The organism is Gordoniibacillus kamchatkensis, assembly GCF_000829455.1.
GTDB classification, from domain to species: domain Bacteria; phylum Bacillota; class Bacilli; order Paenibacillales; family NBRC-103111; genus Gordoniibacillus; species Gordoniibacillus kamchatkensis.
Genome location: NZ_JXAK01000006.1, coordinates 1 through 57,166, shown reverse-complemented (window position 1 = coordinate 57,166; position 57,166 = coordinate 1). Strand labels below are relative to the sequence as shown.

General features: G+C 57.6%; 57 protein-coding genes, 1 other RNA gene and 3 pseudogenes (1 of these 61 cut by a window edge). 12 read left to right on the top strand and 49 right to left on the bottom strand.

What is annotated here, in order from left to right; genetic code table 11:
- From SD70_RS05055 to SD70_RS05005, 11 genes and pseudogenes are all read right to left on the bottom strand, one after another.
- Window positions 1-4 carry the 5' end (the start) of a DUF4349 domain-containing protein gene (locus SD70_RS05055; RefSeq protein WP_197080944.1) on the bottom strand. 920 nt of this gene lie to the left of the window's left edge, so the window shows 4 of its 924 coding nt (coding positions 1-4); its start codon is at window positions 2-4; its stop codon lies off the left edge, out of view.
- A 386-nt stretch (window positions 5-390) separates the two neighbouring features.
- Window positions 391-1,655, bottom strand: a pseudogene (locus tag SD70_RS05050) (adenosylhomocysteinase).
- A 22-nt stretch (window positions 1,656-1,677) separates the two neighbouring features.
- Window positions 1,678-3,309 (bottom strand): bacillithiol biosynthesis cysteine-adding enzyme BshC, encoded by a 1,632-nt coding sequence (gene bshC / locus SD70_RS05045; protein WP_041046255.1) that lies wholly within the window; start codon window positions 3,307-3,309, stop codon window positions 1,678-1,680.
- A gap of 104 nt (window positions 3,310-3,413) precedes the next feature.
- The gene (locus tag SD70_RS05040; protein WP_041046253.1) at window positions 3,414-4,370 is read right to left on the bottom strand and encodes an ABC transporter ATP-binding protein; all 957 of its coding nucleotides are present in this window, start codon (window positions 4,368-4,370) and stop codon (window positions 3,414-3,416) included.
- Window positions 4,363-5,391 carry an ABC transporter ATP-binding protein gene (locus SD70_RS05035; protein WP_041046251.1) on the bottom strand — a complete coding sequence of 343 codons (1,029 nt, stop codon included), beginning with the start codon at window positions 5,389-5,391 and terminating at the stop codon, window positions 4,363-4,365. Before SD70_RS05035 ends, SD70_RS05040 begins: the two co-directional genes overlap by 8 nt.
- Before the next feature lie 16 nt (window positions 5,392-5,407).
- Complete coding sequence (locus SD70_RS05030) at window positions 5,408-6,322, bottom strand: ABC transporter permease (RefSeq protein WP_041046249.1); 915 nt, start codon at window positions 6,320-6,322, stop codon at window positions 5,408-5,410.
- 2 nt (window positions 6,323-6,324) lie between these two features.
- The gene (locus SD70_RS05025) at window positions 6,325-7,257 is read right to left on the bottom strand and encodes an ABC transporter permease (RefSeq protein WP_041046247.1); all 933 of its coding nucleotides are present in this window, start codon (window positions 7,255-7,257) and stop codon (window positions 6,325-6,327) included.
- 104 nt (window positions 7,258-7,361) lie between these two features.
- On the bottom strand, window positions 7,362-9,044 hold the full coding sequence (locus SD70_RS05020; protein ID WP_041046245.1) for a peptide ABC transporter substrate-binding protein: 1,683 nt from the start codon (window positions 9,042-9,044) through the stop codon (window positions 7,362-7,364).
- A 400-nt stretch (window positions 9,045-9,444) separates the two neighbouring features.
- Complete coding sequence (locus SD70_RS05015; protein ID WP_041046243.1) at window positions 9,445-9,843, bottom strand: DUF3397 domain-containing protein; 399 nt, start codon at window positions 9,841-9,843, stop codon at window positions 9,445-9,447.
- A 6-nt stretch (window positions 9,844-9,849) separates the two neighbouring features.
- Window positions 9,850-10,803, bottom strand: a complete 954-nt coding sequence (locus SD70_RS05010) for a ketopantoate reductase family protein (protein ID WP_041046241.1) — start codon at window positions 10,801-10,803, stop codon at window positions 9,850-9,852.
- 521 nt (window positions 10,804-11,324) lie between these two features.
- On the bottom strand, window positions 11,325-11,975 hold the full coding sequence (locus tag SD70_RS05005; RefSeq protein WP_041046239.1) for an RsfA family transcriptional regulator: 651 nt from the start codon (window positions 11,973-11,975) through the stop codon (window positions 11,325-11,327).
- 292 nt (window positions 11,976-12,267) lie between these two features.
- On the opposite strand from SD70_RS05005, the gene SD70_RS05000 reads away from it, so the two are divergent.
- Window positions 12,268-12,501, top strand: a complete 234-nt coding sequence (locus SD70_RS05000) for a DUF2626 domain-containing protein (RefSeq protein ID WP_041046237.1) — start codon at window positions 12,268-12,270, stop codon at window positions 12,499-12,501.
- Between the two features lie 66 nt (window positions 12,502-12,567).
- Here SD70_RS05000 and SD70_RS04995 read toward each other — a convergent pair whose 3' ends face one another.
- Complete coding sequence (locus tag SD70_RS04995) at window positions 12,568-13,698, bottom strand: class I SAM-dependent methyltransferase (RefSeq protein ID WP_041046235.1); 1,131 nt, start codon at window positions 13,696-13,698, stop codon at window positions 12,568-12,570.
- Window positions 13,699-13,815: 117 nt separating this feature from the next.
- Between SD70_RS04995 and SD70_RS04990 the strand changes: the two genes are divergently transcribed.
- The 4 genes from SD70_RS04990 to SD70_RS04980 all read left to right on the top strand — a co-directional run bounded on the left by SD70_RS04990 (window position 13,816) and on the right by SD70_RS04980 (window position 16,570).
- Window positions 13,816-14,790 carry a hypothetical protein gene (locus tag SD70_RS04990; protein ID WP_041046233.1) on the top strand — a complete coding sequence of 325 codons (975 nt, stop codon included), beginning with the start codon at window positions 13,816-13,818 and terminating at the stop codon, window positions 14,788-14,790.
- Between the two features lie 132 nt (window positions 14,791-14,922).
- Window positions 14,923-15,699, top strand: coding sequence for a hypothetical protein (locus SD70_RS04985; protein ID WP_052487067.1), 777 nt, complete (start codon window positions 14,923-14,925; stop codon window positions 15,697-15,699).
- Window positions 15,696-16,025, top strand: a complete 330-nt coding sequence (locus SD70_RS32860) for a hypothetical protein (protein WP_052487066.1) — start codon at window positions 15,696-15,698, stop codon at window positions 16,023-16,025. Before SD70_RS04985 ends, SD70_RS32860 begins: the two co-directional genes overlap by 4 nt.
- Before the next feature lie 35 nt (window positions 16,026-16,060).
- A complete protein-coding gene (locus SD70_RS04980) occupies window positions 16,061-16,570 on the top strand; it encodes a hypothetical protein (RefSeq protein ID WP_041046231.1) in 510 nt (169 codons plus the stop codon).
- Window positions 16,571-16,855: 285 nt separating this feature from the next.
- Here SD70_RS04980 and SD70_RS04975 read toward each other — a convergent pair whose 3' ends face one another.
- On the bottom strand, window positions 16,856-18,190 hold the full coding sequence (locus SD70_RS04975; protein ID WP_041046229.1) for a PhoH family protein: 1,335 nt from the start codon (window positions 18,188-18,190) through the stop codon (window positions 16,856-16,858).
- A 105-nt stretch (window positions 18,191-18,295) separates the two neighbouring features.
- On the opposite strand from SD70_RS04975, the gene SD70_RS04970 reads away from it, so the two are divergent.
- Window positions 18,296-18,865 (top strand): YhcN/YlaJ family sporulation lipoprotein, encoded by a 570-nt coding sequence (locus SD70_RS04970; protein WP_041046227.1) that lies wholly within the window; start codon window positions 18,296-18,298, stop codon window positions 18,863-18,865.
- Window positions 18,866-18,912: 47 nt separating this feature from the next.
- Here SD70_RS04970 and SD70_RS04965 read toward each other — a convergent pair whose 3' ends face one another.
- The 13 genes from SD70_RS04965 to SD70_RS04905 all read right to left on the bottom strand — a co-directional run bounded on the left by SD70_RS04965 (window position 18,913) and on the right by SD70_RS04905 (window position 29,810).
- Window positions 18,913-19,365: a pyridoxamine 5'-phosphate oxidase family protein gene (locus tag SD70_RS04965; RefSeq protein WP_041046225.1), complete on the bottom strand. Its 453-nt coding sequence runs from the start codon at window positions 19,363-19,365 to the stop codon at window positions 18,913-18,915.
- 168 nt (window positions 19,366-19,533) lie between these two features.
- Window positions 19,534-19,806, bottom strand: coding sequence for a hypothetical protein (locus tag SD70_RS04960; protein ID WP_041046223.1), 273 nt, complete (start codon window positions 19,804-19,806; stop codon window positions 19,534-19,536).
- Window positions 19,807-19,838: 32 nt separating this feature from the next.
- A complete protein-coding gene (locus tag SD70_RS04955) occupies window positions 19,839-20,273 on the bottom strand; it encodes a hypothetical protein (RefSeq protein WP_041046221.1) in 435 nt (144 codons plus the stop codon).
- An 18-nt stretch (window positions 20,274-20,291) separates the two neighbouring features.
- Window positions 20,292-20,573, bottom strand: a complete 282-nt coding sequence (locus SD70_RS04950) for a YlaH-like family protein (protein ID WP_041046219.1) — start codon at window positions 20,571-20,573, stop codon at window positions 20,292-20,294.
- A 26-nt stretch (window positions 20,574-20,599) separates the two neighbouring features.
- Entirely contained in the window at window positions 20,600-22,447 is a 1,848-nt protein-coding gene (typA, locus tag SD70_RS04945; protein WP_041046217.1) for a translational GTPase TypA, read from the bottom strand.
- Window positions 22,448-22,585: 138 nt separating this feature from the next.
- A complete protein-coding gene (locus tag SD70_RS04940; protein ID WP_041046215.1) occupies window positions 22,586-23,065 on the bottom strand; it encodes a hypothetical protein in 480 nt (159 codons plus the stop codon).
- Window positions 23,066-23,172: 107 nt separating this feature from the next.
- Window positions 23,173-23,844, bottom strand: a complete 672-nt coding sequence (locus tag SD70_RS04935; RefSeq protein WP_082053143.1) for a TerC family protein — start codon at window positions 23,842-23,844, stop codon at window positions 23,173-23,175.
- 75 nt (window positions 23,845-23,919) lie between these two features.
- Window positions 23,920-25,125, bottom strand: coding sequence for a tRNA uracil 4-sulfurtransferase ThiI (gene thiI, locus SD70_RS04930; protein WP_041046213.1), 1,206 nt, complete (start codon window positions 25,123-25,125; stop codon window positions 23,920-23,922).
- The gene (locus SD70_RS04925; protein WP_041046211.1) at window positions 25,122-26,300 is read right to left on the bottom strand and encodes a cysteine desulfurase family protein; all 1,179 of its coding nucleotides are present in this window, start codon (window positions 26,298-26,300) and stop codon (window positions 25,122-25,124) included. Before SD70_RS04925 ends, thiI begins: the two co-directional genes overlap by 4 nt.
- 1,202 nt (window positions 26,301-27,502) lie before the next feature.
- On the bottom strand, window positions 27,503-28,318 hold the full coding sequence (locus tag SD70_RS04920; RefSeq protein ID WP_041046365.1) for a lytic transglycosylase domain-containing protein: 816 nt from the start codon (window positions 28,316-28,318) through the stop codon (window positions 27,503-27,505).
- Window positions 28,319-28,490: 172 nt separating this feature from the next.
- Window positions 28,491-28,934, bottom strand: a complete 444-nt coding sequence (locus tag SD70_RS32855) for a hypothetical protein (protein ID WP_052487064.1) — start codon at window positions 28,932-28,934, stop codon at window positions 28,491-28,493.
- 22 nt (window positions 28,935-28,956) lie between these two features.
- A complete protein-coding gene (locus tag SD70_RS04910) occupies window positions 28,957-29,166 on the bottom strand; it encodes a DUF1540 domain-containing protein (RefSeq protein WP_041046209.1) in 210 nt (69 codons plus the stop codon).
- 143 nt (window positions 29,167-29,309) lie between these two features.
- Complete coding sequence (locus tag SD70_RS04905; protein WP_041046207.1) at window positions 29,310-29,810, bottom strand: YpuI family protein; 501 nt, start codon at window positions 29,808-29,810, stop codon at window positions 29,310-29,312.
- Window positions 29,811-29,957: 147 nt separating this feature from the next.
- Here SD70_RS04905 and SD70_RS04900 point away from each other — a divergent pair, with 147 nt between their 5' ends.
- Window positions 29,958-31,859, top strand: coding sequence for a S8 family peptidase (locus SD70_RS04900; protein ID WP_041046205.1), 1,902 nt, complete (start codon window positions 29,958-29,960; stop codon window positions 31,857-31,859).
- Window positions 31,860-32,090: 231 nt separating this feature from the next.
- On the opposite strand, the gene rnpB is transcribed toward SD70_RS04900, so the two are convergent.
- An RNA gene (gene rnpB / locus SD70_RS32880) (RNase P RNA component class A) lies at window positions 32,091-32,496 on the bottom strand.
- A 170-nt stretch (window positions 32,497-32,666) separates the two neighbouring features.
- Here rnpB and SD70_RS04895 point away from each other — a divergent pair.
- Window positions 32,667-33,323: a GGDEF domain-containing protein gene (locus SD70_RS04895; RefSeq protein ID WP_269432421.1), complete on the top strand. Its 657-nt coding sequence runs from the start codon at window positions 32,667-32,669 to the stop codon at window positions 33,321-33,323.
- 4 nt (window positions 33,324-33,327) lie between these two features.
- Window positions 33,328-34,008, top strand: coding sequence for a GGDEF domain-containing protein (locus SD70_RS04890; protein ID WP_052487063.1), 681 nt, complete (start codon window positions 33,328-33,330; stop codon window positions 34,006-34,008).
- Window positions 34,009-34,027: 19 nt separating this feature from the next.
- Here the strand turns inward: SD70_RS04890 and SD70_RS04885 are convergent, their stop codons facing one another.
- From SD70_RS04885 to yqfC, 17 genes and pseudogenes are all read right to left on the bottom strand, one after another.
- Complete coding sequence (locus SD70_RS04885) at window positions 34,028-35,146, bottom strand: Nif3-like dinuclear metal center hexameric protein (RefSeq protein WP_041046201.1); 1,119 nt, start codon at window positions 35,144-35,146, stop codon at window positions 34,028-34,030.
- A complete protein-coding gene (locus SD70_RS04880) occupies window positions 35,122-35,883 on the bottom strand; it encodes a tRNA (adenine(22)-N(1))-methyltransferase (RefSeq protein WP_041046359.1) in 762 nt (253 codons plus the stop codon). Before SD70_RS04880 ends, SD70_RS04885 begins: the two co-directional genes overlap by 25 nt.
- A gap of 73 nt (window positions 35,884-35,956) precedes the next feature.
- Entirely contained in the window at window positions 35,957-36,724 is a 768-nt protein-coding gene (locus SD70_RS04875) for a hypothetical protein (protein WP_052487062.1), read from the bottom strand.
- A 120-nt stretch (window positions 36,725-36,844) separates the two neighbouring features.
- Window positions 36,845-37,969: an RNA polymerase sigma factor RpoD gene (gene rpoD, locus SD70_RS04870; RefSeq protein ID WP_041046199.1), complete on the bottom strand. Its 1,125-nt coding sequence runs from the start codon at window positions 37,967-37,969 to the stop codon at window positions 36,845-36,847.
- Between the two features lie 37 nt (window positions 37,970-38,006).
- A complete protein-coding gene (gene dnaG / locus SD70_RS04865) occupies window positions 38,007-39,836 on the bottom strand; it encodes a DNA primase (protein ID WP_041046197.1) in 1,830 nt (609 codons plus the stop codon).
- 40 nt (window positions 39,837-39,876) lie between these two features.
- Window positions 39,877-40,341, bottom strand: a complete 465-nt coding sequence (locus tag SD70_RS04860) for a DUF188 domain-containing protein (RefSeq protein ID WP_041046195.1) — start codon at window positions 40,339-40,341, stop codon at window positions 39,877-39,879.
- 84 nt (window positions 40,342-40,425) lie between these two features.
- The gene (locus SD70_RS04855; protein ID WP_041046357.1) at window positions 40,426-41,250 is read right to left on the bottom strand and encodes a pyruvate, water dikinase regulatory protein; all 825 of its coding nucleotides are present in this window, start codon (window positions 41,248-41,250) and stop codon (window positions 40,426-40,428) included.
- Between the two features lie 122 nt (window positions 41,251-41,372).
- Window positions 41,373-42,122: a DNA repair protein RecO gene (gene recO, locus SD70_RS04850; RefSeq protein ID WP_041046193.1), complete on the bottom strand. Its 750-nt coding sequence runs from the start codon at window positions 42,120-42,122 to the stop codon at window positions 41,373-41,375.
- A gap of 72 nt (window positions 42,123-42,194) precedes the next feature.
- The gene (locus SD70_RS34570; RefSeq protein WP_082053141.1) at window positions 42,195-42,344 is read right to left on the bottom strand and encodes a YqzL family protein; all 150 of its coding nucleotides are present in this window, start codon (window positions 42,342-42,344) and stop codon (window positions 42,195-42,197) included.
- 347 nt (window positions 42,345-42,691) lie between these two features.
- Complete coding sequence (gene era / locus SD70_RS04845; RefSeq protein ID WP_041046191.1) at window positions 42,692-43,597, bottom strand: GTPase Era; 906 nt, start codon at window positions 43,595-43,597, stop codon at window positions 42,692-42,694.
- On the bottom strand, window positions 43,594-44,043 hold the full coding sequence (locus tag SD70_RS04840) for a cytidine deaminase (protein ID WP_394297940.1): 450 nt from the start codon (window positions 44,041-44,043) through the stop codon (window positions 43,594-43,596). The genes era and SD70_RS04840 overlap by 4 nt, the downstream gene beginning before the upstream one ends.
- A gap of 5 nt (window positions 44,044-44,048) precedes the next feature.
- Entirely contained in the window at window positions 44,049-44,777 is a 729-nt protein-coding gene (locus tag SD70_RS04835; RefSeq protein WP_197080943.1) for a diacylglycerol kinase family protein, read from the bottom strand.
- On the bottom strand, window positions 44,774-45,322 hold the full coding sequence (ybeY, locus tag SD70_RS04830; protein ID WP_041046189.1) for an rRNA maturation RNase YbeY: 549 nt from the start codon (window positions 45,320-45,322) through the stop codon (window positions 44,774-44,776). Before ybeY ends, SD70_RS04835 begins: the two co-directional genes overlap by 4 nt.
- A 12-nt stretch (window positions 45,323-45,334) precedes the next feature.
- Window positions 45,335-47,587: an HD family phosphohydrolase gene (locus tag SD70_RS04825; protein ID WP_041046187.1), complete on the bottom strand. Its 2,253-nt coding sequence runs from the start codon at window positions 47,585-47,587 to the stop codon at window positions 45,335-45,337.
- A gap of 34 nt (window positions 47,588-47,621) precedes the next feature.
- Window positions 47,622-48,596 carry a PhoH family protein gene (locus SD70_RS04820; RefSeq protein WP_041046185.1) on the bottom strand — a complete coding sequence of 325 codons (975 nt, stop codon included), beginning with the start codon at window positions 48,594-48,596 and terminating at the stop codon, window positions 47,622-47,624.
- A gap of 15 nt (window positions 48,597-48,611) precedes the next feature.
- Window positions 48,612-49,780, bottom strand: a pseudogene (yqfD, locus tag SD70_RS04815) (sporulation protein YqfD).
- 103 nt (window positions 49,781-49,883) lie between these two features.
- On the bottom strand, window positions 49,884-50,162 hold the full coding sequence (yqfC, locus tag SD70_RS04810; protein ID WP_041046183.1) for a sporulation protein YqfC: 279 nt from the start codon (window positions 50,160-50,162) through the stop codon (window positions 49,884-49,886).
- 1,222 nt (window positions 50,163-51,384) lie between these two features.
- Here yqfC and SD70_RS32850 point away from each other — a divergent pair.
- Window positions 51,385-52,056: a hypothetical protein gene (locus SD70_RS32850; RefSeq protein WP_052487061.1), complete on the top strand. Its 672-nt coding sequence runs from the start codon at window positions 51,385-51,387 to the stop codon at window positions 52,054-52,056.
- Window positions 52,057-52,276: 220 nt separating this feature from the next.
- On the opposite strand, the gene SD70_RS04800 is transcribed toward SD70_RS32850, so the two are convergent.
- The 4 genes from SD70_RS04800 to SD70_RS04785 all read right to left on the bottom strand — a co-directional run bounded on the left by SD70_RS04800 (window position 52,277) and on the right by SD70_RS04785 (window position 53,835).
- Window positions 52,277-52,720: a GatB/YqeY domain-containing protein gene (locus tag SD70_RS04800; protein ID WP_041046182.1), complete on the bottom strand. Its 444-nt coding sequence runs from the start codon at window positions 52,718-52,720 to the stop codon at window positions 52,277-52,279.
- A gap of 14 nt (window positions 52,721-52,734) precedes the next feature.
- Window positions 52,735-52,908, bottom strand: coding sequence for a 30S ribosomal protein S21 (gene rpsU, locus SD70_RS04795; RefSeq protein ID WP_010491812.1), 174 nt, complete (start codon window positions 52,906-52,908; stop codon window positions 52,735-52,737).
- 126 nt (window positions 52,909-53,034) lie between these two features.
- Complete coding sequence (locus SD70_RS04790; RefSeq protein WP_041046174.1) at window positions 53,035-53,382, bottom strand: histidine triad nucleotide-binding protein; 348 nt, start codon at window positions 53,380-53,382, stop codon at window positions 53,035-53,037.
- A 78-nt stretch (window positions 53,383-53,460) separates the two neighbouring features.
- Window positions 53,461-53,835 (bottom strand): hypothetical protein, encoded by a 375-nt coding sequence (locus tag SD70_RS04785; protein WP_052487060.1) that lies wholly within the window; start codon window positions 53,833-53,835, stop codon window positions 53,461-53,463.
- A 219-nt stretch (window positions 53,836-54,054) separates the two neighbouring features.
- Between SD70_RS04785 and SD70_RS04780 the strand changes: the two genes are divergently transcribed.
- Both SD70_RS04780 and SD70_RS39140 read left to right on the top strand, forming a co-directional pair.
- Complete coding sequence (locus tag SD70_RS04780) at window positions 54,055-55,983, top strand: FAD-dependent oxidoreductase (protein WP_041046172.1); 1,929 nt, start codon at window positions 54,055-54,057, stop codon at window positions 55,981-55,983.
- 296 nt (window positions 55,984-56,279) lie between these two features.
- Window positions 56,280-56,405, top strand: coding sequence for a hypothetical protein (locus tag SD70_RS39140; RefSeq protein WP_269432420.1), 126 nt, complete (start codon window positions 56,280-56,282; stop codon window positions 56,403-56,405).
- Window positions 56,406-56,461: 56 nt separating this feature from the next.
- Here SD70_RS39140 and SD70_RS04770 read toward each other — a convergent pair.
- Window positions 56,462-57,081: pseudogene (locus SD70_RS04770) on the bottom strand (SbcC/MukB-like Walker B domain-containing protein); the annotation flags it as partial.
- Between the last annotated feature and the right edge of the window lie 85 nt (window positions 57,082-57,166).

The window sequence follows — 57,166 nt, the reverse complement described above, 5'->3', positions numbered from 1 at the left end:
CCATCGACTCGGATTTCGCATCGGCGGCCGCAGCCGGCATAGCCGGCGCGGATGACGCCGCGCCGCTCGCTGTGCTCGCCGCTTTGTCATGAGACGCGCTGCCTGCAGCCGGTCAGCGCCATGACGGCGAGGCAGTACAGCTGCCGCAAGCAGCCCGCCGACCGCCCGCCGCAGTCTGCTTCTCCTCCGCGAGCTTGATTCAACCGCGTCTGTCCGTATGTTCCCGATCCCCCTCATCTTCTTGCCCCCTTATCCATAATTTTGCGGTACACCCTCTAAACGGCAGCAGGTGGCGCAAGGTTGCTCGGAAGAAAGGGCGATTAAGCAAAAAAGCTGCAACCGCCGTCCGGAGACGGTGGTCCAGCTTTTTAACCAAAATAAAGAATGTTCTCAATGCTCCGCCCAGCTGTCGAGGTACGCTTTCTGCTCGGCGGTGAGCGAGTCGATGCCGATGCCGAGCGCCTCCAGCTTGTAGCGCGCCACCTGCTCGTCAAGCTCATACGGCACATTGATCACTTTCGAACCGATTTCCTTGTAGCGGTCGTTCACGTATTTCAGCGACATCGCTTGCAGCGCGAACGTCATATCCATAATTTCAGCCGGATGGCCGTCGCCCGCCGCCAAATTGACGAGGCGCCCTTCCGCCAGCAAATAAAATTTGCGGCCGTCGGCCAAGCTGAATTCCTCGATGTTGCGGCGCACCGTGCGCTTCGCTACAGACAGCGCCTCGAGCTCCGGCTTGTTCACCTCGACGTCGAAGTGGCCGGCATTGGACAAAATTGCGCCGTCCTTCATCACTTTGTAATGCTCGCCGCGAATGACGTCGCGGTTGCCGGTGACGGTGATGAAGTAGTCGCCGATTTTGGCCGCTTCCAGCATCGGCATAACGGCAAAGCCGTCCATATACGCTTCGACCGCTTTGATCGCATCGACTTCCACGACGACGACGTTCGCGCCGAGCCCTTTGGCCCGCATCGCCACGCCTTTGCCGCACCAGCCGTAGCCGCAGACGACGACCGTCTTGCCGGCGACGACGAGGTTCGTCGTACGGTTAATGCCGTCGAACACGGACTGCCCTGTGCCGTAGCGATTGTCGAACAAATACTTGCAGTAAGCGTCGTTAACAGCGACCATCGGGAACCGCAGCTTTCCATCCTTTTCCATCGCCTTCAGGCGCAAAATGCCTGTCGTCGTCTCTTCCGCGCCGCCGCGTACCGTTTTCAAGAGGTCCTGGCGTTCGGAATGGAGCGTCGAGACGAGATCGCCGCCGTCGTCGATAATGAGGTCCGGCTGCGTTTCCAGCGACTTGATCAGCAGCGCTTTGTATTCCTCCGGAGACGGGTTGTATTTGGCGAACACGGTGATGCCGTCTTCTACGAGCGCGGCGCAAATATCGTCCTGCGTCGACAGCGGGTTGCTGCCTGTCATCGTCACTTGCGCTCCGCCCGCTTGAATGACTTTGCCGAGGTAAGCCGTCTTCGCCTCCAGATGCAGCGAGATCGTTACCTTCAGCCCTTGGAACGGCTTTTCTTTCTCGAACCCCGCGCGGATGCGGTTCAGCACCGGCATGTGGGCGCTTGCCCAATCAATTTTCAGACGCCTTCCGGAGCCAGCTTCGGGTCGGCGATAATGCTTTGGTTAACGGCATTTGTCATCGGTTACATACAACCTCTCTTCTCATAGATAGACGAGCAGGTGGCTGCCGTCGAGAGCGAGTCGCGTTTGCGCCAGCTCATGCAGCCAACCGTCGCCGTAGCGGTTCAAATAAGCAAGTATATTATATACTCTTTCCTGCGGTTTGCCGAGAGGCAGAACGGATAACCGGATGCGTTCGAGCTGGCGCAGGGAGGCACCCGATTGCGACTGCTGGGCGTCTGTCGCTTTGGCGAGCAAATAATCGATCTGCTCGACGATTTTGCTCATGTTCGTGTCGCCCAATTTTCTAAGCCCCGGATTCACGCCGGCGAGCAGTTCGATCAGCGGCTCGTAATCTTCGCGGAACCGCCGCTTCACGTCGCCGAACCGTTCTTCGAGCTGCAGCGTGTCCTGCGCTTTCAGCCATGCGGCCTTGCGCTCCTCGAACCGCTCCACGACGTCCATGACGGTTAGCTCGTATTTGCGCATATGCTTTTGCACCGTGCCTTCGAGCAGCGTCGCTTCCACGCGCGGCACAATCGGCGGCTGGCGCATGCCCATCGCCGCAAACGCCTGCTTCAGAAGCGCCCAATAGGCGATTTCGCCGGGACCGAGAACGGTGGCCAGCACCGGAAACAAATATTCCTGCATGAGCGGGCGGGTCATGACGTTGTTGCTGAACGATTCCGGCTGCGTTTGCAAACGGGCCAGCAGCTCCTCCTTGGTGAGCCGCACCGACCCTCTCCGATTGGCGAAATACGGCCCTTCCCGATGCAGCAGCGTGCGCTCGCCCTGCTCGAACAAAAACAAGTTGGCGGCGTTCGCCGCAACTTCCGCCTGCACCGGATAGCCGAGCGCTTGAACGCGGCTCTGGCCGGAGAGCAGCGCTTCCCCCAGCTGCTCGTTGTCCGCGATCAGCCGTTCGAACCAGCCGGCTTCCAGACAGCGCAAGTGCGGGTCGTCCGAATCGAGCAGAACAAGGCCATAGCGGCCGAACAGCCATGCGATCATCCGCGCAAAAAAATCGGACAGCGTTGCGCTCGCTGCGGCGAAATCGCGCAGCAAGCCGAGCCACTGGCTTTTATACTCGGTATCCATCAGCAGCACGTCCAGCTGCGCCAAAATGGACTCCCACTCTTCCGGCGACACCGGCGTCCGGCTAACCGAAGTGCGGTGGGCCGCTTCTTTCGCCAGACGAAGCTTTTCCACCTCGTTCTGATTCGTCAGCACATGAATGTGATCGACTTCGTCCCAGTCGTGGTCTTCCCCGGCGATCCAAAATACGGGCGCCACAGGCCGGCCGAGCCGTTCGGACGCTTGCCGCGCCGTCTCCAGAATCGTGATCGCCTTGAAGATGACGAGCAGAGGGCCCGTAAACAGGCCCGCCTGCTGGCCGCCGACTACGGCCAGCGCTTCGCCTCTGCGCAGCGCTTCGATATGCTCCAGCGCGGCTGCGCCGCTGCCCATCGTTTCGTTGTACCGTCTCAGCACATCCGCCAGCCGCTCCCGGTCCGCGCGCGGCGAACCGCCTGCATCGAGCCAGTCTGCCCGCTCCCGCCACATGTCCGGCGCCGATGGATCGTATTCGAACAGTTCGCGCACGCGCTCGAACTGACGTATGTAATGCTCGGCGATCGGTTGACCGCTTTTCCATATAATCGACTCCAGCTGCACTGGTCGTTCCTCCCCACCAATCAATATTCTCATTGTACAACCGCGCAGCTTCGCCGTCAAAACGACATGCCCCCCGGCTCGGCCGGAGGGCATGCGGCAATCGCTTAATACAGATGGCAGGCAACGTGATGGCCCGGCTCCACTTCTTTGAGCACCGGCTTCGCCGCAGCGCATTCCGGCATCGCTTTCGGACAGCGCGTCCGGAACGGGCAGCCGCTCGGCGGATTAAGCGGGCTCGGCACTTCACCTTCGAGGATGATGCGCTCGCGCCTCCGCTCGATTTCCGGGTCCGGAATCGGAATGGCGGAAAGCAGCGACTCCGTATACGGATGGAGCGGCTTCGCATAAAGATCTTGCGAAGACGTCACTTCGACCAGGTTGCCGAGGTACATAACCCCGATCCGGTCCGAAATATGCTTCACCATCGCCAAATCGTGGGCGATAAACAAATACGTGAGGCCGTGATCTTTTTGCAGCTTCTTGAACAGATTGACGACTTGCGCTTGTACCGAAACGTCAAGCGCGGAGATCGGCTCGTCGGCGATAATGAACTGCGGCTCAATCGCCAGCGCGCGGGCGATCCCGATCCGCTGCCGCTGGCCGCCCGAAAATTCGTGCGGGAAACGGTTCGCGTGCTCTTCGTTCAAACCGACGTCGCTGAGCAGCTGCATGACGCGCGCTCTCCGCTTTGCGCCGGTATACAGGCCGTGAATGTCGATGCCTTCGGCGATAATGTTGCCGACGGTCATCCGCGGGTTGAGCGACGCGTACGGATCTTGGTACACCATCTGCATGTTGCGGTTGAACTGCTTCAGCTTTTTGCCGCTCAGCTTGTGGATGTCCTCGCCGTTAAACAGCACTTGTCCGGAAGTCGCGTTATACAGGCGAATGATCGTGCGTCCGGCCGTCGATTTGCCGCAGCCGGATTCACCGACGAGACCGAACGTCTCACCGCGGGCGATATCGATGGAGAAGCTGTCGACGGCCTTCAAAATGCGGCCGCCGCCGACGTTGAAATGCTTTTTCATGTCGCGGACTTGCAAAATCGGTTGTTCAGCCATGCTTGCGACCTCCTGCCTCGACGGGACGTTCGACCTTCGGCGCGTCTGGATGCAGCAGCCAGCACGCGGCGGAATGGTCGGCCGTCAGTTTGGTGTGGTCCGGATCTTCCTCCAGACATACTTGCATAGCGTACGGGCAACGTGCGGCGAAGGCGCATCCTTTCGGCGGCGCGAACAGATCGGGCGGCGTGCCCGGAATCGGAACGAGATCGCCCCCGCCCATTTCGTCCAGACGAGGAATCGACCGGAGCAAGCCCCATGTGTAAGGATGCTGCGGATTGTAAAACACCTCGTCCACAGTGCCCTGCTCCACCACTTTGCCGGCGTACATGACGATGACCCGCTGCGCCATCTCGGCGACGACGCCGAGATCGTGGGTAATGATGATGATCGAAGCTTGCGTTTGCTCCGACAGCTTTTTCATGAGATCGATAATTTGCGCCTGAATCGTCACGTCGAGCGCCGTCGTCGGCTCGTCGGCGATCAGCAGCTTCGGATTGCACGCCAGGGAGATCGCAATCATGACGCGTTGGCGCATCCCGCCCGACAGCTCGTGCGGGTATTGAAGAATGCGGCTTTCCGGATTCGAAATGCCGACCAGATTCAGCAGCTCGAGCGCGCGCTTGTTAGCGGCGTCGCCGGTAATGCGCTGATGCTTGCGCAATCCTTCCGTAATCTGCTTGCCTACCGTCATCGTCGGATTGAGCGAGGTCATCGGATCCTGGAAAATCATTCCCATCTCCGAGCCGCGAATATGCTCCATCTGGCGATCCGACAATTTCGTAATTTCGATGTCTCCGTCGAACAAAATCGAACCGCTCTTAATCCGGCTCGGCGGAGTCGGCGTCAGACGCATAATCGTCTGCGCCGTTACCGATTTGCCGCAGCCGGACTCACCGACGATGGCCAATACTTCGCCCTTTTTCAGATCGAACGAAACGCCGCGCACGGCTTGAACTTCGCCGGCATACGTATCGAAAGAGACCTTCAGGTCTTTGACTGACAAAATCGTGTCACTCACGTGCTTCTCTCCTCCCCTACTTTCTCATCTTCGGATCGAGCGCATCGCGCAAACCGTCACCGAGCACGTTGAAGCTTAGCAAAATCAAGCTGAACACAGCCGTCGGGAACAGCAAACGGTGCGGATAAAGACGCATATAAGTCGCGCCGTCGGAAAGCAAATATCCGAGCGAAGCAAGCGGAACGCGCACGCCGAGGCCGATGAAGCTGAGGAACGCTTCAACGAAAATGGCCTGAGGCACGACGAACGTAATTTGCACGATGATAATGCCGAGCGCGTTCGGGATCAGGTGGCGGAAAATGATGCGCCACGGCGACGAGCCGAGCGTCCGCGACGCGAGCACGTATTCCTGCTCCTTGAGCGACAGCACCTGGCCGCGCACGAGTCGCGCCATCGGCACCCAGCCGGTAATGGCGTACGCCAAAATGATCGAGGAAACGCCCGGACCGATAACCATAATGAGCAAAATGGCGATCAGCAAATAAGGAATCGAATAGACGATTTCAATGACGCGCTGCATAATATCGTCGACGCGGCCGCCGAAGTAGCCGGAAATGCCGCCGTAAATAACGCCTACGATCAAATCGATGATCGCCGCGATGATGCCGATCATCAGCGAGATGCGCGCCCCGACCCAGACGCGGGTCCACAAATCGCGGCCGAAATCGTCATTGCCGAACCAGTACTCCGCCGACGGGCCGTGATTGCGAAGCGTCAACATTTGTTGGTCGTATTTGTAATGCGAGAACATCGGAGCGAAGATCGCCAGCAATGCGATCAACACAAGTATGGTCAAGCCGGCCATGGCCAGTCTGTTTTTCCGAAGTCGGCGCCACGCATCCTTCCAATAGTTGACGGAAGGCCGGACAATACGTTCCGTACCGAGTGTTTCTTTTGCGACGGGAGCGAATTTGGAGCTGTTCAGTTCCACTCTTACCTACTCCCCTTTCCCAAACGAATCCGCGGGTCAACGAGACCGTAAATGATGTCGGTAAAAAAGATGACAATCATGAGTACAACCGCATAAAAAATCGTCAAGCCGCTAATCATCGTATAATCGTTCGAATATACCGAAGAGACGAATTGATCGCCTAAACCGGGAACGGAAAAAATTTTCTCGACAACGAGCGTTCCGGTAATGGTGTTGACAAAGATCGGTCCCAAAATCGTAATGACCGGCAAAATGGCGTTGCGAATCGTATGCTTCCATACGATCGACAGCTTGTTCAAGCCTTTGGCTCGCGCCGTTTTAATATAATCCTGGTTCAGCACGTCGAGCATCGAAGTCCGCATCAGGCGGGCCAAAATCGCCAGCGTGCCGAAGGAGAGCGCAAAGCCCGGCAAAATCATATACTGCGGCCCTTTCCATAAACCGGCCGGCAGCCAGCCCAGCTTGACGCCGACGTAGTACGACAAAATCGGCCCTAGCACGAAGGACGGGATAGAGACGCCAAGAACCGCGATAAACATCGCCGTGTAATCTTGCCATTTGCCGTGCTTCAGCGAAGCGAAAATACCGAGCGGCAGGCCGATGAGTACGGCCAGGCACGTCGAGAAAATGCCGAGCTCGAGCGACGCCGGGAACCCTTGCTTGATGACGCTTGTTACTTTACGGTTCGGGAACTGGAACGATACGCCGAGATCCCCTTGAACGACGTTGCCGATATAATGCGTATACTGTTGCCACAGCGGTTTATCCAAACCGTATTCCCGCATAAGCACCGCCTTGACGTCTTTCGGGATTTTATTCGACATTTCACCGAACGGATCGCCGGGCAAGTTTTTCATCAGCACAAACGTGAACGAAATGATGAGCCATAACGTAATGAGCATATATACGAAACGGCGCAGCGTATATTTCAGCAATGCTGTCCCCTCCTTGGTAGACTTGGAATTCAAGAAGAAAAGGCCGTCCCGCGAGGGTGTAAACGGCCTCTCCTCTTGTAGCTACACTATTAACCGCTGCTGCCTTATTTCACGCTAGCCCAGCGAACTTCCCACTCAACGCCGTATGCCGGCAAGAACATTCCGTCGATGGACGGACGCTTCAGATAGACGCGGGTCCGGAAATAGAGCGGAGCGACAGGCATATCGTTCATCAAAATTTTCTCTGCGTCGACAAGCATCTTGGAGCGAGCAGCCGGATCGGCAGATTCGCGAGCACCCTTGATCAGCTTGTCGTAGTCAGGGTTGGAGTAATCGCCTTCGTCAAACTCGCCGCCCGTTTCCCACATGTCGAGGAACGTCATCGGATCGTTATAGTCGGCGCCCCACAGGGACAGTACCGCGTCAAAATCGTGCTTCGAGGACTTGTCGAGACGAAGCGCGTGCGGCACCGGATCGGCTACGGCATCTACGCCGAGGTTCGTTTTCCATTGGGAAACGATGAACTCGAGCTGCTTCTTCGCCGTTTCCGTATCGTCAGCCATCAGCTTGAACTGCGGCAGGGAAGTCATGCCGGCTTCTTTCAAACCGTCGGCCAGAAGCTGCTTCGCCTTCGCTGCATCGAACTTCGGCTCGGTCTCGCCAGCCGATTTGCGGAATTCCTGGCCGTTGCCGTCAGCCGTTCCGTTCGGTACAAGGCCGGTAGCCGCGACGGAGCCGTTGGCGAGCGTTACGTCTACGAAAGCTTGACGGTCGATGCCGAGCGCCAGCGCTTGACGGATTTTGGCGTTGCCGAACGCTTTGTTTTTCTTCGTTTGGAACATGATGTAGCTGTTCGTCAGCTCCGGCTTCAGGGCGACGTCCGGCTTGCCTTGGTACAGCTTGATTTGGTCGCCTTTGATCTCGGTTACGTCGGCGGCGTTCGTTTCGTACAAGTTTTGGCCGGTGTTCGTATCTTTCACGATTTGTACCGTAAACTTGTCGAGCTTCACGCTTTTCGCGTCCCAATACTTGTCGTTCTTTACGAATTCAAGCGATTGGCCGTGATCCCATTTCACCAGCTTGAACGGGCCTGCGCCGATAACTTTGTCCGCGTCTGCGCCGTACTTGTCGCCGGCTTGCTTCACGAAATCTTCGCGCTGCGGGAAAAATACTTGGAAGCCCATCAGTTCTTTGAAGAACGTGATCGGACGAACAAGCTTCACTTCGAGCGTCTTGTCGTCGATCGCTTTGGCGCCGAAGTTATCCATCGCTTTTTTCAGCTCGTCCGGAGTCTTCGACTTCAGGATTTCGTCGCCGCCCTTAATCCAGGCAACCATGAAGCTGTATTGCGCTTTCGTCGCCGGGTCGAGCGTCCGCTTCCATGCATATACGAAGTCTTGAGCTTTGACCGGCTGGCCGTCGGCCCATTGCGCGTCGCGCAGCTTGAACGTCCAGGTGAGGCCGTCGGCTGATACGGTCGGGTCGCCTGCGGCAAGATCCGGCTGGGCTTTGCCGTCTTTGTCGATGCGGTATAAGCCGGAGTTATACTCGTTGAGCATCGTGTAACCGATGGCGGCCGTCAGTTTCGAGCCGTCCAATACCGGCGGTTCAGCCGCTACGTTAATTTTCAGTTCTTGCGGTTTGGCCGGTGCTGCCGGCTTTGATGTGTCCCCCGAGTTAGACGGAGCGGATGGCTGCGCAGCATCTTGCTTCGTTGCGCATCCCGCGGCTACGCTGCCCACCAATGTAAGCGCTACCGCAGTAGAAAGCCACTTGTTCGCTTTCATACAAGTCCTCCTTTGAATAAATAAATGGATGCTGCTATGGCAAGGCGTCAAGTCGGATCTCACCAATACCTGACACCGTAAACCCTTGGTCAAAACGGAGTATGTGGAATACATTTTGGCATAAAACAGCGGACTCGTCAACAATTCTTATCTCATTTGTTGGCAAAACTGACATAATTCGTCACATATAGTTACATGATCTTGCCATAATAATGACGCGTAAGTATTTGTGTCGATAATTAAACCGCTACCAATTCCCTATTATACAACCACAGGTCAATAAAATCTACTTGAAATTTTTTGACTTCGTCTGTAATTTTGTTACTTAAGTCGCATGCAGTCCGGCGCAATAGGTTCCGTCTCCGTTGCGGGCTTACGGGCCGCTCTTTCCCCTTACTATTTAAGCGAATTTGATCAAATATGCTCCGATATTCAAGACTAAAAACACGACGTACAAGGCAGACAAGCATACAAAACCGATGCGCCACACGATGCGCACGATTTTTCTCATGTCTATCGCGCCCTTCTCCCTGTTCTGGTACCCGCCCAACAGGCCTACGGCGATCAAAATCGCCAGAACGATGAGCCAGAAGCCGAAGTTGCTTTGAAACAAACGATTCCACATCGAAGCGACGGCGCCTACGAGAAGCAGCGTCGTGACGTCCATCGCCAGCCGGGTCGACCGCTTCTTGTCGCGAAAAATCAAGTAGCCGAGCCCCCAAAACAGCGCAAATGCGAGGAACGGCACGGTGGCCAGCAGCGCGTACACCGTGGCGATGCCGTGAAGCAGTGAGGTCAACGCCCCTCACCATCCTCTCTCCAATTGTTGCACGATGCGATATACCGTTTCCGTTACCGGAACATGAACGCCGTGCTTCGCCGCGATCCGGACGATAGCGCCGCTGATCCATTCGTTCTCCGTCATCCGCCCCGCTTCGATATCTTGCAGCATCGACGAACGGTTGGCGGCTGTGCGCCGGCATACGCCGGCAATGCGCTCGGCTATTTGGGCGGAAATCTCCGCCCCTTCCGCCGCAGCGACGGCGACCGCTTCATCCGTCAAGCTGCGGATCAGCGCCTGCGCCGCTGCCGATTGCAGCAACAGTCCGTTCGGCACGCGCCAAATGGCCGTTAACGGATTGATGACGGCATTGATTAACAATTTGTTCCATACGGATGTATGAATGTGTTTCGACACGGAAGCGTCGAATCCTGCATTCGCCAGCGGCTGCACCAGTTTTTTTTGCAATAGCTCAAAGCGTTGCTGCGGTTCGTCAGAGCGGGAGGCGTCGCCGATTTCCGTAAGTCCTGCTCCGGTGTGGTCGACTTCGCTCGGCGACAACCTGCGGGCGCCCTCCGTCGTAACCGCGATCAACAGCTTGGCGTCCGGCGCGGCGGCGGCAATCGTGTCGATATGACCGATGCCGTTTTGCCAGCAGACGATGCCGTGCACCGGCGCCGCCGCCTGCAGACCGGACAGCAAAGCGCTGTCAATCGCCTGCTGCTTCACCGTGAGCAGCACCCAGTCCGGCCGTTCCCCGGCATTCGTCAACGTAAGCGTCTCGGCAAAAGACCGCGCTGCCACTTGCGCGCGAAACGACCCGCCCGGCTCGCGGACCGTGACGCCTTCCCGGCGAATTGTTTCCGCCTGCTCCTCGCTTCTCGTTACGAGCTCCACTTGCGCTTCGCCCGCCGCCGCCAACTTGCCGGCCAGCAAGAGCCCGATCGACCCGCCGCCGATAATCCGCAACCGCTGCATGGGCGTGCCCCCCCCCCCTTTTCGCCGTGTCCCTATCTTCCACCACTATAGCAAAAAGTGGCGCGGCAAAAAAATAAGAAAAACTTCTTTCGAAGTTTTGCAGTTTGTCGAGAAAGGCGGAGCGGAGGATGGGAATGTAGGTCTTGGAGCGTAGCGTGCGCCTTTGAACTCGTGTTCCGGCCTTGTTGTTGAATTCAAGGGAACACGAGTTCAACGAAGCCGGAGACCCACATTCCCAATCCGCAGCGCAGCCTACTTTCTCGACAGTCTGAAAAGCTTCTTTCGAAGCTTTGCATGCCGTATAGCATGTTCATCTGCCCGCTTGATCGCTTCACAGAACTTAAACCTTCTTTATAAGAAGAAACGGGCAAGGCCGTTCGTTTCGGCAGCCTCCGCTTCCCGTACGGAATCGGCCGACAATAGAGAGCAAGCGATATGTGTCCGATGGAGCAAAAAAGCGAGATTTCGCAAGCGCAGCCTGCAAATCTCGCTTTATTGTCCGCCCGCCGTCCTGGCGCTTTCTATTCGATGCGTTCCAGATTGCCGTTCGCATCCATCTTGAAGCGGGCTCTCGCTTCTTCGTCCTCTTCCGCCAAAAACGCCAGCTTGCGCGCCCGGTCCATAATCTGAATGAGCGCTTTATAATCGTCGTTCACGACGCGGTAATCGGTTTCCACTTCATTCACTTGCTTGCTCAGCTTATCGTTCTCGCGGCGGTACATATCAAGCTGCTCCTGGGTTTCCTGCAGCTCGCGCTCGAGCCCTTTAATTTGCCGCGCCATCTCTTGGTACGTAGCTTTCCAACCGCGCAAAAAGCGGATGACGGCATCGATCGAAAGCGAATCTTCCGTGAACGAATCCGTCTTCACGGTGCCCTGTTCGTGATCGAGCAGTGCGGTAGCGCTGCCTGAAATCGAAGCGACAGTGCTCTGCTTTTTCATTTGGCTGCGTTTTTGCCGCTGTGCTTTTGCAATTTGAATGGCGGCTTCATATTTTTTGCGCACGAAGCTGTTCCAACGGAAACCGCAAGCCGCCGCCGTGCGCCCGATGCGCTCGCCGACTTCCTCGAATGCGGACAGTTGAGTGCTCCCCTCGCGAATATGGCGCAGCGTCACCTCGGCCAAAATCAAATCGTCCTCGTCGCTCCATGCGTCCTGTCTAATTGCAGACATATCGTGTCCTCCCTATTATTGACGGTCGTGCGTTTTGCGTTGCCTCTAACGGGTCTTAGTTCATCTTTATGCCCATGGTAGAGTTCATAGAATCTATTTCATACTAAATGGTATTGCCAATTTTTTTGACGCTCATACATGATCGCGTGTGAAATGGGAAACCTAGAAAAAGCGCAGGACAATGTTGCGAAATTCGTCACGGATTTGGCGTTTACACACCAGTGGGCAAAAGGTATAATGTGTGGTAGTTATTGCTTGCGCAAAGACGGGATAGAGAGGGGGAAGCATCTACATGGATCGCATGTTTCGCGTACTTGGCTTCTGGACGCTGGCTATCGCGCTGATGGCTCTGGCTGGAGATATGGTTCCGATGTCGCTCATTTTCTTTTTTCAGACGGCCGTATTCGTACTTCTCGGTTATATGAAACTGACCGAACGTGCTTACATACTGCTGTTTTGGGGCTACATGATCGTTGCTTTCGGCGGATTTACGTATTGGTCGTTCTTCAAGCTGTCTTCCATTTAACTCCCGTAAAATCAAGCGGTTCGGCCACGAGGGCCGAACCGCTTTTTTTGTGCCGGATTCCCGGCTTTAGCGCTGCAGCTTTTCCAGCATCAGCACTTTGAACAGCTCGCTCATATTATCGCTAAGCAGCAGCTGTCGAACCGCACGGTTGCGCCTCGCGACCGGCCCGAACGGGTCGCCGTAGCCGCCTTCCTGCAGCAGCTGCAGCGCGCCGTGCCGCAGCAAAAACTCGCGCTGCGTCAACAGCTCGCTGCGCGTGGCTCCGGCGGCAATGCCGGCCCGCTCGCACGCGCTGAAATTGACGTGAGCGGTCAAATCCTGCCCGCCTACTCGCTCATAAGGGCGCTCCGCCGCTACATGGCGGCTGTAACCGAGCAGCGTGCCGCGCATCCGGTGCGGCGCATAGAGCTCGGCGCTCACATCGCCGTAGTCAATGACGAGCAGCCGTCCGCGGCGCAGCCGCTTGCACATGCGCGCGACCCATGCGTCCGCGTCCAGATTGACTTCGGCGCGCTGGCCGGGGGCAAGATGCACCCCTTCCGCCGCGAGATAGGCGGCGATGTGCGGATCGGACAGCGGCTTGCGGCGCTCCGTGAAACGCCGCCGGTCTGCATCCCAGGCGACGAAAATTTGATGCGGCCGTCCCGCATCATCCGCTTCGAGCAAATGTACGGGAAAAGCGTCGAGCAGCTCGTTGGCGATGGCGAGCACTCCTTCCGTCTCCCCCCGCTCCAGCCATTCCGCTTCGCTGCTCCACCTTACTTTGCCGGGATGCAAGGCAAGCGCTTCCTGCTGCAGAGTGCGGTGGAACGGGCTTGTCTCGATCATGACAAGCTGTACGGATGAATAGGCGGCATCGCCTCGCTGCCGCAGCGCGTCCAGCAGCTGCGCCGCAAGGCGGCCGCTTCCGCCGCCGAACTCGACGACGGTCAGCCTGCCGCCGGGAGCAGCGAGCGCCGCAGCCGCTTCCGCGGCATACGCGGCGAGCACCTCGCCCATCACCGTGCCGACGTTCGAGCTTGTATAGAAGTCGCCTTCCTTCCCTATCTTGGGCCGCTCCGTGCGGTAATAGCCGTATTGTTCGTGATATAAAGCTTGCTCCATATAGTCGCGGAACGGGATCGCTCCGTCCGGGCTATTTTGCATGAGGCGGATCAGGTGCGCGATCAATTCGGGATGTCCCAGCTCGTCTGTCATCGGGGCTTTCGCTCCTTTTGCCGCCCGTATGCTGTATGAGTTTGTCTAAAGACAAATATGGGCGGACTCGCTATAATAGAGAATGGTTAATATGAAAAAGGAGAGAACCCTACTATTATGGTAACCGCACGCAAATGGATGGCCACCGCCGCTCTGGCCTCGCTCCTCGTACCGCTGCTCGGCGGCTGCACCGATCATAACGCCATCAAACAATCCGTACAGCAGGCAATCGCCAAGCAAAAGGAAATGAAAACTTACAAATTCAGCGGCAGCGCCAGTTTAAACCTCGGTGCGGGATTGCCCGTTGATGGCGGCAACCCGATGACCGCCGCGGTACTCGGTTCGCTTAAGGACAGCACCATCGAATGGTCCGGCGTGTCGAGCGTCGAGCCGGTCCGGCTGGAAGCCGACGTGAAAGTGACGCCGAAAGGGTCCTCCACCCCGTTTACGCTGCCTTTTCTTATTAAAGATAACAAAATGTACGTAAGCTTGCCACTGATCAACAAGCCGGACGAATTTTACGCCATCGATTTGGCGCAGCTCGGACAAGGCGGCGGAACGCCGCTTTCGGCGGACAATTTGAAAAATACGCCGCAGGTGACGTCCGCGATATGGTCCGCCTTCGCCGACGCCATCGACGCCAAATGGTTCGAGCAGGCGAAAGACCCGGTCACGCTGCCGGACGGCAAGCCGGCGAAATCTTATACGATCGCCGTGAACGACAAAAATGCGGCCGAAATCAACGCTGCCGTCAGCGCCAAGCTGCCTGAAATCGCCGGCCTGCTGCAGACAAACGGCCTGGTCAGCGCCGACCAAGCGGCTAAATGGAAGGCGGCCAAAGGCTATATTGAGCTTCAGCCGCCAAGCAAGCTGACGCTGCTCGTCGACGACCAGGGCTTCGTGCGCGACGAGAAGCTGGAGCTAACCTATAAGCTCACGGGTGCGGACGGCAAAACGTCCAACAACCAGACGACGCTGCACGAAGCGTACGAGCAAATCAACCAAGCGCCGCAATTCCAAAAAGATGCGCCGGCGCCGGCGAAAACAAAGCCGTTCGACGATGTGCTGAAGCTGCTGAAGCCGAAAAAATAAGCGTCGGCCTTGAAAAAAGCGCGTCTTCCCAGGGTGGGAAGGCGCGCTTTTTGTTTGACGGACGAACCATCATGGAGGACTAGAGTCGCGAATATAAATATGCTATGTTACAGATAGAGGGGGCGGAGCGGCGTGTTCAGACGTACTGCGGCGCCGATGCTGATCGTTGTGCTGCTGCTAGGTTTTTGCTTGTCCGTGACGCCTGCTGCGTATGCGGAGATGGGCGACGGCAAGGCCGCCGGCGCGGATGCGGAGGCGCTTGTGCAAAAGGGGCTGACGATCGCGGAGATTGACCGGGAGCTGGAGCGGCTGCGGCAGGAAGACGCCGCTCTGACCGCACAAATCGCGGATTCGGAAAAGCAGGTTGCGGCGCAAACCAAGCTGGTCCAAAGCAAGCGCCAGCATGCCGGCCGCGTGCTGCGCGCCTATTATATGGGCGAACGGGACTCGCTGTGGCTGCTGCTGTTCTCGCTCCATTCGTTTCAGGACGCCGTGAAAACGTTCGAATATTTAAGCATGATCATCGCCGGGGATCAGCGCAAGCTGGCCGACTATATGGCGGCCATGACCGAAATGAAGAAGCTGCAAGCCGGGCTCGTTAACGCACAAGCGAAGTTGAAGCAAGCCGAAGCCGAATATTTGGCGCAGCGCGACCGCCTCATACGGCTTCAGGACGAGCTTGACAAGCAGCTGGCCGCAACTCCGGAGGCGCAGGAAGTGATGAAGCGGATCGAAACCGTTACCACCACGTGGCAGCAGCGCGGCATGCCGCTGTTCAGGAACTATTTCGACGCTCTTTCCGAAGCGATGAAAGCTTTGCCCGAGCTGGCCGCCAAAGGGCCGGACGGCAAACCGCGCCTTACGCTGGACGGCCTCAACGCGACGTTCGCCATTAGCATGGGGACTTGAACGATTTTTTGCGGGCGCGTAACGCTCTGTTTCGCGATTTGACGTTCCGTTTCGTCGTGGGCGGAGTTGCCGCGGAAGGAAAGCATGACGACTTGTCGCTGTCGATCCAGGGCGCATACGAGCTGGATACTGGCCAAAAAACGATCGCCTTCCGTGTGCGCAAGCTGATTTTCAACGGCTACGAGCTGCCCGATACGACCGTACGCGATCTGGAACGGCAGGTCGACCTGAGCATTAATACAAAGAAGCTCGTGTCGTTCCTAGAGCCGACGGAGTTGAAGCAAGAAGAAGGCAAACTGACGATCCGCATGAAATTGAACTTCTAAACGGCGAAAGCTTAAAGAAAGGTTGACGGCCCATCATGAACTTGGAATCGAAAATCGGCGTGGCCATGACGCTTCCGGAAGGCAAGCTGCCGGGCTTCTATGCGCAAATCGTGAAAGGACTCGCGAGCCGCGTGCAGCTGTTCGACCGCGACAAGGAGCTGCTTGTCGTCAGCACCGCAGAAGAGCGCGACGCCGTTCAAGACGTATTGCGCCAATATAAGGTAGCAAACGAAGAGCTGGAGCTCGTCTTGCTGCCCGCGGAGGCGGCGGCGACGCCTTTGTTCGACGATTACGGCTTTACGACCCGCTCCGAAAACCGCTACTTGTATCGCGACCAGGTCCTGCTGTTCACTTTGCATTCAGACGCTCCGGGAGGCGAGCGCGATCTGGCGCTGCAGCAAATCGGCGAGTTTTTGATCGCGAGCGCCCCTGCCGGCCCCGGCGAAGTTGACGAGTCCAGCGCCGTCCTGGCGGTAGACCGCCAACATGACGAGCTGATGCAACGCATTGCGAAAGCTTATCATTGCCGCGTCGAATGGGTATGAATGAACAGAGAGTAGTTCGTCTGAAGCGGGGGCTACGTCGATAAACATGCCCCTGTAGTTGCTTGGAGAGCAATTACATAAGCGAATTTACCTTGATAGCCCTCTGCAAGTGCCCGGAAAGCAATTGGAGAAGCCCCGGCGCCAACTTCCCGCAAAAATGCGTCCGCAATTGCCTTTTGGGCAACTGCGGACGCATTTTTCACGATGATCGCCTCAGAAATTGCGTTAGCGCAATTACTGAAGCATTTTTAGTCGGGCGACGGGAGCCTCCCCTTGCCCCTCGCCTTACAGCAAATCCGCCGCAAGCTGCGCCAGATGCGACCGTTCGCCGCGCTCGAGCGTTACGTGGCCGGCGATTTTTTCCTGCTTGAACCGTTCCACCACGTAGGAGAGCCCGTTGCTCGTCGCATCGAGGTACGGGTGATCGATCTGTTCGGGGTCGCCGAGCAGGACAATTTTGCTGCCTTCGCCGACGCGCGATACGATCGTCTTGATTTCGTGCTTGGACAAGTTTTGCGCCTCGTCGATAATAATGAATTGGCCGGGGATGGAGCGACCGCGAATGTAAGTTAGCGCCTCCACTTGAATCGAGCCGAGCCCGGCCAAAATTTTCTCGATATCGCCCTGCTTTTTCGTATCGAACAAATACTCGAGATTATCGTAAATCGGCTGCATCCAAGGCCGGAGCTTCTCTTCTTTCTCCCCCGGCAAATAGCCGATATCTTTCCCCATCGGGACGACAGGACGGGCGATGAGCAGCTTTTTGTACTTATGTTCGTCTTCCACTTTCATGAGCCCGGCCGCCAAAGTGAGCAGCGTCTTGCCGGTGCCCGCCTTGCCGGACAGCGTCACGAGCGGAATGTCGTCGTTCAGCAGCAGCTCGAGCGCCATGCGCTGTTGGGCGTTGCGGGCGGCGATGCCCCACACCGGTTCGTTGCTGAGGTACAGCGGCTCCAGCTTTTTGCCGTCGGCGTTCACTTTGAGCAGCGCAGACTTCGACGTGCCGAGCTCGTCTCGCAATATGACAAACTCGTGCGGATTGAGCGCAAACCCGAGGCCCAGCGAACCGACGCCAAGCTGCCGGTACGAATAAAATTCGTCGATGACGCCGGGATGTGCATGGACGGTGACGAAGCCGGCGTACAAATCGCTCGCTCCGGGGACGATCCGGTCCGTCAAATAGTCTTGCGCCGGCAGCCCGAGCACGTCGGCCTTAATCCGTACCAGCGTATCCTTGCTGACCAGCACGACCGGGCACGGTTCGGGTTTGGCTTGCTCCTCGGCAAAGTAATTGAGCGCTACGGCGAGAATGCGGTTGTCGTTCGTCAGCTCGGCGAATACGTCTTGCATTTTGGCGAAGCTGCGGTGATTAAGCTCCACCTTCAGCTTGCCGCCTCCTTCCAGCGGGATCCCGTCATGCAGTCTCCCCTTCGCCCTCAACCCGTCCAGCAGCCGCGATACGTGCCTCGCATTGCGTCCGAGTTCGTCCGCGTTGCGCTTCTTCGAATCGATTTCCTCCAGCACCACCGCAGGGATGATCACATCGTTGTCCTCGAAAGCAAAGATGGCGTTCGGATCTTGAAGCAGTACGTTCGTATCGAGCACATAAATTTTTCTCATCCGAGCTCCCTCCCAGGTTTGGCGATTGGATGTCCGATTTACATAGATCGGTACACGAAAGGACAAACTATCGGCGAAATGTCATGGTACGAAAGGAAGATGAATGTGCGACGGTTACTTGCGGCGGTCATGATGTTGTCCGTATTCGTCGGTTGCAGCAATCAACAGGGTAACGGCGCTTCCCCCTCTCAGGCATCGAATCAGAACAACGTCCGCGTACAGCAGAGCGCCCCGGCGAAGCGGGAGATTGCGAATCCCGCGGAAGTGCAGAACCGAATGGAGCAGCTGGCGCTAAGCGTACCGGGCGTGCACGCCGCCAACTGCGTCGTGTTTGGAAACACGGCGGTCATCGGCATAGACGTGGGGCCAAATATGGATAGATCCAAAATCGGCACGATCAAATATTCGGTCGCCGAAGCGCTGCGCAAAGATCCTTACGGCGCGAATGCGATCGTGACCGCCGACATGGATCTGGGCCAGCGGCTGCGGAATATTCGCGACAAGGCGCGGCAAGGACGAACGGTAACCGGATTTGCGGAAGAGATGGCGGACATTATCGGCCGCATTATTCCGCAGATGCCGGAAGATTTGCGCCGTCCGGCTCCCGATGCGCCGCGCGATGCGGTACAGGGCGGCACAAGCGACTACGCGAACAACCCGAATGCCGGACATTGAGGCAAATCGCGCAATATGGCAAAAGCCAGGCATGCCGTTTGGCATACCTAGGTTTTTTTCATAGCGGCAAACACTTGTCCGTCCAGCTTCTTGGCGGCGCGGATGTCGTACGTTTTCTCGTATTCCGGCTCAGTGCTGATGCGCGCGCCGTAAAACATCGCGTCCCGCACCGCTTGGACCGTGACCTCGATGCAGACCAGGGCAAAAGGCACGTCTTCCAGCCGTTCCGACACGATGTTTGCACTGCCGTAAACGGCATGGACCGAGCCTTCGCCGATGAGCGTAAGCGTCACGTTCGGATTGGCTTTTATGTTCGCGACGAGGCGCGATCTGCCGTCGATGGCGAACCGGACGCGCGCGGCATCCACCGCGTATACCCAGGAAAGCGCCGACACAGCAGGCCCTCCCGTATCCGCATCGATCGTGCCGAGCAGTACCAGTTTCTCTTTCCGCAAGGCGGCGACAAGTGGCTCAGGCAAAGCTGTGATCGTTTCTGCCATAGGATCAAGGCCCCCCCGTCGGGAAAAATGAGTAAGGCAAAGGTTCCTTGCGCTTCAAGTATAGCATAGGATGTGGCGGGCATCCACCATCCGAAGCCCGCCAAGCAAGCAAGTTTATCCTATTGTATCGCCGCTTTGCCGAACTTATGTCGCTTTCGGGATTTCCACTCAGTTGTATTTCGGATTCGCCTCGATATCGGCGAGAAGCCGCTCCGCATGCTCGCGGTCGAACAGCTCGGTTTTCGTCTTGCCGTCCGCCGTATATTTCACATGAATCATCGTTTCGTCCACAGCCGCCACCTCAACATGCGACAAATGATGGTCTTCGCGCAAAATTTGCCCGAAAAAATCGAGCGTCTCCCGCGCCGCGTTGTCGTCCGGACGCGCTTCCGCAACCAGGCGGATCTGCAGCAAATTAAACAAAGCGTCCTGCAGCCTCATCCTACTTCCTCCTCACCATCGGACCTCGTCATTCATTCCCCGAACAGCACGACAAAACGCTCCTGCCGCCACCAGCGGCACATCGCGTCCAGCCACGTTCGCTCCCGCCCCGCCAGCGCGCCAGCCAGCGAGCTGGCCAGCGCCAGCGCATCCGCCGGTGCGAGGAGCCGCTCGAAAAACGCTTCGCCGCAATGCGACAGCGTGTGGTGGCCGCTTCCAAATATAATCGGCCCCGAAACGGCAAGCGAGGGGATGGATCCGTCCGCGGCGCCACAGGCGGAACCGCCGTGCGCCGCCTCGCTCTCCCCCGCCAGCAGCCGTGCTTTAAACAGCGGCAGCAGCCATGGGTGAACGGCATGCAGCCGCTTGCGAAACGCCTCTGCCGCGCCGCTTTCCGCTTGCACCCTTTCGTCTCCGAGAACGACGAAAGGGGCGGTCGTCACCGGCGTCAGCCAAAAGTGCGACATGCCCCTCCCCCTTTGCCATTATGATTGCGACGAGTCGCCCCGCTGCCGCTTCTCGGCGTATGCCCGCACGCGCGTGAGCAGCATCAGGAACAAGGCGACGGCAATGCACAGCACGATCGGCAGCCCGAACAGCTGAAAAATGAGCAGCAAGTAGCAGCCGACCGCCATCGCCGCATATACGACGATCAGCTTCAAGATCGGCAGCCGCCGCGTCGCAAACACTTTATGGTACACATACGCCACCATGACGAAAATGAGCAAATAGGTGATGAGCGTATGGTCGCGGAACCAATCGGTCATCTAGGGCTTCCTCCCCGCGCCTTGCGTTATACGCCCGCTTCCGCCATTTTCCGCTGCTTCTCGGCGCGCTCGCGCTCGCCTTTGTTCAATATTTTTTTGCGCAGGCGGATCGATTTCGGCGTAATTTCGCAGTATTCGTCGTCGTTCAAATATTCGAGCGCCGCTTCCAGCGAGTAAATGCGCGGCGTCTTCATCTTCACCGTTTCTTCTTTCGTTGCCGAGCGCACGTTGGTGAGCGCCTTCTCCTTGCAAATGTTCACGATAATGTCGTTATCGCGGTTATGCTCGCCGACGATCATGCCTTCGTACACTTCGGTGCCCGGATGCACGAACAGAATGCCGCGGTCTTCAACCGACAAAATGCCGTACATCGTCGCCGTTCCCGATTCGCTCGCGACCAGCACGCCTTCGTGGCGGCCTCCGACACCGCTGCCTTGATACGGCCCGTAGCTGTCGAACGCGCTGTTCATCGTGCCGTATCCTTTCGTCAGCGTCAGAAAATGCGTACGGTAGCCGATCAGGCCGCGCGCCGGAATAAGAAATTCAATGCGCACGCTGCCCGTCCCTTGGTTGATCATGTTGACCATTTCGGCTTTGCGCGTGCCGAGGCTTTCCATCACGGCGCCCATGCTTTCTTCCGGTACGTCGATGAGGAGGCGCTCGATCGGCTCCATTTTTTGCCCGTCGATCACTTTAATGATCACTTCCGGCTTCGACACTTGCAGCTCGTATCCTTCGCGGCGCATGTTCTCCAGCAGGATGCCGAGGTGCAGCTCGCCGCGGCCGGAGACGATGAACGCATCCGGCGAATCGGTCTCGTCGACGCGCAGGGCGACGTCCGTTTCCAGCTCCTTGAACAACCGCTCGCGCAGCTTGCGCGACGTTACCCATTTGCCTTCGCGGCCGGCGAACGGCGAGTTGTTGACGAGGAACGTCATCTGCAGCGTCGGTTCGTCGATCTTAAGCACCGGCAGCGGCTCCGGGTTGGCAGGGTCGGCGATCGTCTCGCCGATGTTGATCTCTTTAATGCCGGCGATCGCAATAATGTCGCCCGCTCCGGCCGCTTCGATCTCGACGCGCTTCAGCCCCTGGAAGCCGAACAGCTTCTCGATGCGCGCCTGCTTCGTTTGCCCTTCGCGCGTAATGACGGCCACGGACTGCCCGGCTTTAATGACGCCCCGGTTCACGCGCCCGATGCCGATCCGGCCGAGATAGTCGTTGTAGTCCATCAGCGTGACGAGGAACTGCAGCGGCTCTTCCGTGCTTTCCGTCGGCGCCGGAATGTGCGAGACGATCGTGTCATACAGCGGCTGCATCGTGCTTTGCTGCTTTTCCGGCTCCGGCTCGAGGCTGGACGTGCCCATCAGGCCGGACGCGTACACGACCGGAAAATCGAGTTGCTCGTCGTTCGCGCCCAGCTCGATGAACAGATCAAGCACTTCGTCGAGCACTTCCGCCGGGCGGGCGTTCGGGCGGTCGATCTTGTTGACGACGACGATCGGCGTCAAATTCGCTTCCAGCGCTTTGCGCAGCACGAACTTCGTCTGCGGCATCGTGCCTTCGAAAGCGTCGACGATCAGCAGCACGCCGTCGACCATTTTCATAATGCGCTCCACTTCGCCGCCGAAGTCGGCGTGTCCCGGCGTATCGACGATGTTGATGAAAAAGTCTTTATACTGAATGGCCGTGTTTTTGGCCAAAATCGTAATGCCGCGCTCGCGCTCCAAATCGTTGGAGTCCATCGCCCGCTCCTGCACCGCTTCGTGCTCGCGGAACGCGCCGGATTGCTTCAGCAGTTGGTCGACAAGCGTCGTTTTGCCGTGGTCGACGTGGGCGATGATGGCTATATTGCGAATTTTGTCTCTGGCATGCATAAGGTTTACGATTCCTCTCCATTTCATGAAATAAGCGTCGGACAGTTTCCGACGCTTTCTTTCTATATCTGTGTCCATTATACGTGGAGCCGCGCCAAAAAGCAACAACGGACGACGCCCCGCGGCTTGCGTGAGCGTCTACCAAGCTCGCGGTCGGCGCCAAATGAGCAGCAGCCCGGCGATCACGAGCACGATGACGATGAAGTAAACGCCGAGCTTGGCCAGCACAGCCATCCCGAACAACAGCGCGGAGACCGCCGTCAAAATGACCGAAGCCGTTAGCGCTCCGCGGTCGCGCCGCTCAAAAAAGTACAGCTCGTACAAGCCGACCGCCACGCCGAAAATGAAGCCAGGCCATATGTACGACATCGCGCCCCAGCCGAACACGTTGCAGAACAAAAACATGAGCGAATACGTGACCAGAATGCCTCCGGGCACAAGGACTCCGGGCGGTAGCACGCGATTGAAATACAGCATATGCAGGACGACGCCGGGAGCGAGCACGAGCAGCGGCCACAACAAGCTTCCCAGGAAGCCGAATACGCCTATCTTACCGAGCAGCAGGATGACGGCCACCGCAATGAGCAGCACGCCTACGGATACGTTGTTTCGATTCATCGCAATCCCTCCCGGTGCCGTCGCCTCGGCCATGCCGTTCGACAGCTTTCTACATTGTAGTGTAGCTCAACTTGGAGAAAATTGCTAGAGGGAGCCAAGGCTTGCCCTCAGGCGGTACGGCGGGCTGTCAGCTTTTTGCCGAGGCCTGCGGCCACGACAAAAATGGTTGTCAAGACCGGAATGATCCAGTGCAGCGGAGAGTCGTCATGCAGGAACAGGCGGTGCATTTCTTCGTCGTTCACGAACATCTCACCTGCGGTGTAACCGAGAATGGCGGCTCCCAAATAGATGAAGATCGGGTATTTGTGAAGCAGCTTCATGACGAGCGTGCTGCCCCAGATGATGATCGGAATGCTGACCCCGATGCCGAGAATGATGACGAATACGTTGTTCCCCGCTTTGGCGGCGATCGCCAATACGTTATCGAGACTCATGACGAAGTCGGCGACGATGATCGTCCATACTGCTTTCGGCAGCGTAGAAGCTTGCTTCACGTGCGCCTCGCCTTCGTCGTCGATCAGCAGCTTCACCGCAATCCATAGCAGCAGCAGGGAGCCGGCAGCCTGGATATAAGGTATTCCGAGCACGAAGACGGCGATCAGCGTCAGCACGAGCCGCAGTCCGATCGCTCCGGCCGTCCCCCACCAAATGGCTTGGCGGCGCTGCTCGGCGGGAAGATTTTTGCTGGCCATGGCGATGACGACCGCATTGTCCCCGCTGAGTACGATGTTGATCAGCAAAATTTGCAAGAACAACCATAAAAATTGCACCACGTCCATAAAGCAGTTCCCCTCTCTAACCAAACATCAACCCGATACGATACGTACAAACCCGCGGTCAAGTTTCAACTCCGCTCAAAATAAATGCGCGAGCTCGTCCGTTTGCCGCTGCGCCGTTACCGTCATCGTTTCCGTGCCGGCGGCAGCTTGCTCGATCAGCTCCGGCAGCCACGGCATGCGGTGCTCGATCGCTTCCACCACCCGCATATTCGGATTTGTGCTCGGCGAAGGCGGAACGAACAAGGTGCAGCAGTCCTCGTACGGCAATATCGAGATCGGATACGTCCCTATTTGCTGCGCCATGCGGATAATATCCCGCTTGTCCGTCATGATGAGCGGCTGCAATATGGGCAGCTGCACGGCGCGTCTGCTGGCGTTAAGCCCCGGCAGCGTCTGGCTGGCCACTTGTCCGAGGCTTTCGCCGGTCACGACGGCAAGAGCCTTTTCCCGCTCGGCAAGTCTCTCCGTAATGCGCAGCATGGCGCGGCGCAGCACCGTTACAAGCAAATTGCCGCTGTACGCTTCGTGCACCTTCGTCTGCAGCTCCGTGAACGGCACCATATGCAGCTTCAGCCCGCCGGAGTATTGCGCCAGGACGCGCGCCAAGTCGGCGACCTTCTCCTTCGCCCGCTCGCTCGTGAACGGAAAGCTGTGAAAATGCACGGCCTCGACCTCGAGACCGCGTCGCATCGCCAGCCATCCGGCTACCGGGGAATCGATGCCTCCCGACAGCATCAGCATCGCTTTGCCGCTGACGCCATACGGATAACCGCCGGTCCCTTCCACGACGTCCGTATAGAGCAGCGCCCTCGTCTCGCGCAGTTCAACGTGCAGCACCGTCTCCGGGCTCTTGACGTCGACCGCCAAGCCGGGAGTATGATCCAGCACGTATCCGCCGAGCAGCTCGTTCATGCGCTGCGAATCGATCGGAAAAGCGCGGTTCGCCCGCCGCACGGCAACTTTGAACGTGCGCGGCCGCTGCGGCAGCGCGGCGAACATGGCGGCCGCTTTCTCCTGTATCGCCTCGAGCTCGAGCGAAGCTACGAAAGCCGGACTGTACGAATACAGTCCGAACACTTTGTCCAGAGCGGCAGCCACCGGTTCGGCCGAGGCGCCGTGCAGCTCCACGTAAATTCGGCCGAATTCCGGCACGAAGCGAAGCTGCGGCACATTCGCCAGCAAGCTCTGCAGCTGCGCGAGCACCCGTTTTTCGAAGCGGGAACGGTTGCGCCCTTTGAGCGTAAGCTCGCCGAAGCGGGCAATAACGACGTCAGGCTTCATCGGGGGCTCCCTCCTGCTTGCTTGCTTTTGCGGATCATCGGCCGAAGCTCGGCGACAACGTCCCGCAGCGCCGTTACGAACCGGCGGGCGTCATCCTCCGTGTAATCTTCAGGATAGCTGATGCGCAGGCCGCTGACCGCCCGCGGCTTGTCGAACCCCATCGCCAGCAGCGTCCCGCTCGGCTTCTCTTCGCCGGAAGAACAGGCCGACTTCGTAGAAATAAAATAACCGTGCCGTTCGAGTGCATGAACGACAACCTCCGACTTCATGCCTGGAAACGTCAAATGGACGATATGCGGGGCCATGCCTTCGCCGTCGGTCGGGCCCGTCAAGCGCAGCTCCGGTATGGAAGCGATGCCTTCGGCAAGCACGGCCCGGAACAGGCGCTTTCTCTCTATAGCATCGTCCAATCGGTCCGTCGCCATGCGCAGCGCTTTGGCCATGCCGACAATGAGCGGCACGTTCTCGGTGCCGGAGCGCGAGCCTCCTTCTTGCCCGCCGCCGGCGAGCAGCGGCTCGAGCCGTACTCCCTCGCGGCAGTACAGAAAGCCGGCGCCCTTCGGACCGCGGAATTTATGGGCCGACGCGGAGAGCAGATCGATGCCGAGCTCAGCCGGACTAAACGGCAGCTTGCCAACGCTCTGCACCCCGTCGACGTGCAGCAAGGCCGCGGGATAAGCTTTCAAGAGCCGCGCAACGTCGGCAATCGGCTGGATGCGCCCCATCTCGTTGTTTACATGCATGACGCTGACCAGCACCGTCTCGGCGTCAAGCGCTTCCTCCAGCTTGTCCAGCCGCACTGCGCCGCTTTCGTCAACAGGGACGACCGTGATCCGGAACCCGAGCGACTCCAGCTGGCGAACCGATTCGCTGACCGATGCGTGCTCAATCGGTGTCGTAATCATATGGTTGCCGCGGTTGCGGGCTGCCAGCGCCGCGCCTTTGACCGCCAAATTGTTGCTTTCCGTGCCGCAAGACGTAAAGATAAGCTCGGCCGGCTTTACGCGCAAAATGCCGGCAATCGTCTCTCTAGATTGTATGACAAGCCGCTCCGCTTCCATGCCAATGCGATGAATCGACGACGGATTTCCGTAAAACCGGACCATCACTTCGCGAACCGCCTCCACCACCTCGGGATAAGGCGGCGTTGTCGCGGCGTAATCCAAATACAGCATACCATTATCCTCCTTTACGATTAGCTGGCGGTGTCCAGGCTGCCCGGCAAAGTATGGCTGCGCAGCGGATTGGGAATGCGGAGCTCCGGCTTCAACCGCACCCCGTTCCCCGGAATTGCAAATATGGCGGGAACACGAGTGCAAACGCGCGCTCCGCTTTCGAAATTCCTCCGCTCCGCCTTTATTGGGCAGGCTGATTTAACCAGCTATACGCTCAGCCTTCATTCATTTAAACGCAATTCGGGTTCGAATACAAGCCGCGGACGGCGCTTGACGGCCTCTTCAACAGCGCCGCTATATTCAAGCTATTTGGTGAGCCAGCTGTTGCCGGTAAGGCTCAGGCATCGCTTCCGACGTAGCAAGTACAGCGGCTTTCCAGTGGGACGCCTGGCTTACCAGCCCTTAACTGGAGGTAAAATGCATTGGGCATATTTCCCTGCTTTGCATCCCCAACTAAACGCCCCAGTAACGCCATCGAACTAAGTCGCTTTTAAGTTTTGATGCAGGAACAAAGCCGGCCGGTTTCGTTTCTCGCCACTGATCTTACATGTCAAGCCAGTGACACCTTAAGTTGGCTCAAGTCTCCTCCGATTTCAGGTCGTGTTCCGAAACTGGCGCTACGGGCCGATGCAATAAAGCCCGTGTTCTCTAAACAGAGACTTTACGGGCGCTGTAATTGAGCTAAAATGAAACAAGCGGTCGTTAGCGCATCAAAGGTCGTTCTATGCGAATTTTCGTCGCTATTCATGGAACATTCGGTCTCTCTATGTTCATCGAGTCAAATCGGCGACTAATAACGCCCGGTATGACTTTGCATAGAGAACCTGTTCTCTATGCCGAATAACCAGACTTCCCGAGCAAGTAAGGCTTCACTGCGGGCTGGGAATGGGGGGACTCAGGCTCCACCCACACACGTGTTTCCCTCGAAAATTGAATAAAACATGGTGGGAACATATTTCAAAGGCGCTCGCTACGCTCCCCGCTCCGCCTTTCTCGGGCAGCCTGAATAATCCTGCCAAATTACATAAGGAGACGGATTTTGAGTCGCCATACATTTTGATGCGCCTGGCCACTAATTCAAGCTTGAGATACGGCATCGGACACATTGCCCGGCCGTGAAATCCGCCATACATAGTTTTTGCTTTCTAACCGAGAAAAAGGCCGTCCCGCAAGCAGACGCCTCTGCCGCCGGGACAGCCTCTTTAATTCGCCGCCGCGTATTGATCTTTCAAACCTAGCACTCGTCTTACGTATTGCTGCGTCTCCTGCGGCAACAAGTGCAGCTTCTCGTTCAATTCCGCATCCGTGCGGATGCCGAGCTTGTCGATCCGCCCCGGACCGGCATTGTAAGCGGCTAATGCGACGCTTTCGTTGCCTTTGTATTTGCGCAGCAAGTAGGAAAGAAATTGGGTTCCGGCCACTACGTTTTGCTGCGGGTCGAACGGATCGGTCACGCCGAGTCCTTCGCCCGTATCGTCCATAAGCTGCATTAAGCCTTTCGCGCCGGCCGAAGAAACGGCATTCGGATTGAAGGATGATTCCTGATGTATGACCGCTTTCACGAGGCTAGGTTCAACGCCGAAAGCCGCGCTTGCCTGGGCGATGAGCCGATCGTAGCCGGACGCATTGCCGGCAGCCGTATCGCCGCCAAATCCGGCTCGGCCGCGGCCGATAGCGGGCTTGGCGGCGCCGGCCGCAGCGTATGCCGCGTACGGCGAAGCCGCAAGGCCGGATAATCGTAGTTCACCGCTCATCCCGCTTATGACGGACGGACCTATCATACCCGCCCGCCCCATGGCGGCAAGAGCCGAAAGCGCAGAGCCTGCATTCGAGCCTGTTCCGGCAAAACCCGCTCCGTTCGCTCCGGCGCCGGACAACAAGCTTTGCAGCATTCCCGCGAAATCCAGACTATCGTCGTTCGTTCCGCCATCCGAACCGGAACCGGAAGTAATCAAATCCATCTGATTAAGCAGCTGAAGCTGCAGCAATTGCTTGATCGTGCTCGAATCGATGTTCACGCGCACGTCCCCCAACTTGGAAGCTTGTCTTCCCTTGTGCCCCGCTCGATGCTTGCGCAAGCTTCCATCGAGTGGAACCTGGTTATGTACGATTTCCATTTTACCACGCCCGGCCTGCGGTGACTACTGAAAAAAGACGCTCCCGGAAAAGGAGCGCCGCACCTGCTTGTGATTACGTGTAATAAGGAACAAGGACGTAGTAGGCAGCAACCGCAAGCAATCCGAGCGCCATCGACCACATGCCGAGGGCGCGATTGCCGCGGACGTAAGCAGCAAAGCCGACAACGACGGCAGCGGGGCCGAGTATCGCCGGCAGGAAAAAGAGCGAGATCGCCGCGAGCACAACTGCGACGATGCCTAGCGATCTGTTTGCCGCGACGACTTCTCCCTCGTCCGCCACGAGCGCACCGATCGTTTCCAGCGGTCCGTCCCGCTCTTCTTCCTCGCCGCCGGCGCGCACATCCGGTTGCCGCGGCGCATAGCTTCCGGGCTGCGGAGCAAGCTCCGCCGCATATTCTTCGTCCGCATGCCGGGCGCCGGTTTCCTGCTCGAACTGCAGCCTGCCGCGAATTCGCGGCGGCAGCTCGGACTCTCTTTTGTCCGAATCGGAGTACATGTTGGTTCCTCCCGCTCCAGCGTTACTTTTTCTGCGTAAACGTATGGCAGCAAGTTCCGGAACTGGCGCCGGCCGCATCCTGATGGTCGGAATCGAAAGCTTCGCCGGCAAATTCGGCGTCGAATTCGGCGTCCGCATGCTTGTCGATATCGATCATGATCAGGTCGGCCCCGCATCTGTTGTCTTGCTTCCAATAAGCGCAATTGGCTACAGAGCATTTCACTTGCGGCATTTTCGCATCACCCCTTACTCAAGGTGCCCGCCGCAGCATGCTTCTATCCCCGGGAGAGCCTGTCAGATCGTTACTGGGAAAAAAAGAAAAAGGACGCCGAATCGGCATCCTTCGCCTCCGCTATACTGCAGCGCCGGGTAAGCTTACACCCGTTCGCCTTGCATTCTTTTTTGCGTGATGTAGTCCGTCTCGTAATAAGATAAGTCCTCGCGCATTTCCTCGAAAATTTTGGACAGCTCCACCGTCAAATCGCGCACCTCGCGGGACGGCTTTTTGCGGAAGCGGATAGCGTCCTGGCCGGTGTAAGCGTAGCGGCCGTCTTCGGAGTAGCATTCGTTCTTCGGATAGAAGAAATTGCTGACGCAATTATGGTAGACGTCGTATAACGTGCGCTCCGCATAATCGACGTTGAAATTCGGGCGGCGCAGCGATACCCCGAGCTTCTCGTAAGCGACTTCACAAAATACGAGCAAATGCCGCGCGTCGGACAAATACCCGCGGTAAAACTCGTCCATCGCCGGATCTTTCTCTACGTTCAACTGCGACAACGCATACGTGTTTAAAAAAAGCTCAAGCTTGGCAATGGCTTCCTTCAGCTTCGTGCGAGTCGTTTCACAAGTGTTTTTTACGTTGAATACAGCCATATCCCAAAGACCTCCTTCATAAACGACCAATCACTCCACTTATCGTACCATAAAATAACTTCAATCTCTAGGTGCATAAATCATTTACCAGCAAATAACCCTAATAGGAGCTAACGGCCCAAAAACGAAGCCCGAGGAGGACTCATCATGTGGCGCTATGTGCTTTCGCTGGCGGTTATCGCCGCGTTCGGCCTGCTGCTCGTCGCCGGACGCCATCATCCGAACGATTCGCGCGTCCATCCGCTCGCCGAAACGTCGGACAAGCATTTGCTCGTGCAGCAAGATGTGCAGCGAACCGACGAGCTGTGCCGGGTGCAGTGTTCGCTTGATTTTCGCGATGCGGTGCAAAAGCTGCAGGGGAAAACCGGCTCCGAAGCGCGCGCGGTGCTCGAAGATATGCGCAGCAAGCACGCTCATATGGACCGTCTCGTATGGTCGAAAAGGGAGCAGGCGCTGGAGCAAGGTACCGCTGTCGGCACCGTCGACGGCGGCGTCGAGCAAGCCGCCCGCACGTATATGAAAGCGGCAAAGGAAGCGGCGCTGCGCGGCCAGACGTATCAATCCCCGAAAATCGAGAAGGGCGAAGAAGCGTATTTCGTGCTCGGCCAACCTTCGCCGGACGGGACCTGGTCGCTTGTAGGGCTCGTACACCAGCAAATATTAGCGCACGTCGCCGACCACCAGCGAAAAAATTTGCGGCTGCAGCCTTTTCCGGCGGAATCCCACCCGAAAATCCAGTCGGTGGACGCGAACACGCTGAACAATAAAGCCGTGCTGACTCCCGACGACCGGGCTGGCACGAGCCATTATCACCAAAACGAAGTCGTCGTCCGCTTCAAAAATACCCCGACGGAAGCGCAGCTGCGCCAAATTCAGCGCGAAATCGGCGCCGCGGCTTACCAAAAGCTCGGCTACACGTACGTGTTCCGTGCGGAAAAGCTGGAAGCCAAGGCGCTCATGGACTATTTTCGAAAATGGGACGTCGCTTATGCCGAGCCTCACTATTTCTACATGACGAACGAGACGGACAATAACGGTTTCGACAGCAACAATGGCAATGGCAATGACAATGACGTAACGGGCGCCGGGATCGCCCCTATCGTGCCGAACGACTATTTGTTTTCGCGTTATCAATGGAACTTGCCGATTACGGACACGACTACGGGCTGGCAAGTCAATAAAGGAGATAAAAGCGTAACCGTAGCGGTTGTCGACACCGGGGTCGACTTGGGCCATGCCGACCTGCAAGGCAACCTCGTATCCGGCTATAACGTCGTTAATCCAAACAACGCTCCGGTGGACGACGTCGGCCACGGCACGCATGTCGCCGGCATCATTTCCGCGCTTGTCAACAACGGCATTGGCGTCGCCGGCATGACGTGGTACAACCCCGTAATGCCTGTTAAAGTGCTCGACGCGAGCGGATCCGGCAGCACTTACGCCGTTGCACAAGGAGTCATCTGGGCGACCGACCACGGGGCCAAGGTGATCAACATGAGCCTAGGCAACTATGCGGATGCGCAGTTTTTGCACGATGCCGTCAAGTACGCGTATGACCACGACGTCGTCCTGATCGCCGCCAGCGGCAACGACAATACGGATCGTCCCGGCTATCCTGCGGCTTATCCGGAAGTGTTCGCCGTCGCAGCGAGCGATTCGAATAACAACAAGGCGCCTTTTTCGAACTACGGCGATTATATCGATGTCGCGGCGCCGGGCGTCAGCATCGCCAGCACGTATATGCATAACCAGTATGCTGCGTTGTCCGGCACCTCGATGGCAAGTCCGCACGTCACAGCGCTGGCGGCGCTCATCCGCTCCACCAATCCGCTGCTGAAAAACACCGAAGTGATGGACATTATGCGCAAATCGGCCAAAGACATCGGTCCCCCGGGCAAAGACCCGTATTTCGGCTACGGCCTCATCGACGTCGTCAAAGCGGTGCAGATGGCGCAGCAAGCCAAGTTTTCGATGACGTACTGGCCGCAATGGACGACCCGCCAGCTGCAGCAAATTTCACAGAAGTACGCTATTGCAGCCGCAAGGTAATCTACATCGATTGTTGGACTGGGCGGTACGTAGGATGGAATTTGGGATGGAGTAGCGACTTTTGAACTCGTGTTCCTCCCGCAAGATCAAATCAAGGGAACACGAGTTCAATGGAGCCGGAATCCCATATTCCAATCCGCAGTACCGCCCTTGTCGACAGTAGCGCTCATGCAAAAGGCCGCTTGCGGCAACCCTTTCGGGGTGCGCAAGCGGCCTGTCGTTGTTAGAGTCGTGGAAAGTTTGCCATAAGCCGGGTTCTGTACTTCCGGTGGTCGTAACGGGGGTGAGCCCTGCCACCATTGAAGCGACAATCATCTATCTAGGCCGTGCATTACTGCACGGCTCCAGCGACCAACCCGAACGCGCCCCGGGCAAGGGGTGCCCGCGCAAAGCGGGCGTGCGTTCCTCTTAGGTCTTGCTCCGAGTGGGGTTTACCAGGGACGAAGTCACCAGCGTCCCTCGTGGTCTCTTACACCACGGTTCCACCCTTGCCTGTGCGCCTAAGCGCCATCGGCGGTCCGTTTCTGTGGCACTATCCTTCAGCTCGCGCTGACTGGACGTTATCCAGCACCCTGCCCTACGGAGCCCGGACTTTCCTCTCGCGGCCGAAGCCGCCAGCGATTGTCTGTCAAACTTTCCGAAACTAGTAGCTAGTATACAGGACGCGAGACGCGAATTCAACCGTTAATCGTTGACAAGATGTCCAATTTTCTCGCGAAGGAATATATTGACAATTCGCCTCGTTTACAAATATACTGAACTCATATTATATACGTTTATATATATAACATTAATCATGTATATAGAGTGATTGCATTGTCGCCTGCACATCGAAATGATGCGTTAACCGGGTTGCCTACCAGAGAAGCACTGGAGCTAGCCGTTAAAGAAGCCATCGCCAAGGAAGACATCGTTGCGCTTACTTTGCTCGATGTTGACCGCTTCGAGGAGATTAACGACAAGTACGGACACGAAGAAGGCGACCGTGTGCTCGTTGGCGTCGCAGAGCTGCTGCGGGACAATTTTCCGGGCCAGTCTTACCGGGTGTCCGGCGACGAATATGCGGTGCTCCTTCCCGGCGTCAGCCTGGAGCAAGCTTTTCTGCGCATGGAAGCGGTGCGGGCCAGCGCCTTCGCATCGCAAGACAAATACCGCTCGGCGGCAAATCGCGGGCATCAAGTGTCGATAACTGCCGGTGTAGCGCAGTTTCCGAGGGACGCCAAAGACGCCGCGTCGCTCATGCGGGCGGCTGATGCAGCGCTGAATAGCGCCAAAGAAAACGGTCGAAATCAAGTGGGGCTGCCACCCAACGAGGAGATGGTGATGAAATCGTGCTATTACCCATCAACGATGGTGCGCAGACTGAAGCTGCTGTCCGAGAAGTTGAAGAAGAAGGAATCGTTCTTGCTTCGTGAGGCGTTAACCGATTTGCTTCGCAAATACGACCGGGTCGAGGAAAATTAACGCTATGCGCGGCCGCAGCCAAGCGAACTGCCCTCTTCGTCCGGCTGTTTTCGGCGCGTGCGCAGGCGCGCTTTTGATGTGCTGCGCTTTGCTCATGGAGCATGCCCTGCCTGCTTTCGGGGTCGCCTGCGCCATAGGGATTGCCGCCCTGTGCGGAGCCGCCATGACGGCATACAGCGCCGTCCTGCACGAGCAAAGCGTCCGTGATGAAGGTACGGAGCTGTTTAATCGCCGCTATTTGTTCCGGCGCATCGCCCGCATCTGGCAAGATGCGCACGATAACGGCCGGCCGCTTGCACTCGCCGTTATCGACGTGGACGATTTTCGCAGCTATAACTCCCGGTACGGGCATGTGGCCGGCGATGCCGTTCTGCGGGCAATTGCCTGCACGCTCAGAAGCAATGTGCGCAAAGGAGACATCGTCGGCCGCTGGGGAGGCGAAGAATTCGCCGTTATATTGCCGGGGACTGGCGAAAAGGAAGCACTGGCCGTTGCGGAGCGTCTGCGAAGCGCGATCGAACACATGCGCGTCGCGTTGGAAGCCGGGAAGGAGGTACACGTATCCATTAGCATCGGAATTACGGCTTACCGGCGCGAAGACAGCTCCTCCGAGTCGTTCGTTAAGCGCGCCGACGCGGCGATGTACAAAGCGAAAGAAGTAAAAAACCGGGTGGTCTGGCTATGACGCCTTTGACAGCCTTGCGTCACAAGAAATGAAACACCTCGGTGGAAACCGTAGACGCTTCCACGGGAGTCGTATAGCCGCGCTCCTGCAGCTTGGCCCTCAGCACATCGGCAACGCCTTGCTTCATCACTTTCTCGATGTTGTGGCCTGCATCGACGATGGCCATGCCTGCCGCCACTGCGTCATGCGCCGTATGGTAGTCGATATCGCCGGTAACGAGCACGTCGGCGCCGGCGAATTGGGCGTGGCGCACGTAGCGCCCGCCCGATCCGCCGAGAACGGCGACTTTGCGCACATCGCGCCGCAAATCGCCGACGACCCGCACCGCCGGGACGTCCAGCGCCGTCTTCACGTGGCCCGCGAACTGCTCCAGCGTCGTCGCTTCCGCCAGCTTGCCGATCCGGCCGATGCCCATCGTGCGGCCTTTCAAATCGATCGGATACAAATCGTACGCCACTTCTTCGTACGGATGCGCCTTTAGCATCGCCTGCACGACGCGGCGCTCGGCGCTTTCCGGGACGACAGTTTCGACCCGCACCTCCTGTACCTTTTCAAGCTTGCCAGGTTCGCCGACGAACGGGTTGGTCCCTTCCTGCGGCAAGAACGTGCCTGTGCCCGCGATGTTGAACGAGCAGTGGCTGTAGTTCCCGATCCAGCCCGCCCCGGCGCGAAACAAGGCCGTAAGCACCTGTTCATGATGGCTCTCCGGGACGAATACGACGAGTTTTTTCAGCTTCTCCGTATGAACGTCTTCGAGATGTCCCGAAACCTCGATACCGAGCGCCGCGGCGAGCATATCGTTAACCCCGCCGAAGGCCACATCCAGATTCGTATGCGCAATATAGACGGCGATATCATGCTTGATCAGCTTCTCGTAAAGCCGCCCCGCCGGCGTGTCGGTCTGCAAATGGGCAAGCGGCCGAAAAATGATGGCGTGGTGGGCGATGATCAAATTCGCTCCGATCCGAATCGCCTCCTCCACTACCGCTTCCGTTACGTCGAGAGCGGTCAGGACGCCGCTAATCTCCTTCTGCAGCGAGCCGAGCTGCAGGCCGATTTTGTCGTCGGGCATGGCGGTAATATGTTTCGGCACCCATTCCTCGAACAGCTGGATTACCGTTTGGCCTTTTGCAAGCATGTCAGTATGTCCTCCGTTTCCGCTATGTACTCGCGCAGCTCGGCTTCCTTGCGCCGCGACGCTTCCGCTTCGGACAAAGCGAGCTGCGCGCAAATGCGCTCCATCTTTTCGAGCTCGAGCAGCCATTTGTGGATGAACGTGTCCGATGCTTGCTCGAGCAAATACGGTCCCATCTGCAGCAGCCGGTCGGGGCTGGCGGTTACTGACGGAGCGAGCTGCCGCGGCGCGTAAAGCTCGACGTTAGCCTTCTCGGCGTTCGGAACCCGCATCGCCGTCAAAATTTCGTAAATTTTGCCGTCTTCTTCAAGAATATGCTCTTTCGCCAAAAACCAGCCGTGGTCGACGAGCCAGCGCCGAACCGCCTCTTCGCCGACGTTCGGCTGCAAAATGAGCGTCCGCACTCCTTCCAGCTTAGGCAGCCCCGCCGACAAAATGGAGACGATCAGCGCGCCGCCCATGCCGGCGATCGTAATGACGTCGACTTCGCCCGGCCGAATGACGGCGAGCCCGTCCCCGAGACGCACGTCGATGCGCTCCGTCAGCCCGGCTTCGCATACTTGTTTGGAAGCGGCCCGCAGCGGCCCTTCGTTCACTTCCCCGGCAACGGCAAAAGCAATCATGCCCCGCTCGGCAAGATGCACCGGGAGCAAGGCATGATCGGAGCCGATATCCGCCAGCCTCGCGCCGTTTGGCACGAGGTCGGCAATTTGCTGCAATCGTTTCGAAAGCTTGATCATCGGTTTCATGCAACCCATTCTATCCATTTTTTCCGCAGCGAAAACAGCAGTACTGCTCCTGCGGCTATTTTGCCTAGCAGCGACAGCTGCAGCGTTTCCTTCGCAATGTCGACCGGCACGACGAAGCCATATGCCTCGGGCACGAACCAGATGAGACAGCGACAAGGAACAATACCGAACCGACGCGCTTGGCGCGAAAATGAAGCAGCCACCCTGCCCACACGAACAATACGCACAGCGGCAACCAGCTGATTTGCAGCGGCAGCCACGTCAGTTCGCCGAATTCCCGGTAGAGCAGCCAGCCGTAGCTGCCGACAAGTCCCATCCAGCCGCTGAAATGAAAGATCGGCATTCGTACGACGAGCCCTGTCAGCAGCCACACCGCGCACGTTGCGGCGACATAGGCGGCGTAAACGTCTTGATCGGCCACATCGTTCAGCTTCATCAAATATACACCGACCAGAAGCAAAAATAAAGAACCGGCGCCGACGAGCGCGTTCGGTACGATCGGGCTGGCGTTTCTGCAGCGGTACGCAAACGTAAAGCAGCTGAGCAGCGTCAATAGGCCGATGCCGATTTGCAATGAAATGGCAAAAGAGGTAAAATTAAGACCAATCCATAATACGAAGCAAACAACCGCCGCGGCGAGCAGCCATTTCCTCCATGAGCTGCCGACTATGGCCGAAGAGGACATGCCGAGCCACGAACCGCCGCCATGCTTGGGCCCTGCCTGTTCCGTATACAGATTGAGCAAAAAGTCGCAATAATGCTCGGGCAGCAGCCGGCTGCGCCGCCAATGCTCGATTTCCTTGACGACGATCGCCTTTTTTTCCTGTTCCATTCCTACGTTCACCATCCTTACTTACAATATCGGCGGCAGCGTGACGAATGTAAAGGGCGGCGGCAAAAGAAACACCCCCCGGAACTAACCGGGAGGCGTCGCAGCTTAACGCTGATGAATTTATTCGAGAAAATCTTTCAACCGCTTGCTGCGGCTTGGATGGCGCAGCTTGCGCAGCGCTTTGGCCTCGATCTGGCGAATCCGCTCGCGGGTCACGCCAAACACTTTGCCGACTTCTTCCAGCGTGCGGGTACGCCCGTCGTCCAATCCGAAACGCAACCGGAGCACGTTCTCCTCCCGTTCCGTAAGCGTGTCGAGCACATCCTCCAGCTGCTCTTTCAGCAGCTCGTATGCAGCCGCATCCGAAGGCGCGAGCGCTTCCTGATCCTCGATGAAGTCGCCGAGGTGCGAGTCGTCCTCTTCCCCGATCGGCGTCTCCAGCGACACCGGCTCTTGGGCAATTTTCATAATTTCCCTTACTTTATCCGTGCTGAGCTCCATCTCTTTAGCGATTTCTTCCGGCGTCGGCTCGCGCCCGAGCTCTTGCAGCAGTTGCCTAGACACCCTGATCAGCTTGTTGATCGTCTCCACCATATGTACGGGGATCCGAATCGTTCTCGCCTGATCGGCAATCGCGCGTGTAATCGCCTGGCGAATCCACCATGTCGCGTACGTGGAAAATTTGAAGCCCTTCGTAAAGTCGAATTTTTCAACGGCCTTAATGAGGCCCATGTTCCCTTCCTGAATCAAATCGAGGAACAGCATGCCGCGGCCGACATAGCGCTTGGCAATGCTGACGACGAGGCGCAAATTCGCTTCCGCGAGACGGCGCTTCGCTTCTTCGTCGCCGTTCTCGATCCGCTTCGCCAGATCGATTTCGTCTTCAGCCGAAAGCAGCGGCACCCGGCCGATTTCCTTCAAGTACATGCGAACCGGATCGTTAATTTTAATGCCCGGAGGCAGTGTCAAATCGTCGTCGAAGCTGAATTCGTCATGATCGCCTTCGTCGCGGCTAAACTGCGGGCCGTCCTCCTCGTCAGGTTCGTTGCCGACGTCTATGCCCATCTCGGACAGCTGCTCAAAAAATTCGTCGATCTGCTCCGGGTCCTGATCGAACGGCGCCAGCTTCTCCATAATATCTTTATAAGTGAGAGAAGAGCGCTTCTTGCCTTGTTCAATCAGCTGTTCCTTTACTTGTTCCAAAGTCAGCTCGGTTTCCATCTCTGTGCGTTGATCGTTCGCCATAGTACCAACTCCCTCCTCCCTAGAAATCCGGACGCCGCTACGCTCTTAGCTGCTTTTCTAGGGTTATCATCTCGATTCTGATTTGTGCCGCACGCAGCGGATCCCCCATACGTTCTGCGTGAATCGCTTCTTCTTCTTTGCGCTTGATTTCCTGCTGCAAGGGAGCTTTCTTGATCTGCGAAATATAATCGTCAATAACGCGTTCGTTCACCGCATGGCTGGAGCCGATCATCGCGATCGAGCTGGCAAGACGGCTGAGCTCCGGATCCTGCAACGTGGCAAGGTATTTGCTGAGGCTCGGTTCTTGTTCTTGCGCATAAAAAGAGTATAAATAAGCAGCGAGTACTGCATGGGCCTCCATCATAAAACCGTCCCCGAGCCGTTCCTCCACGATCTTGCAGACGTCGCGGTCGTACATCATAACCGCGAGCAGCAGCCTCTCGGCATTATAGGAAGCGGGCTTAAGCGGCGGGACGCGTTCCGCTTCTTTCCCATTATTCCTTACATTATTCCACAGATTTGCATTATTATCCCCGGCTGGCTTCGATTTTTCGCGGCGCAAGAGCAGTTCCGCAACGTCTGCCTTAAGCGCGTCAAGCGATACGTCGAATTCCGAGGCGAGTTCCCGCAAATAATGTTCCCGCTCGAGCGGCGACGGCAGGCCGGCAATAAGCTTGACAGCTCCGCTCAAGTAGCGGAGCCGGTCGGCCTCTTCCTGCAAACGGAAGTTGCGCCGCGCGTACAGCAAACGGAACTTGGTCGAAGTGACCGCTCCTTCGATCACTTCGCGCACGAACCGCTCCGGGCCGAAGGCCGCGATGTACTCGTCCGGGTCTTTGCCGTCCGGCAGCATCGCCACTTTAACGATCAGACCGGCCTGCTCGAGCAGCGGGATGCTTTTGAAGGCTGCCGCTTGCCCGGCGCTATCGCCGTCATAGCAAATGACGGCTTCCCCTGTCAGCCGTTTGATCGCTTCCGCATGCTCGGCGGTGAGCGCCGTGCCCATCGTGGCTACGCCGTGATGAACGCCGGCATCCCAAGCCCTTATCACATCGAAATATCCTTCGAACAGCACGATTTGCTCGCGCTTCCGAATATCCGTCCGAGCCCGATGCAGATTGAACAGGCTGTGGCTCTTATGAAACAGGGCCGTTTCGGGGCTGTTCAAATATTTGGGCTGGACATCGCCCATAGCCCGTCCGCCGAAGGCGATGACGCGGCCTTTAGGATCGTGGATCGGGATCATGACGCGGTCTCTGAATTTGTCTACGAAGCCTTGCCCGTCCGCTTTCGCCGACAGCAGCCCGCCGCGCTCCATTGAGGGAAGCAAAAAGCCGCTCTTCTCGAGCTGCTTCGCAAGCGCATCCCACATATTCGGGGCATAGCCGAGCTGGAACGTCTCGATGAGTTCGTCAGACATTCCCCGGGAGCGCAAGTAAGCGAGCGCATCGCGGCCTTGCACCGTGTTCATTAAGATGGAACGGTAAACTCGCGCCGAGAGCTCGTAGGCTTTCAGAAGCTCGGACCGTTCCTGCTGCTGGGGAGAAGGTTCGCTGCTGGCATCTTCCTGACCGATCGGGATTCCCGCTTCTTCCGCGAGCTGGCGCACCGCTTCCGAGAACGTCAATCCTTCTTTTTGCATCACGAATTGGATCGAATTGCCGCCCGCCCCGCAACCGAAGCAATGAAATATTTGCCGCTGCGGAGTGACGGTGAAGGAAGGGGTTTTCTCCGAGTGGAAAGGGCATAGTCCTTTCAAGTAATGCCCCTGCTTCGATAAGTGTACGTACTTGCCGACGACGTCCGCGATATCGTGCGCCTTGAGCACGGCTTCGATCACATCGTCCGGAATACGTCCGCTGCCCATCCTGACCACCTTCGTTCTGATTACCACATAATACTATTCGCTACGATAACTTATTCTCCTGCTGCTGCTGCAAAAGTTTTGTCAAACCGTGTAGAAACTGCTCCCGGTCGCCGGCGGTAAAGGCTTTCGGGCCTTTCGTGCGCTGTCCGCCCCGCCGCCTGCGGGCGCTTTCGCCGCGCCGTTCGAGCAAATAATCGATCATGCCGTCTTCGAAGCGCTGGCCGCGGGTCGAGAGACAGGCTGCCCCTTTGGCGAGCGCCAGCGCCGCGAGGCCGAAATCTTGGGTGACAAGCACGTCTCCCCGCCGAATGTGGTTGGCGATATACAGATCGACCGCCTGGTCCGACCGGTCCACCTGCACGATCTGCACGCCCTCCCGCGGCTCCAGCCTATGGTCGTGGGAAGCGACCATCACCGCCAAGCGATCGAACGCCCGCGCCGTCTCCGCTATTTCGTCTTTGACGGGACAAGCGTCGGCATCGACGAAAATTCGGCTGTCGTCCATACGTTCCTCCGCTTCCGTAAGCTGCCGCCGTACTAGTATATACGAGCCGGCTGCAAAAAAATCCTGCTGCGCCCGACTCTCCTGCTACGTAGCCGGCATCGTCCGCGATTCGATATGCTCCATCACCAGGCTCGCCGTCTCTTCGACGGCCCGGTCGGTTACGTCGATCACGAAGCAGCCGATACGGCGCATAATTTTGTCCGCGTATTCGAGTTCCATATGGATTCGCTCGACGTTGGCGTAGCCCGCGTTGGCCCCAAGACCAAGCGTTTTGAGGCGCTGCTCGCGAATGCGGTTCAGCTTCGCCGGGTCGATCTTGAGCCCGATCACTTTATGCTTCGGTACGGTGAAGAGCGACTCCGGCGGCTGCAGCTCGGGCACCAGCGGCACGTTCGCCACCTTGTATTTTTTGTGGGCGAGAAACATCGACAGCGGCGTCTTGGACGTCCGCGACACGCCGACCAGCACGATGTCCGCTTTGAGCACGCCGCTGAAATCGCGGCCGTCGTCATAATTGACGGCGAACTCGATCGCTTCCATCTTCTTGAAATAATTTTCGTCAAGCCGATGGAGCATGCCCGGCTGATGCCGCGCCTCCCGGCCTGTCGTCCGCTCCAGCGAGGCGAGCACCGGACCCAACAGGTCGACGTAAGAGATGTTGTGCTCCTGCGCCTGCCATACCAAATAGTCGCGCAGCTCCGGAACGACGAGCGTGAACATAATCGTTCCGCCGCCCAGCTTGGCGGCAGCGATCACTTTGTCGACGGTTCGCTGATCTTGCACGAACGGCACCCGCAAAATTTCCACCTGCTGCGGATGAAACTGCGTCGCCGCCGCGCGCACGACCGCCTCTCCCGTTTCTCCGGCGGAGTCGGAGACGACGTACACTTTCAAATTGCTTGCTGCCATGGAAGCCCCCTTCCGAATCGGCACCGGCATGACAAAAAACCCGCCAATCGCATCTTGTCCAAGACGCGAAAGACGAGGCGCTTGCATCGTTCATAGTATATTACCAAAGTTGCGTGCCCATGTCAAGATAGCGGATACTTCTCCATCTGGTCGAGAAAATGCCGGGCCTTCCAGGCGATGCCGATATGCGCGTCCATGTAAGCCCGCATGCATTGCTTCAGCACGGCTTTCGTCTCCGATTTTACCGTAGTCGCGCCGAGACGGCGTATATCGACGCCGGTGAACAGACGCAGCAATTTCAGCGCCCCTTCCGGCAGGGCGATGCCTTGCGCATCTTTGTGCAAGCAGAGCGGACAGAGCGTACCGCCGAGCTGCGCGCTGAACGCAAACGGACCGGTCCGGCTGCCGCACGATACGCACTCCTCCAGAATAGGCGCATAGCCAGCCATTTTCAACATCTGCATTTCGAAAATGTGTACGACGATCTGCGCGTCTTTGTCGTCCTCGATCGCCGCGAGCGCCGCCGCCAGCTGGTCGTAAAGCGCTGCGCTGCCTTCCCCGTCCTCCAGCATCCGGTCTGCCATCTCCGCCACGTACGAGGCGTAAGCCGATTTCATCAAATCTTCGTGCAAGCCGTTATGGGCATACGTGATTTCCGCCGAACTGAGCGTGCCAAGCCCGCTTGATTTAAAATAGACATATTCGCCGCAAGTGAACGGCTGCGTCGCCGCGCCGAACCGGCTTTTCACCTTTTTGGCGCCGCGCGCCATCACCCCGACTTTGCCCGCTTCGCGGGTAAGAAGGCGCAATATTTTGTTGCCTTCGCCGTAATCGGTTGTGCGCAGCACGATTCCTTGCACGGTATAAAGCATGGCGGGTAGTCCTTTCCCGAACGAAAAAAAATCATTATGAGCTCTGCCCATAATGACATTGTACCTGTTTATTCAGAAATTGATAAGATCCGTATCGTCTTCCTCTCCGTCTTGGGCGTCCGCATCGGGCTCTCCCTGTTGTCCGCCGCTTGCTTGCTTATACAGCAAGTACGCGTCCACATCTCCGGTCATCGTAAACACTTTCCAGGAAAAATCCCTCACTGGCGTTCATCCTTTCGCGCAAGTCGTCACTTCCGCTAGCTGTTGCATGCTTAGGATGAATCGCCCGAACCTTCCTTATGCGAAGGAAAGATTGGCAATCGTTTGCAGCGCAAGGTTTGGCCGGCTTGGGCTTTCGTGGCGGATTGGCATATGGGGGCTACGGCTTCGTTAAAGTCGTGTTCCCTCATTCATTAACCCATGCTGCGGAGGGAACACGACTTTAAAGGCGCCCTCCGCCCCCATATGCCATCCTCCGCTTCGCATGCCGACGTAAGCCTATCTCCTCCGCAAGCCTTGCCAATCCGCAGCGGAGCATGCCATCCTCCGCTCCGCATGCCTGCTGCAGTCTACTCCTGCCTATAGCCGAGGTCGCGCAGAACCTGCTCCCGGTTGCGCCAATCTTTCTTCACCTTAACCCACAGCTCGAGGAACGTCTTGGAGCCGAGCAGCGTCTCGATATCGCGCCGCGCCTCTTGCCCGACCTGCTTGAGCAGCGCTCCCTTTTTGCCGATGATGATGCCTTTCTGCGAATCCCGCTCGACGAAAATGACGGCCCCGACGTACACGACGCCATTGTCCTGCACGCGCATGTCCTCGATCTGGACGGCGATCGAATGCGGCACTTCCTCGCGGGTGAGATGCAAAATTTTTTCCCGGATGAGCTCCGCGCAGACGAACTGCTCGGGATGGTCGGTTACTTGATCGGCCGGGTAATACTGCGGTCCTTCCGGCAAATATTTGACAATTTGCTCGAGCAGCGTCGCCACGTTGTTGCCTTGAAGCGCGGAAATCGGCACAATTTCGGCAAAATCGTACAAGTCTTTATACTGCGTTATGATCGGCAGCAGCGCCTCCGGCTGCACCTGATCGATTTTGTTCATGACGAGAATGACCGGCGTGTCGATTTCTTTCAGCTGCGAGATGATATAACGGTCACCCCCGCCAAGGCCCGCCGCCACATCGATCAGGAACAGGATAGCTTCCACTTCGCCGAGCGTGCTGTGTGCGGCTTTCATCATGTAATCGCCGAGCTTCGATTCCGGCTTATGGATGCCGGGCGTATCGAGGAAAACGATCTGCGCCTCATCGGTCGTATAAACGCCGTGAATTTTGTTGCGCGTCGTCTGCGGTTTGTCGGACATAATGGCGACCTTCTGCCCGATCATTTGGTTCATCAGCGTCGATTTGCCGACGTTCGGACGGCCGATAATGGCGACGAACCCGGAGCGGAATTTCGCTTTCGTTTCACTCATTCGTTCGTATCCTTCTTTCCCGTAGCATCGCGGTGAAGATCGGCGGCGGAAAAAGCTCCCGGCAGCAAAGCGGCCACCGTCGTCTCCACGACATCACCACGTAGGTTGCCCAAAATGACGGGCATATCCGGCGCGCACAGCTCAAGCATAACTTGGCGGCAAACGCCGCACGGCGAGATCGGGCCGTCCGTATCGCCAATAACGGCGATGGCGCGGAACGTCCCCTGCTTATGGCCGTCGGCGATAGCCCGGAACAAAGCTGTCCTCTCAGCGCAATTGGTCGGGCCGAATGCGGCGTTCTCCACATTGCAGCCGTGGTGCACGTTGCCGTCAGCGTCCAGCAGGGCGGCACCGACTTGAAAATGCGAATATGGCGTATACGCTTTCTGGCGGGCTTCGGCCGCGTGCCGCAGCAACACGTTCACATCGATCGGGATTGCAGTCACAGACATCATCCTTTGCTAGAAACTGATATGTAGCAATGCGCCGGCGAGCAGCGCCACACCGATGCCCGTACAAGCGCCGAGCGCCAAGCGCCGAGCGAGCGCGTCGTTTTGTCGTACAAAATGACGGCGATAAGGACAGCCATGAAATAAGCGAGAAGCCCTACCCAAGTCGGCCGCGCGGCGAAAGCGATCAATGTCGCCGCCGCGAACGCGACGGCCGTAAACAAGCTCGGACGCATTTGCCGGCCGCGCTCCTGAAAGCGCGTCGCCATCACGATGACGGACAGCAGCACGAGCGCGACACTGATCCAGACCGTCCCCGGCGAAAGCGCCGCCTGCGCCGCTCGGGCGCTGCGCATGAGCCGGTCGAGTGGTTCGTAAAACACGATCATCCCCACCATGACGGCAAAAACCGCCGACACCAGCACGGATGCCGCGGCTACGTCTTTGGCGATTTTGGCGAGCGGGTGGCGGTCCGGCATAGCAAGGTCGACGGTCTTCTCGACGGCCGTATTGATAAGTTCGGTAACGATCATGAGCGTGACGGCCAGCAGAAGAAACAGGATATCCGTCCGGCTGAGCCGGGCGACCAGCGCCGCAAGCAGCACGACGAAGGCGGCTACGAAATGAAACTTCATGTTCGCCTGCGTCGACAAGGCGTATTGTATTCCTTCGTAGGCGTACCTCAGGCTGCGCTTCCATTTGCCGGGCCGCCAGCGCCCATCGTCATTCAACGCGTCAACCCCGCTTTTTGCAAGATGGCTTCCTGCTTCCCGAACATCGCTTTTTCCTGATCCTCGCCGTCGTGATCGTAGCCGAGCAAATGGAGGAACCCATGCACGAACAGGAACCCGAGCTCGCGCTGTACGGAATGGCCGTATTCCTCGCTTTGCGCGATGGCCCGCGGCACGGAAATAATAATGTCGCCGAGCGGCTCGGCGAAATCGTCTTCGTCGGCTTCCTCCTCCGCCTCTGCTTCGCCTTCCAGCGGCTCCTCGACGACTTCGTACTCGTCCTCATCGCCGAACACGATCCGGATTTCGTCCTCGCCGGATTCTCGCATCGCGAACGACAGAACGTCCGTCGGCCGATCGATGCCGCGGTAATCGCGGTTCAGCTCATGGATGCGCTCGTCGTCCACGAACGTCAAGGCTACTTCGCCGTCCGTTACGCCTTCCTCTTGCCCGGCGATGCGCAGCAGCTCCTCCAGCTTGGCGATAAAGGCCGGTTCGATCTCAAAAACGTCTTGCTCGTTACTCCATTCCAACTTCAGGCTCATGAACGGACTCCTTCAACTTGTTTTGGCGACCGGCTCTGCCGGTTTATCCTTGCCGCCGCCCGGCAAATCGCTCGGATATTCGATCCGCGAATGAAAAATGCCGAGCAGCGTTTCGTTCAGCGTTTTGGCGATCGTGTCCAGCTCTTTGAGCGTCAAATCGCATTCGCTGAGCTGGCCGTCGTCGAGCCGGGACTTGATGATTTTGCGCACCATCGTATCGATTTGCTCCATCGTCGGATTGCGCAGCGAGCGGACGGCCGCTTCGACCGAATCGGCGATGCCGACGATAGCCGCTTCCTTCGTCTGCGCCTTCGGCCCGGGATACCGGAACTCCTCTTCCGTCACCTCGCGGCCTTCCTCCGCCGCAAGCTGCTTCGCTTTATGATAAAAATAATGCAGCAGCGTCGTGCCGTGATGCTGTTCGGCGATGTCGCGAATCGCCTTCGGCATTTTGTAATCCTTCAGCATGTCGACGCCGTCCCGCGCGTGAGCGACGATGATCGATTTGCTGAGAGCGGGGTCGATGCGGTCGTGCGGATTTTCGATGTTCGTTTGATTTTCGATGAAATAGCTCGGCCGCTTCGTCTTGCCGATGTCGTGATAATACGAGCCGACGCGGCATAGCAAGCCGTCCGCGCCGACCGCCACGGCCGCCGCCTCGGACAAATTGCCGACCATGACGCTGTGATGGTACGTCCCCGGCGTCTCCGTCAGCAGCTTGCGCAGCAGCGGATGGTTCGGGTTGGACAGCTCCACGAGCTTCAGCGGCGACAATATGCCCCAAACCGCCTCGAAGAAAGGCAAGAGCCCCAGAACGAGCACCGCCGTAAGCAGCCCGCCGCCGAAGCTGAACGCCGTCGTCAGCACCATGTCGCGCTCCGCGAAACGGTCGGTCATGAGCACGAACGCCGCCGACAGCGCAGAAGCGCACAGGGCGATGACGATGCCGGCCTTCAGGATGGCTGAGCGCTGGCTCGCCTTCTGCATCATGAAAATGCCGGCGCAGCCCGACACGAGCGTCATCAGCCCGTAGCGAAAGTCGAACAGAAGCGAATGATCGGTGTCGAACAGTACGCTGGACATAATGGCGAACACGACCGTCGAACCGAACGCCAGCGTGGCGTCGAACAAGATCGCGATTAGCATGCTGCCCATCGCCGTCGGCGCCAAAAAGCCGATCAGCGGCAGTTCCGCCTGGCCATAAGCGGCGATTTTCATGACGGCAGCGTTCAGCACGTAAATGACCGTCAGCATCAGCAGCTGCGAATTGTTGTCGTGCACGTGCGCCTTCGTCCGGCGGTGGTACATATACAGCAAAACGACGATGATGGCGACGAGCAAGAGCAGGCCGAGCTCGGGCCAATGGTTGGATTTGTTTTTGAGCAAATCCATTTGCTTGAGCCGGTCGTACAGCTCCTGGCTGATCGTCTCGCCTTTGTTTACAAGCACGTCGCCTTTATTGATATACACCGGCTTCGTATTGTCGCGCGCCAGCGACTTGGCGTCCTCGGTTCCTTTGGCATCGTAAAACTTGTTCGGCGTAATGGCAGCGCGTACCAGCTCTTGCACCAGCTCGCGCGACAACGCTCTCGTCAAGTTCGACGTGGAGACGAGCTCCGCCACTTTCGTCCGTGCCGTCTGGGCTTGCGGCAGCTGGTCGCTCATCAGCTTGCTCACGATATCTTTGGCGACCGGCTGCATCGAGGCGAGATCTTCCTTCGTCAGCCGCGGGAATTTGAAGAACGCTTCCTCCGGAATGCGGTACGTTTGCTCCCGCAGCTGCCGCTCCATTTCGGCCAGCAGCGTTTCGTTGTAGGTGCCGCTGGCGCGGTACGATTTAACCGTTTTCGAAATGTTGTCTTCCAGCACTTGCGGCAGCACGGTACGGTAAATGCTGACCTTGTCTTCGAATTTCACTTCGGTGTCGGCGTTAATTTGATTCAGCTTATCGAAAAAAGCGTCGACGACCGCGTCGCCCCGCATCGGCACAACTTCGTACACCGGCTGCACGCGCTGCATCGCATCGTCCTTCGCTTTAAGCGTAGCGGCCGCATCCACTTCCTGATGCGGCGCATAAATCGTCTTGTCGGCCACCCCGCCAAGCTTTAAATCGAACGTCTGCGGAACGAGCTTCGGAAAGAAGACGAACGACAGCAGCGCCGCCAGCACCGCATAAAGCAGGAGGCGCACGGCGGCGTTATGTTTCCAGCCCAACAGCCGGTAATGAATCGTCTTGCCTTGGTATTGAATCTCGTTCTTGCTCATATCGGTACCGTCCTCTCAGAGGATGCGCTGGCTGCTACTCTCTCGGGATGTCCCTGTCCTCGTTGTAGGCCACGATGATCTTCTGCACAAGCGAATGGCGGACGACGTCCGTCTCGGCAAAATGGACGAAGCCGATTTCTTCGATGCCTTGCAAAATGCGCTGCGCCTCGACGAGACCGGACGTCTTGCCGCGCGGCAAGTCGATCTGCGTCACGTCGCCGGTAATGACCATCTTCGAACCGAAGCCGAGCCGTGTCAAAAACATTTTCATTTGCTCGGGCGTCGTATTTTGCGCTTCATCGAGAATGATGAACGAATCGTCCAGCGTGCGGCCCCTCATGTAAGCGAGCGGAGCGATTTCGATGAGGCCGCGCTCGAGCGACTTTGCCACCTGCTCCGGGCCGAGGACATCGTTAAGAGCATCATACAATGGGCGCAAATAGGGGTCAACCTTTTCCTGCAAATCGCCGGGCAGGAAGCCGAGGCTTTCGCCGGCTTCGACGGCCGGGCGGGTCAGGACGATGCGTTTGACCTGGCCTTCCTTGAGCGCGACAACGGCGAGTACGACCGCCAGGTACGTTTTGCCCGTACCAGCCGGCCCGATGCCGAACACGATATCTTTTTTGCGGATCGTGCTGACGTACTGCTTCTGGCCAATCGTCTTGATTTTTATCGGCTTGCCTTTGTTCGTCGTCGTAATTTCGCCTTTGAAAATGTCGAGCAATTGATCCGCTTTCATTTGTTTGGCCAGCTCGATCGCGTACAGCACGTCGCGCTCGGACAGCGTATATTGGTTGCGGATCAGTTCTAGCAGCACCTCGAACAGCTGCTGCACGGGGCCGAGCATGCGCGGGTCGGCCTGAATCGACACCTCTTCGTCGCGGGTAAAAATGCTCGCTCCGGTCTCCCTGCCAATGAGACGAAGAAATTTGTCCTGCGGGCCGAACAGCGCTTGTCCTTCGGCAGGGCTGCGCAAGCTGATCTTGATGAGCTGGGCGTTTTCCGTCAAAAGGCTTCCATCTCCTTACGGGGCGATCGATAGTTCAGTGGCGATATTTTCCTCCACCTCGAAATGAACTTCCATATAAACTTTACCATTCTCCGTTTTTTCATGCAAAATTTTTTCCGTTTTGATGACGGCGTCCGGCCCCGCAGCGGCAATCGTCTCGGCGCGGCCGCGCTGCAGGCCGATGCTTCGCGCCTCGGCGGCGTCGATGACGCGCTCGCCCGTATCGACCGCGTATACCCGTTCGCGCATCCAGCCGAGAGGCAGCTGCCACGGGCCGATATGCCACTGGGTGCGATCAGGGACGGCTTCGTACTGCCCGAACGGGATCTTGCCGTAACCGGTGAGCTGCACGCCGCGATTGCCGATCACGAGGTAATGCCTATCCTTGATTTCCCCCGTATACACTTTCGACTTTTGCGTCATCGGCACTTCAATGCTTGACGTGTACCAGACCAGGCCGCGCACGACGCCGGTAGCCGCCACCATGTGCTGGTTCGCGCCGTCGCCGAGGATGCCGGTAATGAGAATGTCGCCTTTGCGCACGTATTTGTTCGGCTGCACGACCGGCAGCCCTTTTTCGGCGAATACTTGCGTAATGAGGGCGTTTTTCGCCGCGACCAAATGGCGCGGACCTACGAGCGGCCGCGGATCGGGCAGCTTCGCTTCGACCACTTTGATGCGGACGTGCGTGCCGTTTACCTCGACGCCGACCCATGCCGTGCCCGGCAGCCGCAGCTGCAGCCGGCGCGCCAGCTCTTCCGGTTCGCCGAGCTTGCCCTTCCATTGCATCGGCCTGATGCCGAGTTCCTGCGCGGCTTGAACGATTTTGCCTCCGGAATTGTCACGTTGCCTTCGATGCTGACGTTCCAAATGAGCGACGACAACACGTAGATGCCGATCATAAAGCCGACAAGACCGACCGCGAAAAATTTGCGCCGCCACAGCATGCCGGTCATGAACGGGAACCCGAAACGCTCCCGCACCCGCATCCGGCAGTGCGTTTCCTTCAGCAGCGGCCGCAGCCTGAGCACGTCCGGCACGAGCATGTAGAGCGAAACGGCGTGCTCGTCCATCACTTTGACGTCCCACAGCGTGAACCGCAGCTCCGCCGCCCTGTTCAGCAGCTGCTCGATTCCTTTGCCGGTAACGTCCAGGCGGACGTAGCCGCGGAAGAACGAGATCATTTTCGATTCCATGGCAAGTAACCCCTTCCGTATCGGATGGCGTCGCGTCGGGTACGGCTTGTCCGCTGCCTGGGCCGGATTGGCCGCCCTCCCCGCCGCCTTGTTATTTCGTATAGTGAATGTCGTCGATAGTGCCCTCGATGAACACCTCTTCGGTCCAAATCGCCCGGATGACGAGCCCTTTGCCGCGAATGTCGAGCTTGCCTTGCGTCAATCGGAGCTCGAGCCGGTCGTTCGAGAAATGAAGGACGCCGCGGTGGTTTTCGATGTACATTTGCATATTGCCGATCATGGTGATGCGGGGAACGTCGTGCACGACATCTTGCGGCAAATCGAGCATGTTGGCGGCCCATTGGTTTAATTTTCGGGACAAGCGTCGCATCGGGTGGACGGACCTCCTCAGCGTAAAAGTGGATAGACGCAAATATGGGCACAGCGGACCCAGAGCGAAGCGCAAGGCTTTTTACCAACGTATGCGGGGAACCGGGCGAATATGAGCGGAGCTGCGGCGGGATGGCGTTAGGAGTGGTGGTTGGTGGGTTTGTGGGGTGGTGGGTTTGTGGGGTGGTGGGTTTGTTGAGTTGTTGGCGTGGGTCGGTGGGTTGGTAGGTTGGTGCGTTGCGCGGGTGGTGGGCGTTGATCAGGGACCGCATATCCGGGAGCGATTGCTCGATCGACCGGTCGACAACTGCGTTTTAAGCTATCAAAATTACGAATTGGAACAAGTTCGCTGATTAACGCATTTCCGTTCGCAAATAAAGCAGGAAAAGTCCATACACACGTTTAGCGACCTAAGTTTCTTTAAACAACGACCAAAGTTCCTTCGTTTGGTCAGCGAAGTCTTATGAGCCGATTTTTCAGTGAAACTCGGTTAAACAACGTCTGCGGGGTCCGTAATTTGAGAATATGGTCATTAAAGCACCTGTTCAGGTTGATCAGGGACCGTATAGCCAGGAACGCTTGCTTGCTCGACCGGTCGACAACTGTGTTTTAGCTTTCAAAAATCGCAATTTGGAACAAGTTCGCTGATTAACGTACTTCCGTTCACAAATAAAGCAGGAAAAGTCCAAACACACGTTTAGCGACCTAAGTTTCTTTATACAACGACCAAAGTTCCCTCGTTTGGTCAGCGAGGTCTTATGAGCCGATTTTTCAATGAAACTCGGTTAAACAACGTCTGCGGGGTCCGTAATTTAAGAATATGGTCGTTAATGCACTTGATCAGGCATAGAATTGCCAAAAATTCAACTTTCGGGATTGTAAGCAATTTAATTTCGCTCTCCATATCGATCCTTGAAACCGTAAAATCGGCTTTTAATTAAGCTCTATTTCCACTATAAAGCATCTCCCCCAGCGATATATCCCAATTTTAGGCTCAATTTGCCGCGCGGCACCTGTGTGCGTGTCATTATTCCCTCATCCCGGACCTATAACGAGCGACCCGACATGACAAGTACATAAAGATTCCGCTTGCCTCTTCCCTCCATTCCATTGTAAAATAAACCCAAATCCAACTCGCGGAGTGAAGCACACCCCAGTATTTGCGTCCTTTACGGCGCAGATTCGGGGTGTTTTTTTGTCCGTGGCAGCCGGGAGGTTTGATCATGAACGTTTTAGTCCAACAGTTTGTAACTCAATTCGAAAGAGACGCTGCGCTGAACGGCTCGTTCCGGGCAAAGCTGGGAAAGTCCGAATTAGCCTTCCTCGAGCAAGTGTGGGGGCCGGCGTTCCAGTACGATTTTGCAGGGCTGAAGGCGGAATATCCGTTTAAAGATTTCAAAGGAGGCCAGCGCTTCGCCGATTTTGTCTATATCCGGAACGGGATGAAGCTGGTCATCGAAATCGACGGTTTTACGACGCACGCCCGCGACATTACGCCCGGGGATTTCGACGATCACCTGATGCGCCAAAACGATCTCGTCCTGTCGGGTTGGCTGCTGCTGCGGTTCTCGGCCTCCCAAGTGCTGCAGCGTCCGCTCGTCTGCCAGCGCCAGCTCAAGCAGGCGATCGGCCATTGGTGGTCGCTCGCCCAAACAGCGGCCGGCGGCGCCTTCGATGACGTTTGGCAGCGGCGGTTGCAGCAGGTGACACGGATCGCTCTGCAGCAAGGAGGAAGCGTTCGTCCCGCGGATTTGACTTCCGGACTAGGCACCCACCCGCGCACCGCGGCAAAATGGTTGAAGCGGTTCGAGTTGGCGGGAGCGCTGCAGCCGGCCAAGCAGCAAAAGCGGACGACGCGCTACGTGCTTAACGCCGCGCAAGACAGAAGCGGCTAACAGAAGAGAAGCCCATTTGGCCTTGATCGATTTCGTCATCGCCGGCGCCCAAATTCCGTTTGTTCTATTCGCGCATCCCCGACGTCTCTTATCCGGACACTTTCAATTATAGGGCTGGAATAAACCCCAACAGATTGGTGGGCAGCAAAGACAAAGAAAGAACCTCCGAAACCACTAATCAGGTGGAATCGGAGGCTCTTATTCGGGTCAAAATTTCACATTAAGCAAGCAGTTGTTGCACGAGCTGGTTAACCAGTTTCCCGTCCGCTCGTCCCTTCACTTTCGGCATCAGGGCGCCCATCACTTTGCCCATGTCCGCTTTGGAAGAAGCACCGGTCTCTTGGATGGTCTGCTGTACGATCGCCTTGACTTCTTCCTCGGTAAGCTGCTGCGGCATGTACTCGTTCAGGACGGCAATTTCCGCCTTTACAGTTTCAGCCAAGTCGTCGCGGCCTGCTTTTTCGAATTCCTGGAGGGAATCTTTGCGTTGTTTGATCTCGCGACCAAGGACATCAAGCACTTCGTTATCGTCGAGGGTTCTCTTCGTATCGATTTCAATATTTTTAATCGCGGCGCGAACCATTCGGATGACGGAGAGTTTAAACTTGTCTTGTGTCTTCATCGCTTGCTTCATATCTTCGTTCAAACGCTCGCTCAAGCTCATCGATCGAGGGCCTCCTAGAACTTTCTCTTGCGAGCAGCCTCGGACTTCTTCTTACGCTTCACGCTAGGCTTCTCGTAATGCTTGCGTTTCTTCACTTCCGCGAGCACGCCATCCTTCGCGATGGAGCGCTTAAAGCGACGAAGTGCAGCATCTATAGTTTCATTTTTGCGAACTCGAGTTTCTGACACCAGTTTTCCCTCCCTCCGAACAGACCGTCCAAGACAAGACAAAGCGGATCATCAACCCTCATTATATGTTATCCAGAAAGAGGGTGTCAACTTATGCCCATCTTTACCAATGGGGCGCGGCTTCTGCTACGCTTTGGCGTTGAGCGGACCGAGCTTCTCGCCGCCAAGCAGGTGGAAATGAATGTGGAAAACGACTTGTCCGCCATCCGCCCCGCAGTTGTTGATAAGCCGGTAGCCGCTGTCCGCAACTCCGAGCTCTTGCGCGGTATGCTGCGCCGCCGCCAGCACCTCGCCAAGCAGGGCGAAATCGCCGTCCTTGGCGTCGTTCATCGAGGCGATGTGCTTTTTTGGGATGATCAAGGCATGTACGGGCGCGGCCGGCTGAATGTCGCGGAAGACGAGAACGTTGTCCGTTTCGTATATTTTGCTCGATGGAATCGCGCCTTCGATAATTTTGCAAAATATGCAGTCCATAATCGCTATGTACCTCCGGAGGGTGGGATTTGTTACCTTTAATAATAGCGATTACAGCTGCGCCGTACAAGCGCCCCGCTAACTGCCCGCAAAAGAGAAGAAGCTTCCCGCCTGGCGGGAAGCCGCAGCGAACGGACCGGAGGACTTGAGACCGCGTTCGTCAATAATAAGGCAGCAGAGACAGGCCGAGCAAAGCGGCGAGCGGCAGCGCGCGGCGGAAGAAACGTCGCCGCGGGAAAATCCGTACCCGTACGGGTAGTAACCGCCCCAATACGGGCCGAAAAAAGCGCGGTGATGGTCCTCCCCTTCACACCCGATCGGCACCGCCAAATACAAATGCGTTTCGTCCACGCTTTCTACGATCCCGTCGTGAAACGCTCCGTTCGCAGTATGCACGCCGACGTAACGATGCATATGGCTCATGCACAGTGAAAGCACGTCATCTCTTGTCATACTCAATCGACACCTCCTACGATACCATATTCAAACCGGGGCAAACGGCCACCGTGCGGGCAAAAATAGGCTCGTCCGCACGGACAACAGCCGTGACCGAAACGCATTAGGCAGGCTATGGCGGAAAATCGACTGGCAGTCTATTTTAACGTAGACTGCCAGTCGATTTTGGCATATACTAAACAAGAGAAGCAGCGATACTGCGGCAGGAGGTAGCTTATGGGTCCGTTCATGCGAGCGACAACCCGCAAAAAGCGGGACACCGTGCTCGAAACCGCGCTGCAAATGTTCGTAGAACGCGGCTTCGAGCAAGTGTCCGTCGACGATATTATTGCCCGCGCCAACATATCGAAAGGGACTTTTTACCATTATTTCAACAGCAAAGAGGATATTTTGGACGAGGTCGGCGGAAGGCAGAGAAGAATTATCGAAGCATGGCTGAAGCAGCCGCCGTCGCAAGTAACGTCGCTGGAGTCGCATATCAACCGTTTGTTTATAGACTTAGCGTCGAATATAAGCCGTTATCCGAAGCTGGCCCGCAGCATCATGTTCCTTTCCCTGCAGCAAGGGGAAGGCGGTTCGCGGCGGCCGCGCGAGCTGGACGCGCTTGCGGAAAGCTTGCTGCACTGGCTGCCGGACGAGCGCAAGGTGGAACTGCTCGTGACGGTGTACGCCGGCACGCTGCTCGCCTGGTGCACGCACGGGCAGGAAGACGCCGATTTGACGGAAATGCTGAAAAGCAATTTGGGCTGGGCTTGGGCCGGGTTGCGTGCCGATCAGCCTGGAAGCGATTGGGAACCTTGGCGTACGATGAAGGAGGTAACTACGATGAAAGTAGCGATTATTGGCGGAGGCTTGGCGGGTTTAACCGCAGCCGCTTATTTGTCCGAGCACCCGGGGATCGAAGGAATTTTGTTCGAGCGCAGCCCGCAGCTCGGGGGGCGGGCTTTTACGTATGAGAAAGCGGGCTTTACGCTCAATTACGGCGCGCATGCGATTTACGGCATCGACCGCCATACGATTTCGAATTTGGAGCGCGAGCTCGGCCTGTCTTTCTCGTCGAAGCAGGTCGACAAACGCCGCGTCATGTATGCGAAGCACGGGCAGCTGACGGAAGCGCCGCTCGATTTCATCAATTTGATGAAAACGGAGCTGCTGAGCACGATGCAGAAGGTCCGTTTTGTCGGAGAAATTACGGCCATCATCGCCAACATTCACCAATTGAAAAACTATCCGACGCTCGGCGACTATTTGGCCGAATCGAACGCGGACGAAGACGTTAAAGAGCTGTGGGAGCATCTCGTCTGCTCGAATTTCTTCATTACGCCGGAAGAGGCGCGCAAAGTGCCGGGGCATGTGATCAGCGACTATTATCACAACCTGTTCCTGTCCTCGCGGCCGGTCAACTATATTCTCGGCTCCTGGGCCGTCATTACGAACCAGCTGCGCCAAAAGCTGGCCGTGTCGGGCCGCTGGGAAGTGGCGCTGCAGGAAGGCGTGGACGGAATCCGCTACGCAGACCGCAAATTCGTGCTGCAGACGAAGACGCGCGAGCTGGAGTTCGACCGGGTCGTGTTCGCGATGCCGGTGCAGCAAGTCGTGAAGCTGCTGAAAGGGACGGCATGGGAGCCGTTCGTCGCGCCTTACGAAGGGAACACGGCGACGGAAGTTATGGTTTACGATGTCGGCCTCGAGCGTGTCGTGGCCAGGCCGTTCAGCTACATCAGCGACATGGACAACAAAATGTTCATCACCGACGTGTCGGCGACGGACCATACGCTCGTTCCCGAAGGCGGCCAGCTGCTGCAGGGGATCGCGTATTTGAGCGACAACTTCGAGGGCGAACAGGAGCGCAAAGCGTATTTGGAGCAAAAGACGGCGCAAATGGAGGCGCTGTTCGACACGCACTACCCGGGCTGGCGCGAGGCGGTCGCCGTCAAGCGGGTGTCGAAAAAAGCGATGGTCGCCAGCGTCAAAAATATCGCTTCCAACGCCTTGCTGCCGAACCGCGTCGAAAACGTCCCGTTTTATTTTTGCGGCGACGGCTGCGTCGGCAAAGGCGAGCTGGCGGAGCGCGCGTTCTCGAGCGCCCGCAGCGTGGCGAAAATGATTTTGCAAGAAGCGGCGAAAGTTCCGGTTGGCGTGTAACGCCGGCGTAGCCGGGAAAGTTCGGATACAGGAAAAAGCCCTCGATCGGGGCGTGACGGCAGTCGCGTGCGATCGGGGGCTTTTGTCGTAGGCGGGCACGGCCGCGGATGCCGCGGTGGCCACGATGGCAGCCATGGCGCGGGAGCTCGCTATGGCCACGATGGCGAGCATAGCAAAGGTGCCGCGGTGGCCATTATGCCAGGCACGGCCGAGAAGCAGGGTGCCGTGATGGCAGCCACGGTGCGGGAGCCTACTATGGCCATGATAGCGAGCATAGCAAAGGTGCCGAGGTGGCCATGATGGCGGGCACAGCCGCGGTGCCGGGTGCCGTGATGGCAGCCATGGCGCAGGAGCCTGCTATGGCAGCCATGGCGCAGGAGCCTGCTATGGCCAAGATGGCGAGCATGCTCGGGTGCCGGTAGGCGGCATCGGCACTTATGCACATCGCCCGTCGTTGACGCCGATAAGGCGGGATTGGCTACAACCGCTCGTGGAACACGCGGCTGCCGCGTCCGGACGCTCCGCCGGCTCGACGACAAGACGGCGCGGCAAACGGGCCCGCAGCTCGGGCACGTGCGAGATGACGCCGACAGCGAGCTTGTCGGTGTGAAGCTTCTCGAGTGCATGAATCACCGTCTCAAGCAGCTCCGGGTCAAGTGTGCCGAACCCTTCGTCGAGGAAAAAGAACTCGAGCGGCACTTCGCCTTTGAGCTGGATTTGCGCCGACAAGGCGAGCGCGAGCGCGAGCGACGTCAGGAACGTTTCGCCGCCGGACAGCGTCGTGACGGGCCGCCTGACGCCGCCGCCGGCGTCGTCGCGGATGACGAAGCCGCCTGCGGAGTCGACTTCCAGCGCGTAGCGCTGGCGCGTCAAGCGGCCGAGCTGCTCGGAGGCGGCGCGGCTTACTTGCGTCAGCTGCTCCTCGGCGAGAAATTCCACGAACGCATTGCCGCGCAGCACCGTTTGCAACTTGCCGAGCCGGGCCAGAAGCGTTTGCAGCTCGCTGCGGCGCAGCTCCAGCTGCTGCCAGCGGGCGTGCTTCGCCGCCAGCTCCTCGGCGCCTTGCGCCGCCTTGGCGCGCGCCTCGAGGGCGGCGTCGCCCGATTTTACACGCCGCTGAACGAACCGTGGGTGAATGCGGAGTGGTGCGGCTGGAGCGGGAAGTGGCCGCCTTATTTGAAAG

Coding starts and splice junctions, on each gene's coding strand:
- SD70_RS05040 (WP_041046253.1), bottom strand. CDS start 4,370: ATGGCTGAACAACCGATTTTGCAAGTCCGCGACATGAAAAAGCATTTC.
- SD70_RS05020 (WP_041046245.1), bottom strand. CDS start 9,044: ATGAAAGCGAACAAGTGGCTTTCTACTGCGGTAGCGCTTACATTGGTG.
- SD70_RS05010 (WP_041046241.1), bottom strand. CDS start 10,803: ATGCAGCGGTTGCGGATTATCGGCGGCGGGTCGATCGGGCTCTTGCTG.
- SD70_RS05005 (WP_041046239.1), bottom strand. CDS start 11,975: ATGTCTGCAATTAGACAGGACGCATGGAGCGACGAGGACGATTTGATT.
- SD70_RS05000 (WP_041046237.1), top strand. CDS start 12,268: ATGGATCGCATGTTTCGCGTACTTGGCTTCTGGACGCTGGCTATCGCG.
- SD70_RS04995 (WP_041046235.1), bottom strand. CDS start 13,698: ATGACAGACGAGCTGGGACATCCCGAATTGATCGCGCACCTGATCCGC.
- SD70_RS04990 (WP_041046233.1), top strand. CDS start 13,816: ATGGTAACCGCACGCAAATGGATGGCCACCGCCGCTCTGGCCTCGCTC.
- SD70_RS04980 (WP_041046231.1), top strand. CDS start 16,061: ATGAACTTGGAATCGAAAATCGGCGTGGCCATGACGCTTCCGGAAGGC.
- SD70_RS04975 (WP_041046229.1), bottom strand. CDS start 18,190: ATGAGAAAAATTTATGTGCTCGATACGAACGTACTGCTTCAAGATCCG.
- SD70_RS04965 (WP_041046225.1), bottom strand. CDS start 19,365: ATGGCAGAAACGATCACAGCTTTGCCTGAGCCACTTGTCGCCGCCTTG.
- SD70_RS04960 (WP_041046223.1), bottom strand. CDS start 19,806: ATGAGGCTGCAGGACGCTTTGTTTAATTTGCTGCAGATCCGCCTGGTT.
- SD70_RS04955 (WP_041046221.1), bottom strand. CDS start 20,273: ATGTCGCACTTTTGGCTGACGCCGGTGACGACCGCCCCTTTCGTCGTT.
- SD70_RS04950 (WP_041046219.1), bottom strand. CDS start 20,573: ATGACCGATTGGTTCCGCGACCATACGCTCATCACCTATTTGCTCATT.
- typA (WP_041046217.1), bottom strand. CDS start 22,447: ATGCATGCCAGAGACAAAATTCGCAATATAGCCATCATCGCCCACGTC.
- SD70_RS04940 (WP_041046215.1), bottom strand. CDS start 23,065: ATGAATCGAAACAACGTATCCGTAGGCGTGCTGCTCATTGCGGTGGCC.
- SD70_RS04935 (WP_082053143.1), bottom strand. CDS start 23,844: ATGGACGTGGTGCAATTTTTATGGTTGTTCTTGCAAATTTTGCTGATC.
- thiI (WP_041046213.1), bottom strand. CDS start 25,125: ATGAAGCCTGACGTCGTTATTGCCCGCTTCGGCGAGCTTACGCTCAAA.
- SD70_RS04925 (WP_041046211.1), bottom strand. CDS start 26,300: ATGCTGTATTTGGATTACGCCGCGACAACGCCGCCTTATCCCGAGGTG.
- SD70_RS32855 (WP_052487064.1), bottom strand. CDS start 28,934: ATGTACTCCGATTCGGACAAAAGAGAGTCCGAGCTGCCGCCGCGAATT.
- SD70_RS04910 (WP_041046209.1), bottom strand. CDS start 29,166: ATGCCGCAAGTGAAATGCTCTGTAGCCAATTGCGCTTATTGGAAGCAA.
- SD70_RS04905 (WP_041046207.1), bottom strand. CDS start 29,810: ATGGCTGTATTCAACGTAAAAAACACTTGTGAAACGACTCGCACGAAG.
- SD70_RS04900 (WP_041046205.1), top strand. CDS start 29,958: ATGTGGCGCTATGTGCTTTCGCTGGCGGTTATCGCCGCGTTCGGCCTG.
- SD70_RS04890 (WP_052487063.1), top strand. CDS start 33,328: ATGCGCGGCCGCAGCCAAGCGAACTGCCCTCTTCGTCCGGCTGTTTTC.
- SD70_RS04885 (WP_041046201.1), bottom strand. CDS start 35,146: ATGCTTGCAAAAGGCCAAACGGTAATCCAGCTGTTCGAGGAATGGGTG.
- SD70_RS04880 (WP_041046359.1), bottom strand. CDS start 35,883: ATGATCAAGCTTTCGAAACGATTGCAGCAAATTGCCGACCTCGTGCCA.
- SD70_RS04875 (WP_052487062.1), bottom strand. CDS start 36,724: ATGGAACAGGAAAAAAAGGCGATCGTCGTCAAGGAAATCGAGCATTGG.
- rpoD (WP_041046199.1), bottom strand. CDS start 37,969: ATGGCGAACGATCAACGCACAGAGATGGAAACCGAGCTGACTTTGGAA.
- dnaG (WP_041046197.1), bottom strand. CDS start 39,836: ATGGGCAGCGGACGTATTCCGGACGATGTGATCGAAGCCGTGCTCAAG.
- SD70_RS04860 (WP_041046195.1), bottom strand. CDS start 40,341: ATGGACGACAGCCGAATTTTCGTCGATGCCGACGCTTGTCCCGTCAAA.
- SD70_RS04855 (WP_041046357.1), bottom strand. CDS start 41,250: ATGGCAGCAAGCAATTTGAAAGTGTACGTCGTCTCCGACTCCGCCGGA.
- recO (WP_041046193.1), bottom strand. CDS start 42,122: ATGCTTTATACCGTGCAAGGAATCGTGCTGCGCACAACCGATTACGGC.
- era (WP_041046191.1), bottom strand. CDS start 43,597: ATGAGTGAAACGAAAGCGAAATTCCGCTCCGGGTTCGTCGCCATTATC.
- ybeY (WP_041046189.1), bottom strand. CDS start 45,322: ATGAGCCTGAAGTTGGAATGGAGTAACGAGCAAGACGTTTTTGAGATC.
- SD70_RS04825 (WP_041046187.1), bottom strand. CDS start 47,587: ATGAGCAAGAACGAGATTCAATACCAAGGCAAGACGATTCATTACCGG.
- yqfC (WP_041046183.1), bottom strand. CDS start 50,162: ATGCGACGCTTGTCCCGAAAATTAAACCAATGGGCCGCCAACATGCTC.
- SD70_RS32850 (WP_052487061.1), top strand. CDS start 51,385: ATGAACGTTTTAGTCCAACAGTTTGTAACTCAATTCGAAAGAGACGCT.
- SD70_RS04800 (WP_041046182.1), bottom strand. CDS start 52,720: ATGAGCTTGAGCGAGCGTTTGAACGAAGATATGAAGCAAGCGATGAAG.
- SD70_RS04790 (WP_041046174.1), bottom strand. CDS start 53,382: ATGGACTGCATATTTTGCAAAATTATCGAAGGCGCGATTCCATCGAGC.
- SD70_RS04785 (WP_052487060.1), bottom strand. CDS start 53,835: ATGACAAGAGATGACGTGCTTTCACTGTGCATGAGCCATATGCATCGT.
- SD70_RS04780 (WP_041046172.1), top strand. CDS start 54,055: ATGGGTCCGTTCATGCGAGCGACAACCCGCAAAAAGCGGGACACCGTG.
- SD70_RS39140 (WP_269432420.1), top strand. CDS start 56,280: ATGATGGCGGGCACAGCCGCGGTGCCGGGTGCCGTGATGGCAGCCATG.